Here is a 56,774-nt window from a genome sequence, read left to right as displayed (position 1 = left end):
CACGGCCTTGACGTCGTGCACCGTCACGGCTTCGATTTCGGCCAGCTCGGTGACCGACGCGGAGTCGAACTCAGTGACGATGGCGCGGAGCTGATCCTGCTGCTCCGCCGTCAGGGGACCGGCGCCCGGCAGCACGTTGTTGCTGGTCAGGTGGATGAGCCATTCAACTTCGACGGCCACGCGGTCCCGGTTGAGGGCCGCCTCGGACAGGTAGTCCACCAGGGGCGAGACGGCGGACTGGTAGCGTCCGTCCAGCGGGCCAAGGGCAATCTGGTCCGGCGAGGCGGCGAGGGCCAGGCGTCCGGAAGGCGTACGGGTGTCAGCTGTGGCGGCAGTTTCAGGCATGTCCTGATTCTTTCACGAAGTCGCACCGCCCCTTAAGCGCGGTGTCCGTGTGACTTTCCCTCCCCGGCGCTGCCGCCAATGCGGTGTCCGGATTATCCACATGGCCGACGCCGGCAGTTCCACGCCGCTTTGGCGTTCCGTAGCGTCGGGATCACCGGACATGCCGGATCGGACAGCCAGGTGACGGAAATGAGCAGGCAAATGGAAATGAGCGGCAGCATCACCGCAGCAGATGCCAACGCGTGTGGCTCGCGGAGCTTCGAAGTGCAGCAACTGGCGTGGCGGGTTGCTGACCTCGCTTACAGCCTCGATACCTCGATGCTCAGGTTCCGCCGCGTGCAGATGGCGGAATGGGAGTCGCCCGCAGGGCAGGCGTACCGCACCGCCATTTCGTTGCAGGCGGCTGCGCTGGGTCGCGCCAGGGAGCGGCTGATGGCTGCCTCAGAAGCCGTGCTTCGTCACTCCCAGCAGGTCCCGGTCTCCTCCCAGCGGACGCCCGGCGGCGGTTTCTGATGTCCGAGGCCACACCCTCCGGAAGCGGCGGGCCGCTGGTTCCGCTGGAGCCGAGAGCGGACGGGGACATGCGGATCCGCGGCGGCGTCGGAGGCATCCGGTTCCAGGTGGAGGAACTCGTGGCAGGTGCGGCTGAACTCGATGGTCTGGCCGACGAGCTCGCCGCGGTTGAGATCGGCGTCCGGCGGATCTGGGAAGAGCTTTGTCCCTACCAATACGATCCGCGGCCCAGCGGCACCGCGGCACTCATCGCCGTCGGCGAAGGCGGCCAGTCGGTCCGCGCCGTCCGGGAAGAACTGAAGCACCTCAGCAGCCAGGTGCGGGCGAGCCACCGCGACTACGAAGTTGCGGAGTCCCGTGCGGCAACAGGAATCCCCCAGCCCGAGGACGGCTGGGGCTTCCTGCCCCTGTTGTTCGTTGATCTGACTCAATCCAACTTCCTGAGCCGTGACGCCGCCGAGGCCCTGGCAGCTCCGTTGGCATTCGGAATGGCGTTGGGCATTGCCCCCAAAGACCTGTCCCTGGCGCTGGCGGCCGAAATGGCAGCCGGCCGTGGCTTTTCCGCCATCGGTCCGTTGATTCGCCGGCTCGCCGAGGGCGCAATTCCGATGCTGAAACCCCGACCGGTGACCGCCGTCGAGGATGTCACCCGTGACGTCAATGTGGACACTTCGCCCGCAGGCCTCCTCGCCAGGCTCCGTGAGCTGGATGCTGAGGGGCACGGAAAGATTGAGGTCGTCCAGGTTGAGAACAACGGCCGCAGGGCGTTCGTCGTCATTGTTCCCGGCACCCAACCCGGGGATCCTCCCGGAGGCACGAACCCGTTGGATGAGGCAGGTATTGCGGAGGCGCTGGGATACGGCTCGGAACAGGTGAATGCGGCCGTGCTGTCGGCGTTGCACCAGGCGGGTGCCGTCAAAGGCGATCAGGTGGTGGCCGTGGGCTACAGCCAGGGCGGAGCGCACGCCATGAACCTCAGCAGCGACAAGGCGTTCCTAGCCGAATTCGACCTCAAGTACGTGCTGACGGCCGGATCACCGGTTGGCGGGATCACGCCGCAGCCCGGAATCACTTCGCTCCACCTGGAACACCGCCAGGATTGGGTCCCCGGCAGTGACGGGACTCCCAACCCGGACACCCGGGACAGGGTCACCGTCACGCTGACCGGCCGGGAGGTTACTCTGCCGGGCGAGAACCCCGGGCTTGGGCCAGGCCACAAACTCGCCAATTACGAGGCTGGAGCCAAGGCAGTGTCCGCGAGTGAAGATCCCTCGCTGGCGGCAAACACGGCGGTTCTGGCCGGCGTTCTAGGTGTGGGAGGTGCAGGTACGGCCACCCGCTTCGCCCTTAACCGTGAGCCCCAGCCGGCAAAACCCGTCTATACCGACGCCCGTCCCGAGCATCAGCAGCGGATCAGGCCAGCCGGCGGACGATAAGCGGGCATGGAGGCAGGATCTTTTGCTGCTGCCGGCCGGCAGCAGCAAAAGCGTGTCAGCGGCGGACTCCCGTGATCCTGCCTGCCACGAGGGAGACAACGGTGATGATGATGGCTGCCAGCACGGCAGTCCAGAAGAACGAGTCGATGGTGAAGTGGACGGGGGTGTAGCTGCTCAGCCAGGACGTCAGGTACAGCATGGCTGCGTTGATGATGATCGTAAACAGCCCCAGCGTCAGGATGGTGATCGGCAGGGACAGCAGGCTCACGATGGGGCGCACCAAGGCGTTGACCAGGCCGAAAATCAGGCCGATGAACAGATAGGCCAGGACCACGCCGAGAGGGTCGGATCCTTGGGTGACGCCGCCCTGGGCCACGGCTTCCGTCGTCGCAGTGGTGGAAATGTCGAGGCCGGGCAGGATCCAGCTGGCAATCCAGAGAGCCAGACCGTTAATGAGAACCCGCACGATGAAAGAAAACATGGCCCCATGGTTTCATACAGCGGAGGAAACCGGCAGGGACGGAGAAGTAGGCTAGTTGCCATGACTTCACCAGAGAACACCGCGGGGGGAATCAGACCCCGCCCGGTCGTGGACAGGCTTCCCCGTTACGCCGCCGGCAAGCCTCCTGGCGCCGTGGAGGGCCTCGAGAGCTACAAGCTCTCCTCCAACGAGAACCCGCTTCCGCCCATCCCTGCAGTGTTGCAGGCCATCGCGGACCAGACGGACTTCAACCGTTATCCGGACCCCCTGAGCACCAAGCTCCGTGGCGCGCTTGCGGAGTTCCTGAAGGTACCGGCCGAGGACATCGTCACTGGCGCAGGCAGCCTAGGCGCCCTCAACCAACTGCTGGTGACCTTCGCCGGCCAGAACGACGACGGCAAAGCGGACGAAGTCATCTACGCCTGGCGGTCCTTTGAGGCCTACCCCATCTGCGTCGGGCTTGCCGGGGCTGAGAGCGTCAGGATTCCGCTGACCGCCGACGGCCGCCACGACCTGGATGCCATGGCAGCCGCCGTGACGGCGCGAACCAAAGTTATCCTGCTGTGCACTCCCAACAACCCCACAGGTCCCATTCTGGAAAAGGGAGAAACCGAACGGTTCATTCGCCAGGTCCCGTCCGACGTCGTCGTTGTCATCGACGAGGCCTACCAGGAGTTCGTCCGGGCCCTGGACGCCGTGGATGGCATCGAGATGTACCGCAAGTACCCCAACGTGGTGGTTCTGCGGACCTTCTCCAAGGCGCACGGGCTGGCCGGACTGCGCGTCGGTTATAGCGTGTCGAATCCGGACCTTACCCAGCACCTCCGCGTGGCCGCCACGCCGTTCGCCGTATCGCAGATCGCCGAGCGGGCAGCCATCACATCGCTGCAAAACTTCAGCCAGGTTGTAGAAAGGGTACAAAGCCTGGTGGACGAGCGCGACCGTGTCACGGCCGGACTACGCAGCCTCGGCTGGTTTGTGCCGGACGCCCAAGGCAACTTCGTATGGCTCGATCTTGGTGAAAACAGTGCGGAGTTCGCAGCACTGGCGGGCGAGCAGGCCCTCTCTGTCCGGGCTTTCGGCACCGAGGGCGTGCGGGTGAGCATCGGCGAGGTGGAAGCGAACACTCGCTTCCTCGAACTCTGTGCGAACTATACAAAGCCGCCACGGCGTTCCTAGCGCTTAACATAACGCCCGGCGTCCGCCTACTGCGGATAAAGTAAGGGACAGTAAGCCAAAATATATGCCGGACCCGGAATGCATTCCCAGTCCGGCATATATCCCAGCGATATTGCGATGCACTCAGTGCGGCAAGCGAGGAGACGGTATGGGCGCCACACATCTGCCCGCTACCGAGTTCGACGGAACCGGGGTAGACGACCAGCTCGAGGCGGAAGCCGAGGCCGTTCTGGGCGAGCCCGCAGCACCAATGGTCCAGCTCCTGGGGCCCGACGGCACTTTGGGCGAGGACTCGGTGTTTTCCGAGTACGCCAACCGCCTCGACGCTGAAAAACTGCGGGGGTTCTATGCGGACATGGCGGCCATCCGGCGCTTCGATCAGGAGGCCACTGCGTTGCAGCGGCAGGGTCAGCTGGCGCTTTGGGTGCCGCTCACCGGCCAGGAGGCCGCCCAGATCGGTTCGGGCCGGGCCAGCCAGCCGCAGGACTACATTTTCCCCACCTACCGTGAACACGGCGTTGCCCTGACCCGCAACGTTGACCTGGCCGAGCTGCTCCGCCAGTTCCGCGGAGTGTCCAACGGCGGCTGGAACCCCAAGGACACCAACTTTCACCTGTACACCCTGGTCTTGGCTGCCCAGACCCTCCATGCGGTGGGTTACGCCATGGGCATCCAGCGGGACCAGCAGCTCGCGGCTGCGTCGGATCCCGCGGGCACGGAACCTCCCGCCGCGGTCATTGCGTACTACGGGGACGGTGCCAGCTCCGAGGGCGATGTGCACGAATCCATGGTATTCGCATCCTCCTACAAGGCTCCGGTGGTCTTCTTCTGCCAGAACAACCACTGGGCCATCTCGGTGCCCAGCACCGTCCAGACACGCATACCGCTGTCTAACCGTGCCAAGGGCTACGGATTCCCGGGCATCCGCGTGGACGGCAACGACGTCATCGCCGTGCACGCCGTCACCGAATGGGCGCTGGACCATGCCCGCCAGGGGAACGGCCCGGTGCTCATCGAGGCCTTCACCTACCGTGTGGGCGCCCACACCACGGCGGACGACCCCACGAAGTACCGCAAGTCCGCCGAGGAGGACGCCTGGCGGGCCAAGGATCCGCTGGCCAGGCTGGAAAAGTACCTGCGCGCGAAGGGCCTTGCCGACGACGCCTTCTTCGCCAAGGTCAAGGCAGACGGCGACGAACTTGCCGCGTACGTCAGGCGCACCACGCACGACCTCGAGACGCCGGACATCCGGTCCGCATTCGCCAACACGTATGTGGAGCCGCATCCGCTCGTGGCGGAGGAACTGGCCTGGTTCGAGCAGTACAGCGCGGGATTTGAAGACGCTGCCGGATCCGAAGCCGCAGCAGGAGAGGCGGCCAACTGATGACCACCATGACCATAGCCAAGGCCATCAATGAAGGTCTCCGCGCAGCCCTCACCAACAACCCCAAGTCGCTGCTCATGGGCGAGGACATCGGCCCGCTCGGAGGCGTCTACCGCGTCACCGACGGCCTGATCGCGGAATTCGGCCCCGAGCGCGTTGTTGACACCCCGCTCGCTGAATCCGGCATCATCGGCACGGCGATCGGGCTGGCGCTGCGCGGCTACAGCCCCGTCTGCGAAATCCAGTTCGACGGCTTCGTTTTTCCCGGGTTCAACCAGATCACCACCCAGCTGGCCAAGATGCATGCACGCAGCAACGGCAACCTCACGGTTCCCGTTGTCATCCGTATTCCGTACGGCGGCGGCATCGGATCGGTGGAGCACCACTCCGAATCCCCCGAGGCTCTGTTCGCGCACACGGCCGGGCTGCGCATCATCACCCCGTCCAACCCGCACGACGCCTACTGGATGATCCAGCAGGCCGTCGAATGCCAGGACCCGATCATCGTCTTCGAGCCCAAGCGACGCTACTGGCTCAAGGGCGACGTGGACATCGAGGCGCCTGGGAACGCGGAGGACCCGTTCAAGGCGCATGTGCTGCGGGAGGGGACCGACGCCACGGTAGTGGCCTACGGCCCGCTCGTTCCCGTGGCGCTGGCCGCGGCCAATGCCGCGGCCGAGGACGGCCGCAGCGTGGAAGTCATTGATCTTCGGTCCATCTCGCCGATCGACTTCGACACCGTCACACAGTCCGTGCGGAAGACCGGCCGGCTGATTGTTGCCCACGAGGCACCTACGTTTGGCGGCATCGGCGGGGAAATCGCGGCCCGGATCAGCGAGCGGGCTTTCCTGTCCCTCGAAGCTCCGGTGATCCGTGTGGGCGGCTTCCACATGCCCTACCCCGTGGCCAAGGTGGAAGAGGACTACCTGCCGGACATCGATCGCATCCTTGAGGCGCTGGACCGCGCCCTGGCCTACTGACGCCTGCCTACTGATGAAGCCTTCCAAACCGAGGACCCCATGACTGTGAACAAGTTCAACCTCCCCGACGTGGGCGAGGGACTCACCGAGGCGGAGATCGTTTCCTGGAACGTCAAGCCGGGCGACACCGTCGCAATCAACGACATCCTCTGCGAAATCGAAACGGCCAAGTCCCTCGTGGAGCTGCCGTCTCCGTTTGCCGGCACGGTCACGGAGCTGCTCGTACCGGTGGGCGTCACTGTCGACGTCGGCACCCCGATCATCAGCGTGAGCGATGCCGTTTCTGGCGACCCCACGCCGGCGGACGTTCCCGCCCCCGCAGTTCCGGCCGCTCCGGCAGCTGACGCTCGCCTCGCGGATGTACCAACGTACGGAAAGCTCGCAGGGGACGACGGCGAGACGGCGGGCGCGCAGCCAGCTTCAGCCGGAAGCGCCGCCGGCCCGCTGGTCGGTTCGGGTCCCAAGGCCGACGCCGTCAAGCGCCGCCCGCGCAAAGCCTCCCCGGCCGCCGTCGTAACACCCGCGCCAGCCGCAGCGCCGTCGCCGGTCGCAGACGCGGTCCCTGTGGCTAGGGCCGTCCCCGTGGTCGAGCCCGTGGAGACCCAGGGCATCTGGATCAACGCGGGTGCGCCGGCCGCCAATGCTGCTGCAGCCCCCGAAGAAGGCGCAGCGCGCCCCACTCTTGGCGGCACCATCAGCGGACTCGTCAACAGGGTCCTGGCCAAACCTCCGGTACGTAAGATTGCCCGGGATCTTGGGATCGACCTTGCCGACGTCGTGCCCACCGGCGCGCGCGGCGAGGTCACCCGCGAGGACCTGGTGAGCTACCAGGCCCAGCGCGACGCCGAAGTGGACAAGGCCGACACCTTCTGGGGCAAGTCCGGCCGGCCGCAGGACCAGCGCATCGAGCGGATTCCCGTTAAGGGGGTCCGCAAGGCCACGGCCAAGGCCATGGTGGAGTCAGCGTTCGCCGCTCCCCACGTCAGCATTTTCGTTGACGTCGATGCCAGCCGCACCATGGAGTTCGTCAAGCGACTCAAGGTGTCGCGGGACTTCGAGGGCATCAGGGTTTCCCCGCTGCTGATCCTGGCCAAAGCCGTGATCTGGGCCGCCGCCCGCAACCCCAGCGTCAACGCCACGTGGGTGGACAGCGCCGACGGCACTGATACCGCGGAGATCCACGTCAAGCACTTCATGAACCTGGGCATCGCGGCGGCCACCCCCCGCGGTCTGATGGTTCCGAACATCAAGAACGCCCAGGACCTTTCCCTCAAGGAACTGGCCCTGGCACTCAATGACCTGGCCACCACGGCCCGGGCCGGTAAGACGCAGCCCGCCCAGATGCAGGGCGGCACCCTGACCATCACCAACATTGGCGCCCTGGGCATCGACACTGGCACGCCCATCATCAATCCCGGCGAAGTGGCCATCGTGGCCTTCGGCACCATCAAGCAGAAGCCGTGGGTCCTGGACGGCGAAGTCATTCCGCGCTGGATCACTACCCTGGGCGGCTCGTTCGACCACCGCGTGGTGGACGGTGACCTCTCGGCACGCTTTATGGCCGACGTCGCCGCCATCCTGGAGGAGCCGGCACTGCTGCTGGACTAGTACTGCCGGATCAGGACCACCAAGCAAAAAGGAACCCGGCCGCTGGAATTCAGCGGCCGGGTTCCTTTTGCGCCAGTAGCAGGAAGCCAGTTGGAGCGGGCGGCCTAGTAGGCGGGGTAGGTGGAGAGGAGCTGTGCCAGTGCAGGGTCGGACGACATGCCGCTGAGGCCCACGGCAGCTGCGATCATCGCGCCGGAAAAGCCGGTGAGGCAGGCCGTAACCACTGCGAAAAACTTCCAGTCATCGCGCATGACGCTCCGGACCGTCTCCGGCAGGTTCAGGCCAGGCGTGATGAGGTTGGGGGCGCTGTCCGTGGAGCCGTCGTCGAGGAACGCGATCACCCGGTCATTGGCGCGGTCTACGCGCATGGTGCTGATGTGGTTGCCGTGCCGGGCAAGAAGGATGTCGTGGCCTACGAGCTGGCGCCGCTGAAGCGTGAGCATAATGTTCCCCTGAAATCGTCGGTACTCGGATGTCCGCATCATCGAGTACGTTTCAATTTTACCGCCGAGAACCGCGCCATTCCGGCGAAAACGGGGTGAGGCTGACCACCGGGGGGAGTGACGCCGGTCTACCCGCGAGCCCCAGGCCCACACCCTGCAAGAAGATCCGCAGGGTGTGGGTTTCATCGAGGCCTTGCCCGGTCCCCTCTGGGAAGACCCTGCGCAGACAGCTGACGAACGGCTAGTCGACGACGTCCGTCTTGGCGATGTAGACGTCGCACGGCGCGTTGTGCGCCACGCTGTTGGCGACGCTGCCCAGAACCCGGCCGAGCCCGCGCATCCGGCGGTTGCCCACCACGATCATCTGGGCATCGAAACGCTCGGCTTCCTTGATGAGGGCTTCCGCCGGCTTGCCCCGGGCCGAGGAATACGTGACCTTCAGGCCTTCCGAACGAAGCCGCGACGCAACATCCTTGGCCACTTTCTCGGCCTCCCCGGCATCGGAGACAATCCAGCGGTCACTGCCGCTTCCGTAGACCTCTGTGCGGTCACTGTCGAACGCAGTTACCACGTGGAGGGTTGCCCCGAGCGATACGGCCAGGCCCTGCGCTGTTTCCGCGGCCCGCATTGCAGTCTCGCTGCCGTCAACGCCGACAACAATAATTCCGGTCATGCTCATGCTCCTTAGGGATCGGTCAGCCTGGTCAAATATGCCCAGCGCCATGCAGCAATAATTCAGGCTACAGTGCGTCGATGGCGTCCTGCAGTACCGGTGCGAGCCGCCGCACTCCCTCGGCGATGGTTTCGGGGGGTACGGCGCTGAAAGCGAGGCGCAGCTTGTTGGACGGTTCGTCCGAATGCGTAAACGCCGCGCCCGGGATGAAAACCACTCCCGCGTCGATGGCCTTGCGCAGCAGCGGATAAGTGTCCACGCCCTCGGGCAGCGTCACCCAGACGAAGAAACCGCCCTCGGGCCTGGTCCAGCTCAGCCCCGCCGGCATGTACTCCTCCAAGGCGGCGAGCATGGCCTGGCAGCGCTCGGCGTACAGCCCGCGGTAGGTGTCGATCTGCCCTTTCCAGTCGTAGTCCCGCAGATAGGCGGAAACCAGCATCTGGTTAAGGGTCGACGGGCAGAGCGTCACAGCTTCGGACGCCAGGTAGTACCGGCGCTGAAGGTGTGCCGGCACCAGCGCCCAGCCGATCCTCAGGCCGGGGGCGAAGATCTTTGAGAAGGAGCCCATGTAGATGACGTCGTCGGGGTTGGCTGCCCGCAGTGGGGCCAGCGGTTTGCCGTCAAAGCGGAGCAGGCCGTAGGGGTTGTCCTCCAGGACCAGAATATTCGCTTTCCGGCATATATCGACTATCTCCTGCCGGCGGTCCTCGGCCATGGTGATACCGGACGGGTTGTTGAAGTTGGGGATCGTGTACAGAAACTTGATGTTCTTGCCGGCAGTCTGCAGGGCGGCTATCCGGGCATCCAGGAGATCCGGAACCAGTCCATGCTCATCCATGGGAACGGTGGCCACCTCCACCTGGTAGGCCTCGAACGTGTTGAGGGCGCCCACGTAAGTGGGGTCCTCCACAAGCACCACGTCGCCGGGATCGCAGAACACCTTGGTGGCCACGTCCTGGGCCGACTGGGAACCGGCGGTGATCACCACGTTCCGGGGGTCCGCATCGAGTATTCCCTCTGCCGCCATCACGTCGCAGACCTGGGTGCGGAGTTCTTCGGTCCCCTGGCCGCTGCCGTACTGGAGGGCCGTCATGCCCTGCTCGGCGATGATCTTTGCGGCTGTCTGGCCGAGCCGTTCCAGCGGCAAGGACTGCAGGTAGGGGCTGCCGCCGGCCAGCGAAACGAGGCCGGGGCGCAGCGAGATGTCAAAGACATCGCGGACTGCGGACTGCTTGATGTTGGCTGCGCGCTCCGAGAAAAGTTCATCGTGGCGGTGGGCGGACGTTGCCGCGCGTTCGATTGCGTCAATTGCTTCGGCCGGGAGCACATCTGCCGCGGCATCAAGTGTTTCGTGGGTCACACTCACAGGATACAGCCACATGTTGTCCATTAGGCAACCTTTGTTCACGCTCTTTCGGGAGTGTGCCCGCGGGCGCGGCCGGTAGCGCTTTACCTTCGGCGGCGAAGGTCATGGAATAGACCCATGACTACGCATAGCCATCTCGGATCCCTGGCCGCGGCCTTCCACGCACTTCACGCGGATGCGGCGCCGCTGGTCCTGGTGAACGTCTGGGATGTGGCGTCCGCCCGCCTGGTTGACGAAGCGGGGGCGGCCGCGCTGGCCACGTCCAGTTCGGCCCTGTCCTGGAGCCTGGGTTTTCCGGACGGAAACCACTTACCGCGCGAACTCGCCATGGCTGCCCTTCGCCGGATCGCGGCATGCACGGCACTGCCTGTGACGGCGGACATTGAGACCGGTTATGCAAGCGTCGATGGCGCGTTTGATGACGCGGAGCTACGGGAAACCGTCCGCAGTGTCCTGGCTGCCGGGGCGGTCGGCGTGAATATCGAGGACTCCGGCGAGGATCCGCTAACGGGCGTTGAGGAACAGGCGCGCCGCATCGCCGTCGTCCGCCAGACGGCGGATGAAGCCGGGGTAGACCTGTTCATCAACGCGCGCACAGACACCTACCTGTCCGGCGGTTTTCCGGATTCCGCTTTCGCGGAAACCGTCCGCCGTGCGGACGCCTACCTGGCCGCGGGGGCCAACGGAATATTCGTCCCCGGGGTGCAGGACCTGCATGTACTCCACGACCTGTCCCGCCGCATTGCCGCGCCCCTAAACGCGCTGGCCGGATTGGGCGCGCCCTCCGTGGGGGAACTTCACGACGCCGGCGTCCGCCGGATCAGCATCGGCGGCAGCACCGCGAAGGCCGCCTATGCCACAGTGTCCCGGGTGGCCGAAGACGTACTCGGGGACGGAAACTGGTCCGAGCTGGCCGGCGCCCGCAGCCACGCGGCCATGGACGACCTCTTCCGGCGTGGCTGACTTGTTCCGACGGCCCGCGGGGGAGTAACGCCCGTCCTTCCGGGGCCGTCTATCGCAGGCTCAGGACGTCTGCCAGCCGCCGCCCGTCAACGTAGATCTCTGCCCGGGCAGCACCGACGGCCGAGACGGCCGTGTGCGTGAGCTGGGCTTCCAGGCGGGGGATGTCGCAGGTGCCGCCCGGCCGGACCGTGCCGGTCAGGTTCACCACCACGGTGGTGCCGTCGAAGTACGCGGATACGTACTCCAGGTCGGAGCTGTCCAGGGAGTTGTACAGCCCGTCCGGAGCGTCGCTGCCGCCCAGCAGGACGGCGAGGGACGTCCGGAGGGGTTCGGCCGCCGCGGCAGGGCTGTGGAAGACGGCCACCAGGCTGTCGTTGCAGCCGAACCGCACGCCGGTGCTGCCGCCGTCGTCCAGCGCCACGAAGTACACAGGCGTACCCCCGGGCAGCTCGCCGGGCAGTGCCGCCTGACCGCCCGCGCCCGCTGCCTCCGGCGCCGTCACAGTCCCTGAGCCCGAGCCGCCTGAGCCCGAGCTGCCCGAGCCCGAGCTGCCAGTGCCCGAGCCGCCCGAAGCCGTTCCGCCAGGCAGCAGCTTTTCGTTGGCTGAGCCATCAACGGTGGCGGCGCCCCCGCGGTTGGCGCCGGCCTGGGGTGCGACGGTACCGCCCGTCCGGGGACTTGGCGCCGGGCTGGAAACGGCAGACTCCGGAGGCGTGACGTCGACGGGGGTGGTGACCGGGACGGGCGCCGGAAGCGGCTGCGGTTCCGGGGTGCCGGCTGCGCGGACCACGGTGCTTTCCGACGTCGTTGCTGACGGTTGCGAGCACGATCCGAGCCACAGCGGAAGCATAAAAGCGGCCATGGCCGCACTTGCCCGGATTCCAGGCGTGAACTTCATGAACGCACCGCACTTCCAGCTCTCGCACGTCCCCGTCTCCACGTTACGGCTGTGCCGCTGCGGGCGGAATATGTGCCGAGTGACGGTTTTGCGTCAGCTCAATCACGGAATGGTGACGCAAAACGCCCCCGGCAGCTGCCGGGGGCGTTTTGAGTGGGCTGCTCGGACATCCTTGGTGGATGCCGGCCCTGCGGTTAGGGGTTTGCCGGTGGCTCAGGCCGTGGATCAGGCTGCTTCGGCGGCAGTCCTGGCGGAGGCCAGGGCCTCGAACACGCCCTTGATCTGATCGACAACTTCGGCGTCGTCCTTGGGGTGGACTTCGGCGAACCGGACCATGGATCCGGGAACGGCCAGCTTGGCGTCCTCGAGGACCACGGCGCCGGCGATGCCGACGGCCTTGCGTGCCTCGTCCTGCGCCCAGACGCCGCCGTACTGGCCGAAGGCGGTGCCGACGACGGCGGTCGGCTTGCCGCTGAGGGCGCCGGTGCCGAAGGGGCGGGACAGCCAGTCGATCGCGTTCTTGAGTGCGGCCGGTACGGTTCCGTTGTGCTCAGGCGTGACCAGAAGCAGGGCGTCGGCGTCATTGGCGGCGGCGCGGAGGGCTGCGGCGGCGGCCGGAACCTGGCCTTCGACGTCGATGTCCTCGTTGTAGAAGGGGATGTTGCCCAGGCTTTCGTGGATAACAACTTCGACCTGCTCGGGCGCATTCAGCTGGATGGCTTCGGCAAGCTTCTGGTTGGTGGATTCGGCGCGCAGGCTGCCGACCAGCGTAAGTACGGTGCTCTTGGACATATGAACTCCTAGTGTCTGGCCGCGGAAGTTCCGCCGGCTGGTGATCTTGGAGGCTTGTTCGGCCTTCACTCTGCTAAACGGACTACGGTCCGGATAATATTCCCGGGTCTAGAATGTTTTTTGTGAGCCTCATCCCAATCCGCTCCGGATCGCCACTCGGCGGGGAAGCGGAACGCAGCGACGCCGCCCGCAACCGGGAGCTGCTGCTCAAGGCTGCCCGCGAACTCATTGAGGAGTGCGGGGCGGACGGCCTCACCATGGACCGGCTGGCCGAGCGCGCGGGGGTGGGCAAAGGTACTGTTTTCCGGCGCTTCGGCTCGCGGGCCGGGCTGATGATGACGCTGCTCAGCGACTCCGAGGCCGCCTTCCAGGGCCGGTTCATGTTCGGCCCGCCGCCCCTTGGCCCCGGTGCGGCTCCGCTGGACAGGCTGGTTGCCTTCGGTACCGAGCGGATCGCGTTTGTCCTGGAGTTCGGGGAACTGGCCCGCGCAGCGGACTCGTCCGCCTACAACCGCTTCGATGTGCCGGCCGCCGTGCTCTGGCACCGCCACATCGAAATGCTCCTGCGTGCGGCCGGAGTGACCGCTGATCCGTGGCTTATGGCGATGTCGCTGAGCTCCACCCTGGACCCGGAGCGGCTGCTCCACGCAGTGCGGGTCCATCACGTGGCTCCGGAACGGCTCGCGGAGTCCTGGTGCGAACTCGTCACCCGGGTCGTCAGTTGTCCTGGCGGCAGCTCACGCCGGACGGAGAATAATTCAGAGGGCGGGGGGTAATCCATGGGACGGTGTCCGGCCAGTCAAATCAATCCTCGTGATTTATTCATAACGATCTGGTACAAGCCTCCCTGTTTCCGCATTTGGGCACCCGGGAGGACTGTCCGTATGTGGTAGTTTCCTCTGGAATGTGACCCGCAGCATAGTCCACAAGGGCAAGCCTCCAGGGGCGTGCGGGACGGCCAGACACCCGCTGGCCTTGATCCCGGATCGGCGGCGGAACCCCTGCCGGATGGGGGACGACGGAAGGATCGACCGCTGTGAATGTTGAACTGACACCGGCCCGGAAGGGCGCCTCCGAAGGGCCACCGTCACTGCGCGGCGCGAAACTGGCAGCGGCGATCCAGAGCTAGGCAGATATGTTCCGGTACCTCGCCAAACGGGCAGCCACCTACCTGCTCATGATCTTCCTGACCACGACGGCGGGGTACTTTCTTGCCGTCAGCACCCTTCAGCCCGCGCTGTTGGAACAGGAACGCATGCCTCGACCGACTCCCGAGCAGGTGACCAACTCCTTCCGGTTAAAAGGCCTCGACCCCACACTCTCCCCGTGGGAACGCTACCTTGACTGGCTTACCGCGGTGGTCACCCGCTGGGACTGGGGGCGAAGCCCCAACGGTGCCTTCATTAACGCGGAGTTCGGTGACCGGGTGTGGATTTCCACCCGGCTGTTCCTGGCCTCCATCGTGCTCACGCTCATCATCGGGGTAGCGCTGGGCGTGTACACCGCCGCACGGCAGTACAAGTTCCAGGACCGCGTGATTACGTCCTACAGCTACCTCGTGTACATCGTTCCCGCGCCGATCGCTTACTTCCTGGTCCAGCTCGGGGCGATCAACGTCAACGAATCCATCGGCGAACGGATATTTTTCGTCACCGGCATTTCCACTCCCGGGCTGGAGGGCAACGCCTGGGTCCAGTTCGTCGACATGCTGGCCCACTACACGGTGCCCACGCTGGCCATCACGCTGGTGGGCTGGGGCACGTACCAGATCGCCCAGCGCCAGTACCTGCTGGACAACGTCAATGCCGACTTCGTCCGCACGGCCCGCGCCAAGGGACTCACCCGCAACCAGGCCATCACCCGCCACGCCCTGCGGGTCTCGTTTATCCCGGTGGCGCAGAGCATCGCGTTCACCATCCCGGCCATCTTCGCCGGCGGCTTCTTCGCCGAGAAGATCTTCGCCTGGCCGGGCGTCGGCTCGTGGAGCATCGACGCCATCGCCCTGCAGGACGTCAATGCGGCCACCGCCACCCTCGCATACGGCTCGGTCATCTTCGCGATCGGAGCCATCCTCGCGGACTTTGCCACCACGCTTGTCGACCCCCGAGTGAGGGTGCAGTAGTCATGACGAACCTGAACGCGATCGACCCCGCCGCCGTTGCCGAGGAAGCACGGATAGAGAACGACGTCGTGATCGCCAAGTCCTCGATCATCCTGCGGCGCTTCCTTCGGAACAAGACAGCCGTGGCCGGTCTGGTCATCTTCCTCGCCCTGACGGTCCTCTCCTTCGTGGGCGGATTCTTCTCCGCCTGGGACAAGGAAACCATCGACCCCTTCAACATCGGCATGCCGCCGTCCGCGGAGCACCTGCTGGGGACGTCCCAGGCCGGCATCGACCTCTACGCACTCATGGTGGAGGGCACCCGGATCTCCATCCTCATCGGACTGGTGGTCGGCCTGGTCTCGGTGCTGATCGCCGCCGTCTACGGCTGCACCATGGCCTACTTCGGTGGCAAAGTGGACAAGGTCATGCTGTTCGTCCTGGAAGCCCTCATCATGATGCCGGCACTGCTGGTAGTGGCAGTTGCCACCAGCGGCGGTGGCAACGGCCTGCGGGAGAACCTTCCCAGCTGGCTCCTGCTGATCATCGTGCTCCTGGTGTTCAGCTGGATGGGTACGGCCCGCCTGATCCGCTCCCTCTCGATGTCCCTCATGCAGCGCGACTTCGTCAAGGCAGCCCAGTACATGGGTGTTCCCGCCCGCCGGATCGTCTGGCGGCACCTGGTCCCGAACATCGGCTCCCTGCTGGTCCTTGACATCACCCGCGGCGTCACGGGCGCCATCCTGGCCGAGGTCGCTTTCTCGTTCATCGGCATCGGCATCAAGGTGCCGGACGTGAGCCTTGGCGTGCTGATCGGGCAGGCCACGTCGCAGGTCGCCACTTTTCCGTGGATGTTCTGGGTTCCATTGATGGTCATGTTCCTGCTGACGGGGTCGCTGGCCATGATGAACGACGGCCTGCGTGACGCATTCGACCCCAGTTCCAGTTCCGTTGGGAGCGCCAAGACGGGCAAGAAGTACAAGACCGCAAAGAAGAAGAGCAAATGAGCAGCGAAACCACGGCTAGCACGGAAATGACCGCGGAGCGGCTGCACGTCGCCGGGCTGCACGCGCCGGGTTATGCCCCGGCGGATGCCGTCCTGTCGGTCCGGGACCTCAATGTCCGGTTCAACTCGGAGAACGGTGTGGTCCACGCGGTACGGGGCGTGGACTTCGACCTCCTTCCCGGCAAGACACTCGGCATTGTGGGAGAGTCCGGCTCGGGCAAATCCGTGACCTCCCTGGCCATCATGGGACTGCTTCCCCCGACAGCCGGTGTCACCGGTTCAGTGCGGTTGAACGGCACGGAACTGCTGGGCCTCAGCGACAAGGCCATGTGCCGGTACCGCGGCAACGACCTCGCCATGGTGTTCCAGGACCCGCTATCCTCCCTGACCCCGGTGTACACAGTGGGTCATCAGATCATCGAAGCACTCACCGTCCACCATCCGAAGATGAGCAAACAGGCAACGGAAGCCCGCGCCGTCGAGCTTCTTGGCATGGTGGGAATCCCCAGCCCCAAGGACCGCCTGAAGGCGTTCCCGCACGAATTCTCCGGCGGCATGCGCCAGCGCGTCATGATCGCCATCGCGATTGCCAACAATCCGCGGGTGCTCGTCGCGGATGAGCCGACGACGGCGCTGGACGTCACCATCCAGGCGCAGGTGCTGGAGGTGCTCCACACCGCGCAGGAGGAGACCGGCGCCGCCGTCGTAATGATCACCCACGACCTGGGCGTGGTGGCCGGCATGGCGGACGACATCATGGTGATGTACGCCGGAAAGCCGGTGGAAACCGGCAGCGTTGAAGACATCTACTACAACCCGCGGATGCCCTACACCATGGGCCTGCTGGGTGCGGTGCCTCGCGTGGACGCCTCGGAAAAGATCTCGCTGGTGCCCATCGAAGGCATACCGCCGAACCTCATCCACTCGCCCACCGGATGCTCCTTTGCCCCGCGGTGCCCGCTCGTGGGCGACGCATGCCTCCATGGGGAGCCGGAGCTGCGGGCGGTCGGCGGTCCGCCGGAGGCAGGGAACGGGCTGCCCGGCAACGGGACGCACAAGGCCGCGTGCGTCAAGACCGACTCCCTCGGCGCCGATGTTGACGTCCACGAGATCTTCCAAGCTCCTGCCGTTCCGGTGTCCCGTTTCGATGCTGTTCCGAGGCTGGAACGCAGGACGGTCCTGGAGCTGAAGGACGTCCGGAAGCACTTTCCGCTGCTGAAGGGTTCGCTCATCAAACGGCGGATCGGTACCGTGAAGGCGGTGGACGGGCTGAGCTTCGATATCCGCGAGGGCGAGTGCTTCTCGATTGTGGGCGAGTCCGGCTGCGGGAAAACCACCACCCTTCTGGAAATCATGGAGTTCCACAAGGACCAGGACGGCGAGGTGACCATCGGCGGGCTGAGCAACAAGGCAGCCTCCGATGCCAGGACCAAGAGCGCCATGCGCAAGGAACTCCAGATGGTGTTCCAGGACCCCACCGGCGCACTGGACCCGCGCTTCACCGTCTATGAAGTGCTTTCCGAGCCTCTCGAAAACGCCGGGATGGCCAAGCCTGCAATCCGGAAGCGCATCATGGAATTGATGCAACTGGTGGGCCTCCAGCCGGACCATGTGAACCGGTTCCCCAACCAGTTCTCCGGCGGCCAGCGCCAGCGCATCGGCATAGCCCGGGCTCTCGCCGTCAACCCCAAGCTGGTGGTCCTCGACGAACCCGTGTCCGCGCTGGACGTCTCGGTGCAGGCGGGCGTCATCAACCTCCTGGACAAGCTCCGCGCAGAGCTGGGCCTGAGCTACCTCATGGTGGCCCACGACCTGTCCGTGGTGCGCCACATCTCCAACCGGGTGGCAGTGATGTACCTGGGCAAGATCGTGGAGATCGGCGATGTGGACAATGTCTTCGACAACCCGCGCCACCCCTACACCCGGGCCCTCCTGTCCGCGATCCCGGTGCCGGACCCCCGGCTGGAACGGACCCGTGAACGCATCATCCTCCAGGGCGACCTCCCGTCGCCGCTGGATGCGCCCACAGGCTGCAACTTCGCGACGCGCTGCCCCGTGTTCGCCGCGCTTCCTGCGGCGAAACAGGAAAAATGCCTTACGCTCGAGCCACCACTGGAACCCGTCGGCTCTCCGCAAGTGACCGCGGCGGCGACGGCGGCGCCGGACCAGCAGTTCGCCTGTTTCTTCCCCGACGGCGAGCTCGACGCGGACATGCTGATCGTCCACGAAACCGACTTGCCCGATCCCCAAAGCACCAATCTCGCACCAAAAATGAAGGGAAAACCATGAAGAATCTGACCAAGGTTGGCGGGGTGGCTGCCGTTGCGGCAGCGCTCGCGCTCACGGGCTGCGGCGGAGGCGGGACCCCCTCCGGTCCCGACGCCGGCAAGGGCCAGGACGCCGGCAGCGACCTCACCAAGCTGATCAGCATCAACGCCAAGGACGCCAAGGACCTGGAACAGGGCGGCACCGTGACGCTTCCGCTGGGCAGCATCGGCCCGGACTTCAACGGTTTTTCCAACACCGGCAACAGCGGAGACAACACTGCGCTGCACCGTCCCATCGACGGCGCGGGCACCTGGGGCTGCTGGAACTTCGACTTCGACGGCACGGCAACGCCGAACAAGGACTTCTGCGAGGACGTCAAGAGCGAGGTCAAGGACGGCAAGCAGACCATCACCATCAAGGTCAACGAAAAAGCCACGTACAACGACGGCACACCCATCGACGTCAAGGCCTTCCAGAACACCTGGAACATGCTCAAGGGCGAGAACAAGGACATCGACGTCGTCACTTCCGGCGCCTACGAGTTCGTAGACTCCGTCCAGGCCGGTTCCAGCGACAAGGAAGTCGTTGTCACCACCACCCAGCCGGTTTTCCCGCTGGACGCCCTCTTCACCGGCCTCATCCACCCCGCAGTGAACACTCCGGAGATCTTCAACACCGGCTTCACCGGTGAGATGCACGCCGAGTGGATGGCGGGACCGTTCAAGGTGGACAAGTACGACAGTGCCGCGAAGACGGTGACGCTGGCCCAGAACGACAAGTGGTGGGGCGCCAAGCCCGTCCTGGAAAAGGTCGTCTTCCGACAGCTGGAGACCAGCGCCCAGGTTGCTGCGTTCAAGAACGGTGAAATCGACGGCATCTCCGCCAACACCATCGCGCTGTACAAGCAGCTCGACGGCACCAAGAATTCCGAGATCCGCCGTGGCCAGCGGCTGTTTGCCGGCGGCCTGAACCTTAATGCCCAGAAGGCCCCGATGACCGACGTCGCCATCCGCAAGGCGATCTTCACCGCCGTGGACCGGGAAGCCCTGCGCAAAGTCCGGTTCAACGGGCTGAACTGGGAAGAACCCAGTTCCGGCTCGATGATGCTGCTGCCGTTCTCCAAGTACTACCAGGACAACTACCCGGCCACGGAAACCGGTCCTGAGGCCGCCAAGAAGGTCCTCACCGACGCCGGCTACAAGCCCAATGCCGCCGGCATCATGGAGAAGGACGGCGCTCCTGCGGCCTTCAAGATCAGCAACTTCGGTGACGACCCCACCACCCTGGCCTTCGCACAGACCCTGCAGAAGCAGCTCCAGGCCGGCGGCATGGACGTCGGTATCGACCAGCGCGCCTCCGCCGACTTCGGCAAGGTGCTGGGCAGCCGCGACTTCTCCCTGAGTGTCTCCGGCTACGGCGTGGGCCCGGACGCAACGGACACCGTCAAGCAGTTCTACGACTCCAAGACCAATGAAAACGGACTCGGCGATGCCGAGCTGGATGCCGAGATCAAGAAGCTCAGCTCCATCGAGGACAACGCTGAGCGCAACAAGGCAGCCATGGAAGTTGAAAAGAAGCACATGGCCAAGTACTTCTCCATGGGTGTGGTGATGAACGGGCCGCAGATCTCGTTCGTGCGCACCGGCCTGGCCAACTACGGCCCGTCCCTGTTCAAGAGCGCCTCGCAGGTTCCAGACTGGACCACCATCGGCTGGGAAAAGAAGTAGCCACAGCCCCTCAATCCCGGCGCGAAGCAACAGCAGCGCCGCGCGAGCGCAAGGGCCAGCATTCCCGTGATCTCTTCACATGGGGGTGCCGGCCCTTCGTCATCATCCCCGGCTCAACTGCCGACGCTCTCTCACTTTTCGCCGCCTTTTTTGGCAACCCTCTCTCACTAGGCGCCCGATTTTGGACGATCCTCTCTCAGTTCCTGGGCATTTCCCCACATGAGGTGAGAGAGCGTTGGGTGGATCGCTGCAGGAAGTGAGAGAGGGTCCGGGGGTAGCGTAGGTCCATGAGCACAGAAGCAACCTCCAGCGCCGCCACGACTAAGCCCGGGATCCGCACGGCAGTAGCCGGATATGGATTGTCCGGCCGCGTGTTCCACACGCCGCTGATCGCCGCCAACCCCGCGTACTCCCTGGACGTTATTGCCACGTCCGACGCCGGGAGGCAGGCCGAAGCTGCCGGCAGCCACCCTGGTGCACGGCTCGTTGACACCCCCGCCGACATCCTGGCCCTCGCCGGTGACCTCGACCTCATAGTTCTCGGGACGCCGCCGGCCACACACCATCCGTTGGCAAAGGCCGCGCTGGAAGCGGGCCTCGACGTCGTCGTCGACAAGCCGTTTGCGGTACGCAGCGAGGAGGGCCGGGAGCTGATGGACCTCGCCGCCCGGCTTGGCCGCGTGCTCACGGTTTTCCAGAACCGCCGCTGGGACGGGGACTACCTCACCGTGAAGGGCCTGGTGGAAAGCGGCACCCTGGGCAAGGTCACCCGGTTCGAGTCGCGGTTCGAACGCTGGGCCCCGGAAGTCTCCAAGGCGTGGAAGGCGGAAGCCACGGCGGACGACGGCGGCGGCGTCCTGTTCGACCTCGGGACGCACCTGATGGACCAGTCGCTGCAGCTGTTCGGACCCGCAACCGTGACGCACGCTGAACTCCGGGCGCGGCGGCAGGGAGAAAAGACCGACGATGACGTGTTCGTGGCCCTGCACCATGATTCGGGCGTGGTGAGCCACCTGTGGATGAACATGCTCTGCGCCCAGCAGGGACCCCGATACCGGATCCTGGGCTCAGAAGGCGGCTACACGAAGCACGGAATCGACCCGCAGGAGCCGTACATCGTGGCCGGCGGCAGTCCGCTGGACGCAGAGTACGGCATTGAAGACAAGGACTGGGCCGGGCTCCTGGGCCGCGACGGCCACCTCGACCGCCTGCCCACCGAACGCGGGGCGTACCCGGAGTTCTACCGGATCCTCGCAGACAAGATCAACGACGGCGGCGCGTCCTCGTCCCTGCCGCTCCCAGTGGACCCAACAGGCCCGGTCGAAGTCCTCAAATTAATAGAAGAAGCACGGGAACTGGCTCAGCCTCGTTAACGCCTGAACGGCGTCCATCCGGAAGCGTGCGTCTAAGCGACGAAGGAGCGAGCACGCGGGGATGGACGCCGTTCAGGCGCTGGTCACGAGTTAGGCCGAGACCAGTTCGTGCCAGTCAGCTACGAGGGGCAGGTTGTGCGCCTCGGAGACGGAGTGGTGTGCCACGTGGCCGGCGGCGATGTTGAGGCCGGCTGCGAGGGCGGGGTCCTTCTCGAACGCTGCCTTCACGCCGAGGTTGGCAAGGGCCACGCCGTAGCGCAGGGTCACGTTGGTGAGTGCGTACGTGGACGTGTTGGGGACGGCGCCGGGCATGTTGGCAACGCAGTAGAAGATGGTGTTGTGCACCTTGTACGTGGGTTCCTGGTGCGTGGTGGGGCGGGTGTCTTCGAAGCAGCCGCCCTGGTCCACGGCGATGTCGACGAGCACGGAGCCGGGCTTCATACGGGAGACGAGTTCGTTGGTGACCAGCTTGGGGGCCTTGGCGCCGGGGATCAGCACGGAGCCGATGACCAGGTCCGCGTCCACCACGGACTTTTCGATCTCGTACTTGTTGGACGCGACGGTCTTCAGGCGGCCCTGGTACTGGGCGTCGAGTTCACGCAGCCGGTTGATGTTGATGTCCAGGATGGTGACGTCCGCGCCGAGGCCCAGGGCCATCGCGGCGGCGTTGGTCCCGGCAACACCCGCGCCCAGGACAACAACCTTGGCCGGGCGGACGCCGGGGACGCCGCCGAGGAGCACGCCTTTGCCGCCGGCGGGGGCCATCAGGGAGGTGGCGCCGACCTGGACGGAGAGACGGCCGGCGACCTCGGACATCGGGGCCAGCAGGGGAAGGGTGCGGCCTTCCTGGACGGTTTCGTAGGCGATCGCGGTGACGCCGGAGTTGATGAGCTCGCTGGTGAGCTCGGGCTCGGCGGCGAGGTGGAGGTAGGTGAACAGGATCAGGCCCTTGCGGAAGCGGTGGTATTCCGCGGCGATGGGTTCCTTGACCTTCATCACCATGTCGGCGCGTGCCCAGACCTCGTCAGCATCGGCGACGATCTCCGCGCCTGCGATGGCGTATTCCTCGTCGGTGATGCCCGAACCCAGGCCGGCACCGCGTTCGACCAGGACGGTGTGGCCGTGGGTGCGGAACTCGTGGACGCCGGCAGCGGTGATGGCGACGCGGAATTCGTTGTTCTTGATCTCTTTGGGGACACCGATGATCATTTTGGGCTCCATCGTTGGGGGCTTTGTGGGCCGGACGTGCGGGGAATCTGTACTTCCAGAATAAATCCGCATGTGAGGTAGCTGACAGGATGTGCCCGGCCAGACGAAGGCACATTCCGCGTGTTTCCGGGGTTTTTGTGTTTCTCGCCTCGACATCTGTCGAGCCGTGAAGCGTCAGGTGTCGCCTGCTGTCCGTTCACGGTCCGGCGCCGCCGGGCAGTAAGGTGGCAACCATGCACCAGCAGGATGTTGAACAGCTCGTTGAACAGGTAGCCGTGAAGCTCGGCCGGGGACTGTCGCTCGAGGATCTCGACGGGGTTTTGCTCGCCTACAGCTCCAACCAGTCCCACGCGGACAGGGTCCGGGTGAACTTCCTGCTGAGCAAACGCGTGCCGGTGGACGTGAAGGCGTGGCAGCTGTCGCACGGAATTGCGACGGCCGTGCGTCCCGTCGTCGTGCCCGCCAACGAAGAGCTGGGCATGCTGGGGCGGGTCTGCGTGCCGCTGCTGGTGCGCGGTTTCCGCGTCGGCTACCTGTGGGTGCAGCAGGACATTGAGGATCAAAGCGCGACGGCGATCCTCACCCAGTTGCCCGGCGTCCGGGACGAACTCGAACTGCTCTCCGGGCTGCTCCTTGAATCGAACACTGCCGAATCGGAGTTCCGGCGCCGCCGGGAACAGGAGTTCCTGAGCGCCTGCCGCGGCGAGGCCAACGCGGTGGCTGCCGTGGCCGGCTGGAAGGAAGTCCAGGGGCGCGGCCCGTGGCAGCTCGTCACCGTGCTTGACGCCGACGGCTGGTCGGAGGGGTCCGACCCCATCGCGTCCACGCTGATCCACCGCTCAGCCGCGTTGCAGGCCACCATCGGCGTGGATGCGGCGCTGTTCAGCGCAGGCACGGAAACCCACGCGGTGATCCTGTTCAGGGAGTCTGTTGGCCGGGCGGCCCACGCGCAGGTGCTGGTGCACTACCAGTTGGAGCTCGCTAAACGGTCCGGGCGCCCGGTTCACCGGATCATCCTGGGGACGAGTGAAGGGTTCGCCAAGCCGCGCGAACTGGCGGATGCTTACCGGGAGTCGAAGCAGGCGGCCCAGGCCGCCGCCGTGGATCCCCAGCTGGGCGAACTGGTGGACTGCCGGGCGACGGGCGTATACCAGTTGCTGGCCTCCGCCGGAGGCGGCGCAGGTGCGTGGGCCGACGCCGGATCCGTGTACTGGCGCATCCTGGAAGATCACGACCGGAACGGTGAACTGCTGCCCGTGCTGGAACTCCTTTACGACAATGACGGGTCGGTCCAGGACGTCGCCACGAAGCTGCACCTGCACCGGAGCAGCATCTACAACCGGCTGGGCCGCATCCGGCAGGTGCTCGGGGTGGATCCTCTGAAGGGCATGGTCCGGCTGGAGCTCCACGCAGCGCTCAAGGCCCGCCGCTGGTCCGGGCGGCCGAGGATCTAGCGGGGAACCGGCTGGCGGCCGGGCCGTTGCATGTGCCCGGCTACTCGCCGAACACCTTCCGCGCCAGGAATTCGTTGCGGAATTTGTGCCCCGGGTCCATCCTTTCCGCGAGGTCCTTGAAGTCGGCAAAGCGCGGGTACAGTGCGGCCACGGAGCCGGCGTCCGCATGGAACAGTTTGCCCCAGTGCGGCCGTGCATTGAAAGGTGCCAGCGCCTCCTCCATCACAGGGAGCAGTTCCTCCACCTCCGCCTGCAGCTGCTTCCAGGTGAAGTGGAAACCCACGGAATCCTGGCCGTACGCGGTGCTGAGCCACAGCTGGTCGGCTGCCACGGTGCGGATTTCCGACACGTGCAGCAGCGGGGTGATGCGGTGGGAGAGGGCACGCAGTTCCGAAATGGCGGCCACGGCGTGCTCGCGGCGGACGAAGAATTCGCTCTGGAGCTCCTCGCCGCTGCTCGGCGTAAAGGCCATCCGGAAGTGTGCCAGACGCTCGGACCAGGGTCCGGGGACACCGAGCTGTTCAGTGCAGTTCTCGGCGGAGACTCCGGGCAGCGGATGCCGTGCGACAGTTGCCCGCGTACCGCCGAAGTGAGTGTCTCCGGCGAACGCCGCTTCCATGGCCGCAACACCGCCGGTCACCCCTGAGACGCGGCTCTTGAGCCAGGACTGCGCGACGGCGTCGCCGCTCCAGTCCGTAAACAGGCTGACGCTGTAGGCGCTGGCGGTGGCGGCGTCGAAATTCTCCAGCACCGTCTGCCAAGGGAGCGCTTCAAAGACGTCCTGCCGCACCGCGAACGTGGGTTCGATATCAAGGGTCACCTTGGTGACGACGCCCAGCGCGCCGAGGCCGACGACGGCGCCGTCGAAGTCGGGTGAGCTGCCCCGGCCGAGGTGGTGGACGGTTCCGTCGGCTGCCACAATTTCCAGTGCCGCGACGGAGGTTGCCAGGTTTCCGTTGGCATCGCCCGAACCGTGGGTTGCGGTTGCGATGGCCCCGGCAATGGAGATGTGGGGGAGGGAAGCCAGATTGGGCAGCGCATAGCCGTTGGATTCCAGCTTTTCCGCGAGTGTTCCGTAGCGGGTTCCGCCGGAGACCGTGACCGTCCGTGCCGCGGCGTCGATGCGGATGCCGGGTTCCAGGTTTTCGAGCGAGATCAGGGACCCGGGGGAGTCGGCGATGGAGTTGAAGGAGTGCCGGGAGCCGAGCGCGCGGATTTTCGCGGCGCCGGCTACTACGTCCTGGACTTCCTCGAGGGTGCGCGGCCGGTGGATCGCGGCTGCCGTGTAGCGGTAATTTCCGGCCCAGTTCAGTTCCGCTTCGGCGCTGCCGGTTCCGGTGAGGCCGGTCAGCCCGGTCATCTCGCTGATCTCAGTGCGCATTGCATCCCTTTCGCGCCGGACCATCGGGCCATCGGCAGTTTGTTATCGCTAACAAGTCTGGTGAGGTGGCTGGACCTGTGTCAATGGCCATCCACGGATCAGATAGCAGGTCCGCTTCCGTCAGGGCCTGCCGTCACGCTCTGACTGGTCCGCGTCAAGGGCGGCGCTGGGCGGCGCCCCGCGGCCTGGCCCAAGAAGGCGGGCGGCAGCTTCCCGGCGGCGCCGGGCAAGGTGGCTTTCCATGCCTTTGGACACTGCCACAAAGGCAACGCAGCTTGCCATAAAAGCGGCGGTGTTGTTCAAGCCCATGGCCGTTCCGAGGACGGCAGTCAGCAGCATGGCGGCGAACCCCGCCACGATATGCCACCCTCTGAACTTAGCCACAAATAAAGGGTAACCCCGGCCTTTGCGGCCTTTTGGCGGTTACCGGGGATCGTTGCTTGATCCTTATCACTGCTTCACAAATTGCGTACCCACGCTAAATCAAACCCGCTCGCCGCCGCCGTCGGACGCCTTGCTTTTCTTCTGCGCCTCCAGCCATTCCATGATGGCAGCCAGCCGGATCCGCCGGTGCGTGCCGCGGTATTCCACCGGGATTTCGCCGCGGTCCGTCATATTGCGAAGGTACGTGTGCGAGATCCCGGCGAGTTCCGCGGCCTGGGACGTGGTGAGCATTTCCTCAACGCTGCTGACGGTCACCGCCTCGCCGCGGCTGAACCGGCTCAGGAGGTCCACGACGGCGTCCCGCGCCTGGGGCGGCAGCCGGTGGACCGTGCCGTCCACAAACACCGTGATGTCGTGGCTGCCGCTGAGGGCATGCTTCAGTTTCAGGGCTTCGTCGCCGGGGAGCCCGGCCGTCACGCGGGGAGCAATCAATGCCATGCGGAAATCCTAGCGTCCCCGGCGCGGTTGAGCCGTTGCTCCCCGTCCCCGCTGTTCATCTACGTCCGCCAGCTGCTATTCGGCGTCGAGGTCCGTTTCCAGGAGCGTGACCAAAGCATCCAGCGCCTGGTCGGCGCCGTCGCCGTCGGCACGCAACACCACGACGTCGCCCTTGGCCGCCCCCAGCGTCATGAGCGAAAGGATGCTGGCGGCGTCGAGGGCTTCATCCGCCGGTTCGCCCTGCATGGAAATGGTGACGTCAACGCCGGCATTGCCGGCCGCTTCGGCGAAAAGCGCGGCGGGGCGGGCGTGGAGGCCGGAGCGGCTGGCGATGGTTGCGATACGTTCGGGCATTACTTCTCCTGATGGATTTCGTCGGTGGGCGGCGGTCAGAGGCCGAGTTCGTTGAGTACGGGCAGCTTTTCGCGGACCCAGGCCCGGGCCTCGGTGGCGCTCGGCGCGGACAGGGCCAGCTTGGCCAGCTGCTGCGCTTCGGCCAGCGTGACGGTCTTGAGCACCGCAGCCACAGCCGCGAGGGAGCGGGCGGTCATGGACAGGGTGGTCACGCCCAGCCCGGTGAGTACGACGGCGAGGGCGGGGTCCGCCGCTGCCTCGCCGCAGACGCCAACCGGCTTGTTGTGGCCTTCAGCCCGTGACCCTTCGACGGTGAGTCCGACCAGGCGGAGCACGGCCGGCTGCCACGGGGTGTTGAGGGCCGCCAGCGGGCCGAGCTGCCGGTCGGCTGCCATGGCGTACTGGGTGAGGTCGTTGGTGCCCAGGCTGGCGAAGCCCACTTCGCGCAGGATGGCCTCGGCGGTGAGCGCTGCGGACGGGACTTCCACCATCACGCCGGGCGTCTTGATGCCGGCGTCGGCGCACATTGAGGCGAAGCGGGCCGCTTCTTCCGCCGTCGAGATCATCGGAGCCATGACCCACACGTCCGCTTCGGACTGCTTCTCGGCCAGGGCGATGGCTTCCAGCTGGCGGTCCAGGACGCCGGGCGTGGTGAAGTCCGTGCGGTAGCCGCGGACACCCAGGGCCGGGTTGGGCTCCGTGGAGTCGGTCAGGAACGGCAGCGGCTTGTCGGCGCCGGCGTCGAGCGTGCGCAGAACCACCTTCTTTCCCGGGAACGCATCAAATACGCTCTTGTAGGCTGCGGCCTGTTCCTCCACGGAGGGCTCGGAGTCCCGTTCCAGGAAGCAGAATTCGGTGCGGAAAAGACCCACGCCCTGGGCGCCCAGCTTGGCGGCCGCCTCGGCGTCCTTTCCGCCGCCAACGTTGGCGAGCAGCGGCACCAGGTGACCGTCCGCCGTCGTGCCCGTGCCGCTGAACTCGGCAAGCAGGGACGCCGTTGCTGCCCATGCATCCGCTGCGGAGCGCAGCGAATCGTCGGGTTCGGAGGTGATGGTGCCTGCGGCGCCGTCCACATAGACCTCTGTGCCGTCCGGGAGCTCGTCCACTCCCACCGCAGCCACCACGGCCGGCAGGCCAAGCGACCGCGCAATGATGGCGGTGTGGGACTGCGGGCCGCCGCCCGCAGTAACCAGGGCCAGGACCTTGTTCGGGTCCAGGGTTGCGGTGTCGGCCGGTGCCAGGTCCTCGGCCACCAGCACAAACGGTGTGGTGGAGGTGGGGATGCCGGGCGCGGCCACGCCGCGGAGTTCCGCCACAATCCGGGCGCGGACGTCCAGGACGTCGGTGGCGCGTTCGGCCATGTAGCCACCCAGGTTATGAAGCATCTCGGAGACGGAGGAACCGGATTCCCAGATGGCGCGCTCGCTGGAGAGGCCCCTGGCCACGAGCTTGGCCGCGCCCTTGATCAGCATGGTGTCCTTGGCCATCAGCGCCGTGGCTTCCAGGACAGCCTTGCCGTCTCCGGTGGCGTGAGCGGCCCGGCCCTTCAGTTCGTCGTGGACGGCCTGCGAGGCCGCCTTGAGTGCTGCCGTTGCGTCCTCGGGGGTGACGCCGGCGGCCAGCTGCTCGCCGGCCGGCGGTTCGCTGATCGGTTTGGGCATTTGGCGGACGGTGCCGATGATGCGGCCGGGGCTGACGCCTACTCCTGGGAAGTTCTGCACTGAAGGTCCTCATTCTCTGCCGGTAAGCAGGCCCCGCCATTCGTTGCCCGGGCGATTGCCCAGACCGCCGCGACTGCTACGTCCGACGGTGTTTTGCGGTGCCTGAAAAAATTGTATGTGATGCACTTCATATAGCGTTGCTATAGGTGCTAGGGTAGCGGTTATGAGTTTCGATGGCCAGCTTCCGCCTAAAACACGGCTGCTCCGTGCAGCAGCCGAGTTGCTGGCTAATTCCGGGGGAGCGGCCGTTTCCACCCGCCAGATCACGCAGTTGGCAGGCGTTACGGCCCCTACCCTGTATCACCACTTCGGTGACAAGGAAGGGCTGTTCGACGCTGTTGTAGCGGCAGGTTTTGAAGAGTACGTGGCAGGTGAACGCGACTTCGCTCCGTCCGGACATCCGCTGGAAGACATCCGCCGGATGTGGGACAACCACGTCCAGTTCGGGCTGAACCAGCCGGAACTCTACTTGGTCATGTTTGGCAACATTCGCCCTGAGAGCCGTCCGGCCATCGTTGCCGATGCCGAGGCGCTCATGGAGGAAATGCTGAACAAGGCTGCAGTGGCAGGCCAGTTGAACGTCCAGCCGCGTGAAGCGGCCAGGAGCATCCTGGCTGCGAACGTGGGCGTGACGCTCATGCTCATTGCTGAGCCAGCCACCGAACGCAACCTTGAACTGTCCACCATGACCCGGGATGCCATGATTTTCGCGGTGTCCGCGGATCAGGCCAGCGGCACTCCGGAAGACTCCGGAAAGTCCTCGGTGGTGGTGGCAGCGATCGCCCTGAACGCCGCGCTCCAGGCATCGCACTCGGACCAGCTGTCCAGTTCGGAACTCAAGCTCTTTCTCGAATGGCTCCACCGGATCTCCAACAGTTCCACCAGCTAGTCGTCGAAAATATCGGACCATCCTGCGGTGCAGCAGGAATCACGGTTAGGAAATCACATGGCAACAGAGACAGTTGCAAAACCCCGCACTAGCCTGCGGGTTGGCGTCCAGAAGTTCGGGACGTTCCTGTCCGGCATGATCATGCCCAACATCGGGGCCTTTATCGCCTGGGGCCTCATTACGGCGCTCTTCATCGAGAAGGGCTGGTTCCCGGTCCCGGCGCTGGGCGGTTTCGGCACCAACACGGAGGGCGTGCCGAACGTGGGCCTCGTCGGCCCCATGATCACCTACCTGCTGCCTCTCCTGATTGGCTACACCGGCGGCAAGATGGTGCACGACGTCCGCGGCGGCGTCGTTGGTGCCATCGGCACCATGGGCGTCATCGTCGGTGCCGGCATTCCGATGTTCATTGGCGCCATGATCATGGGTCCCCTCGGCGGCTGGACCATGAAGAAGCTCGACGCCATCTGGCACGGCAAGATCCGGCCCGGCTTTGAGATGCTGGTGAACAATTTCTCCGCCGGCATCTGGGGTGCGCTGTTGGCCATGCTTGGCTTCTACGGCATCTCCCCGCTGGTCACGGCCTTCAGCACGGCAGCGGGTAATGTGGTCCAGTTCCTGGTCAGCAACGGCCTGCTGCCGCTGACCAGCATCTTCATCGAACCGGCCAAGGTGCTGTTCCTCAACAACGCCATCAACCACGGCGTGCTGACGCCCCTGGGCATCCAGCAGTCGCTTGAGCAGGGCAAGTCCATCCTGTTCCTGCTCGAGGCCAACCCCGGCCCGGGCCTCGGCATCCTGCTCGCCTACATGTTCTTCGGCAAGGGCCTGGCCAAGGCATCGGCCCCCGGCGCAGCCATCATCCACTTCTTCGGCGGCATCCACGAGATCTACTTCCCGTACGTGCTGATGAAGCCCATCCTCATCCTCGCCGCCATTGGCGGCGGCATGACCGGGATCGCGACGCTTGCCCTCACCAACTCCGGCCTCGTGGCCCCGGCAGCTCCGGGATCCATCATTGCGGTGGTCGCCCAGACCGCCCGTGACAGCTACTTCGGCGTGATCCTTTCGGTCCTGCTCGCCACCACTGTCTCCTTCCTGATCGCTTCGGTCATCCTGAAGGCCAGCAAGACCCCCGTGGGTGAAACCGAGGAGGACAGCCTCAGCGCCGCCACTTCGAAGATGGAGGCGATGAAGGGCAAGAAGAGCTCCGTCTCCTCAGCCCTGGTGGGCGCGGGCGGCACTGCCGTGATGGCCGGCCCCATCAAGAACATCGTGTTCGCATGCGACGCCGGTATGGGTTCCAGCGCCATGGGTGCGTCGGTGCTGCGCAACAAGATCAAGGCCGCCGGCTTCCCGGAGGTCAACGTCACCAACGCGTCCATCGCGAACCTTACGGATAGCTATGACGTGGTGGTCACGCATCAGGACCTCACCGAGCGCGCCAAGCCGGCCACATCGAGCGCGGTGCACGTATCCGTGGACAACTTCATGAACAGCCCGCGGTACGAGGAGATCGTGGAGCTGGTCCAGCACAGCAATTCCGCAGGAAGTGCAGACACCGCAAGTGCCGACGCCGGGACTCCCGCCGCCGCGGCACCTGCTGCGGCAGCCCCGCCGTCGGACATCCTGGTGGCTGACAGCGTGATCCTCAACGGCAGGGCGACCACCCGTGACGCGGCCATCGACGAAGCGGGCCGGCTGCTGCTGGACCGCGGCGCTGTTGACAGCGGCTACATTGACGCCATGCACGAACGCGAGGAATCCGTGTCCACGTACATGGGCAGCTTCCTGGCTATCCCGCACGGCACCAACGCCGCAAAGGACCACATCATGAAGTCCGCAGTGTCCGTGATCCGGTACCCGAACGGCATCGACTGGAACGGCAAGGAGGTCAAGTTCGTGGTTGGCGTCGCCGGCATCAACAACGAGCACCTGCACATCCTGTCCTCCATCGCGAAGGTCTTCACCAACAAGGCCCAGGTGGCCCAGCTTGAGGCCGCCACGACGGTGGACGAAGTGCTGGAACTGTTCGGGAAGGTCAACGCATAGTGAAGGCTGTTCATTTTGGGGCCGGTAACATCGGTCGCGGATTTGTGGGACTGCTGCTGCACCAGGCAGGCTACGAGCTCGTGTTTGCCGACGTCGCGGACGATCTGATCTCGCAGCTCGCCGCCGCGGACAGCTACGACGTTCACGAGGTGGGGGAGAACCCCACGGTCCGGACCGTGGACAACTTCCGGGCGCTGAACTCCGGCACCCAGGAAGCGAATGTCGTGGCGGAAATCGCGACGGCGGACGTCGTCACCACCGCGGTGGGTCCGCATATCCTGAAATTCGTGGCGCCGGTGATCGCCAAGGGCATTGCCGCGAGGCCCGCGGGGATGGCGCCGTTGCAGGTGATGGCGTGCGAGAACGCCATCAATGCCACGGGCATCCTGCAGGACGAAGTGGCGGCGCAGTGGGACACAGCCGCCGGCGAGCTCGAGTCCGCGGCTGTCTTCGCGAACACGGCCGTGGACCGGATCGTCCCGAACCAGGAGCCTGGCAAGGGCCTGGACGTCACCGTGGAGACCTTCTACGAATGGGTCATCGACCGCACGCCCTTTGGGGGCAACGCGCCGGTCATCCCGGGGGCGACGTTCGTGGACAACCTGGAGCCCTACATCGAGCGGAAGCTCTTCACGGTGAACACCGGGCACGCCTCGGCAGCCTATTTCGGGTTCGAGGCAGGACTTGGCAAGATCTCGGAAGCCATGGCCGACCAGGACGTCGCCGCCGATGTGCGCGCCGTCCTGGACGAGACCAAGGAGCTGCTGATCCACAAGCACGGCTTCAACCGCGAGGAGCAGGAAGCCTACGTCGAGAAGATCCTGGGCCGCTTCACCAACCCGCACCTGCCGGACACTGTGAACCGAGTGGGCCGGGCACCGCTTCGCAAGCTCAGCCGGCACGAGCGGTTCATCGGCCCGGCGGCTGAGCTGGCGGAACGCGGCATCGTGCCCGAAGCGCTGCTGGGAGCCATAGCAGCCGCCCTGCGGTTCAACGATCCCGCAGATGCTGAAGCGACCGAGCTGGCGCAGATCGTGGCATCGTCCACAGCTGCGGAGGCCACCGAGAGGGTGACCGGCCTGACCGCTGGGCATCCGCTCTTCGACGCCGTCGCGGCACTGGTGGAAGAGGCCAAGGCGGAGATCAAGGCTTAGGACGCTCTCTCACTTTCTGTCGGTTTTTGGCCGATGCTCTCTCAGGTCCTGCCGGATTTACCCCAACGCTCTCTCACTTGAAGTGACCGAGCGTTGGGGTTTTTCGTGGGAGAAGTGAGAGAGCGTCCGGGGGTTAGGCGCGGGAAGTGAGAGAGCGTCCGTGTGGCAAGTGATTCGGTGACCTCCGAGCAACCTGACCTGCCCGCCCTGCTGACCGCCGACGTCGACGGCGGGACGTTCCGCCTCCGGGCCGCGACGCGGGCGGACCTGCCCCGCATCCTGGAGCTCCTGGCGGACGACCGGCTGGGTGCAAACCGCGAGGACACCTCCGATATGGCCCCGTATGAGCGGGCCTTCGAAGCGATCAACGCCGACGCCGCCCATCTGTTGGTGGTGGGCGACCTCCTGAGGGAAGGCGCGGCCACTGCTGAGGTCGTGGCCACGTTCCAGCTCAGTCGTCCTGGTTGTTGTTTCCGGGGCGCTCCTGGGAATCAACAACACGGTCTACACGGAACTGGCCATGGGCGTCTCCGATTCGCCGCGCCCGGTGGCGTCGGCCGGCTACAACTTTGTGCGCTGGATGGGCGGCGCCCTGGCCCCCTTCGCGGCCGCGCAACTCGGTGAGCACTACGGCCCGCAGGTCCCGTTCTACGCCGGCGCGCTGGCCATGGTGGTCGCCATCGCGATTGCCTTGGGCGGCCGGCGGTTCCTGGCCGCCCACGAACCCCACGTGGTCTGACCGGAGCGACGCTCTCTCACTTCCTGTCGGTTTTTCACAAACGCTCTCTCACCCGGTTTAGCAAGTGAGAGAGCGTTTGTGGTTTACCCGCAGCAAGTGAGAGAGCGTTTTAGGCGTTGAGCGGGCGGCGCCGTACGCCTAGACCTTGACGGTCCCCTTCGGCACGAACAAGGTCTCCGCCTGTTCCAGTGACATGCCGTTGGTTTCCGGCACCTTGAACATCACGAAGAAGAACGACGCCGCCGCGAACGCCGCGTACATGGCGTACGTCAGCGGCAGCGAACCTGCCGCCATGACGGGGAAGCTCAGGGTGATGGCGAAGTTGGCGATCCACTGTGCGGCCGCGGCCAGACCCAGGGCGCGGGCGCGGATCCGGGACGGGAAGATCTCGCCAAGCAGCACCCACACCAGCGGCCCCCAGGAGGCGCCGAAGCTGATCACGAAGACGTTGGCGGCCACCAGGGCAACAGGGCCCCAGGCGCCGGGCAGCGCGATTTCCTCACCGGATCCCGTGGCCGAGGAGAAGGCCAGGGCCATGGCACCGAGCGAAACAGCCATGCCGATGGAGCCTGCCAGCAGGATGGGGCGACGGCCGATGCGGTCCACCAGGGCGATGGCCACGAGCGTGACCAGGATGTTGGTGACGGACGTGGCCACCGAAATGGTGAGCGAGTCCTTCTCCTGGAAGCCAACGGCCTTCCACAGGGTAGTGGAGTAGTAGAAGATCACATTGATGCCCACGAACTGCTGCAGCACGGACAGCGTGATGCCGATCCATACCACGGCCTGCAGGCCGAAGACCTTGCCGCGGAGCGAGCCCTTCTGGCCGGCGAGCTTGTCCTCCTCTATGGCGGACTGGATTTCGCGGATGTGGCGGTCGGTGTCCTCGGACGGGGCGATTGTTTCGAACACCTTGCGGGCCTCGTCCTCCTTGCCCTTGAAGACCAGGAAGCGGGGCGATTCGGGCAGCGTGTAGGCGATCCAGCCGTAGACGACGGCGGGCACGGCGCCGGCGAGGAACATCCATCGCCACGCTTCGATGCCGAGCCAGAGCGCCTGGTCCGCACCGCCGGCGGTGGTGGCGAACAGGGCGTCGGAGAGGAGGGCCGCAAAAATACCTGTGGTGATGGCGAGCTGCTGGAGCGACGCGAGGCGGCCGCGCACGTGTCGCGGCGAGATTTCCGAGATGTACGCGGGCGCAATGACAGAGGCCAAGCCGATGCCGAGGCCGCCCACCAGGCGCCAGAAGATCAGGTCCCAGACGCCGAACGCGAAGCCGGTGCCGAGCGCGCTGACGAGGAACAGGATGGCGCCGAGCTTCATGGCGGGGATGCGGCCGTACTTGTCGGCCACCTTGCCTGCCAGGTAGGCGCCCGCGGCGCAGCCCAGGAGGGCGACGGCCACGGCGAAGCCGGTGACGGCCTCGCTCAGGGCGAACTCGTCCTTGATGGCGTCCACCGCCCCGTTGACAACGGAGGAATCAAAGCCGAAGAGGAACCCGCCCACCGCTCCCGCGATTGCGAGGCCGATCACCTTGCGGGGAACGCCGGGGCGGCCTTCTGTGCTGGATGTGGACATGGATCTCCCTCGGGATTCTTGCTGCGTTGGGTTTTTAGCTGTGCGGACATCGTTGACCACGGAACCGGCCCTGCTGGCCGGCGCACACGCGCTAAACAGTGTGCCACTTCACGCTGTGAGGCTCCACTTAGGGACGGAGGACGACGACGGCGGGCCGTTCCGCCGTCGTCTCCCGGCCTGACTCCGGGCCGTCACGTAGCGCAGGCTTTTGCCGTCCAAGACGGCGATGCGTCCCGGAATTCCGAGGAAACGAAACGGCAGGCAGCCCGAAAGGCTGCCTGCCGTGACGTGTGGCGACGCTCGCCGTGGACACCTAGTGCGCCGGCACGGACTCTGATTGTGCTCCCTGAGCAGCAGCCTTCGGGTCCGTCAGCTTCTTGTTCGGCAACGCGAAGCTGATCAGGAAGGCGACGCCGGTGAGCACGGCCGCGGTGAGCATCACGGCGTCGATCGACTGCGCGAAGCCCTCGGTGATGGGGCGGGTCAGCGTGCTGTTTGCAGTGTGCAGCCAGCTGGTGTCGTTGAGGGAATCGTTGGTGGCGCCGTTCTGGAAGAACTCATAGAGCTTGGCGTTGGCGGGGTCGGCGGCCACGGCGGGGTCCTTGAGGACCTTCAGGTAGTCGGCGTTCTGCATGGCGTCCTTCATGCCCGTGGCGATGCGGTCCGCCGCCATGCTGAAGAGCAGGGAGATGAAGACGGCGGTGCCCACTGCGCCGCCCATGGACCGGAAGAACGCGGCCGAGGAAGTGCCCACGCCCATGTCCTTCGGCGGAACCGAAACCTGCATGGCCAGCGTGAGAGGCTGCATGCAGAAGCCCAGGCCCAGGCCGAAGAACACGGCAATGACGCCCGGCACCCAGAGCCCGGTGTCCACGCCAAGCGAGAAGCCCATTACAGTGGCGGCGGCGGTCAGCACAGCCGTGCCCATGATGGGGAAGATCCGGTAGGTGCCCGATGCCGAGATGGTCCGTCCGGCGGTGATGGAACCGGTGAGGATGCCCACCGTGAAAGTGATCATCATCAGGCCGGCCTCGGTGGGGGTGAGGCCCTTGACCAGCTGGAGGTACATCGGGAGCATCGCGATGGCGCCGAACATGCCGATGCCGATGATGAAGTTCAGCAGCGAGGACAGGCCGAAGGTGAGGTTCCGGAAGAGCCGGAGCGGGATCAGGGCGTAGTCGCCGGCGTGCTTCTCGGCCAGCAGGAACGCGATGATGCCCACGACGCCCAGGCCGATGCACAGGAGGGACGCCGCGGAGGTCCAGCCCCAGCTGCGGCCTTGCTCGGCCACCAGGAGCAGCGGAACGATGGCCAGCGTGATGGCGGCCGCACCCCAGTAGTCGATCTTCTGCTTCACGTGCTTGGCGGGCAGGTGCAGGTAGAGGAACACAACAGCCAGGGCAGCCAGTCCGATGGGCAGGTTGATGAAGAACACCCAGCGCCAGCCGTCAAAGCCCAGGATGTTCGCTGAGCCGGCGAAGGCGCCGCCCACCACCGGGCCCAGTACGGAGGAGATCCCGAAGACAGACATGAAGTAACCCTGGAACTTGGCCCGGTCCTTGAGGGCAACAATGTCGCCGATGATGGTCAGCGCGAGGGCCAGCAGGCCGCCGGCACCCATGCCCTGGATGCCGCGCGCGATGGCCAGTTCGGTCATGGAGTGCACGGATCCTGCGTACAGGGAGCCCGCCAGGAAGATCACGATGGCGGCCAGGTAGAGCGGACGGCGTCCGAAGATGTCGCTGAGCTTGCCGTACAGCGGGGTGCTCACCGTGGAGGTGATGAGGTACGCCGTGGTTGCCCAGGCCTGCAGTGAGAGCCCGTCGAGGTCGTTGGCGATGGTGTAGATCGACGTGGAAACGATGGTCTGGTCCAGCGAGGAGAGGAACATGCCGAGCATGAGACCCACCATCACTGTGATGGTCTGACGCTTCGTCAGGACGTCCCCGGTTACGGGCCCGGCGGCGGTTTTGGACATGACTGCTCCATTACGAAGAAAAGGGAATTAAGCTTGATAGTTGCTTTCAGTAACTATCCTACTTTGCGATTTGTTCCCGCGGTCTCCGAGAAATGAAGAATTTACGTCAGCGCTCCACCAGGATGCCGTCCGGATCGCACCAGATCATGGCACCGGGCCGTACCGTGACGCCGTCGATCTCCAGCTCCACGTCCGTCTCGCCGGTGCCCTCCTTCGCGCTCTTGCGCGGGTTGCTTCCCAGTGCCTTCACCCCGAGCGGCAGGTCGGCCAGGACCTCGCGGTCCCGGACGGCCCCGTTGATGACGACGCCGGCCCAGCCGTTCGCGACGGCGCTCGCGGCGATCATGTCCCCCATGAGGGCCGTCCGCAGCGAACCTGCACCGTCCACCACCAGCACGGCACCGGAGCCCGGAGTGCCCAGGGTGGATTTGACCAGGGCGTTGTCCTCAAGGCAGCGGATGGTGCGCGCCGGTCCGCTGAAGTGTGACAGCCCGCCCAGGGACTGGAACTGGAGCGCGATGGACTCGAGTTCCTCGCCCCGCTCGTCGAAGAGATCGGCGGTGTTGATGCGGCGGCTCTCGTCGGCGTCGAGGTTGTCGGGGGTGTCTGCTGGGGAATCTGCGGGCGAAGCGGTCATTGGTCCTCCTCGGAATGGCTGGCGCCTGATAGCGCCTGGGACTTGGTGGCGTGGCACCCAAGTCCCAGGCCAATTTTACTTACACGGTGTCCAACTCTTGCCTCCTGGGGCGTAACAGCGTGGCCCTGTGTACCCGGGGTACGGGTTCTGAACTGGGGCCGGCGCGGCTGGCGGTACGTAGACCGGGGGAACGTACACGGGAGGAACATACGGCGCTGGAGCAGGCGGAAGATTACGGATCCTTTCCGCTTCGGCTGCAGCCGCAGCCGCTTCCTGAGCAGCGCGAGCTGCTTCTGCCGCGGCCGCCTCTGCGCGAGCTGCTTCTGCCGCGGCCGCGTTCGCGATCTCCGTCTTCTTTGCACCTATCGCTGCCTCACGGGATGCACCTGCTGCGGCTGCCGCATCCAATCGGGTGATCATCGATGCCACCTGACCTGGCTTGTACGCTCTCCAGTGGACTTGTTTCTTGGCGGACGCCGCAGTCTTGAGTGCCGCTATTGCCGCTAGAGCTGTCACCAAACCAGCATGTGATCGATCGAGTTCCACGTCAGTGCCAGCCAGTGGCAATGCGGCCAGGGACTCTACGGCATCGGCTGCTTGCTCGACCTGCTGGGCAGGCAGGCAGGGAATGTCGGCCGAGCCGAGCCCGACGCCGCGGGTCATTGCCTCCTCGTATGCCTTGACTACATCAGGGTGAAATTTCTTGTTTGGCTCAAATAGGACAGGGATGCCGAACCCGAGGCGGGCGACCTCAGCATTGACCAGAAGTCCGGCAGAATTAAAGACACCAGCCAAGGTCCTCCCGTACTTGTCCAGGGGCTCGATGTCGAGTTCCAACCTGACCACTGCACCCGCGGGAAGTAGTTCTTCTAGAGCCTTGGTCGCTTCCGGGCCCATGCACTCCACGGGAGCGTTGGGATCCTTTGTTTCCGGCGTATCGACGTTGAGCAACCGGATGGTCTTCTCTTCGCCGTTAGTCCTGGCCGTAAAAGTGTCGCCGTCGATTACGCGGACAACCACGGCTTCGCTATCGCCAGACCCGCGTTGTTTTGCGACTGAATCTTTACTTGCGCCGCCAGTGCCTGGGTTGCAAGCGCTAAGCATCACACCGGCCGCAATAACGAGACCCAAGATTTTGATGCGAGATGACGGGCTCGATGAATGTGATGGTGCCAAAGTGCATTCCCCCATTGGAATGAGTGATGTTGTCTCCGCAACGGAGCTATGCGGTGACAGTACTGCCGCCCATAAAGGAAACTGGCTCTACTTTCCCGCATGTTTTGCGAAGGAGTGCCACGATAGTCTGAAAGCACACCGATCTTCAGTTCCTTGGGGGAGCCAAAATGAGCCTGTCTGACCTGCCGGGAAATGTTCCAGATCCCTCCGTTGTGGCCGCATCCGCGGGAGGAACTGCGACGACGGCGCTCGCCGAGCCGGAGCGGAAGGTCACCGCGCGCTGGGTCACCGGCCTGGTCCTTGTCAACGTCGGCATCAATGCCGCCTTCTTCGGGCCCATCAACATCTTCATTGGCCAGCAGGCCATCAGCATTGATGCGCCCAGCAAGGAAGCGATCTTTTCGCTCGTCACCGGCTGCGGTGCCGCGGTGTCACTGGTGGCCAATCCGCTCTTCGGCGCCCTGTCCGACCGTACGGTCTCCGGCTTCGGCCGGCGTGCCCCGTGGATCCTGGCCGGAGCCATCCTCGCGGCGGCGGCACTGCTGGCGATGTCCGGAGCCACGACCGTTGCCTTGATGCTGTTGTTCTGGTGCCTGGTCCAGCTCGGTGCGAACGCCGCGTACGCCGCCATCACGGCGGCCGTTCCGGACCGCGTTCCGGTGCCTCAGCGCGCCACCGTTGGCGGGTTGGCCGCCATGGGCCAGACTGTTGGCATCCTTCTCGGCGCCGTCTTTGGTGCGGTGGTCTCCGGGAACTACATGGTGGGGTACTGGCTCTGTGCCGCGGCCCTCGTGCTGTCCGTTTTGCCGTATCTGTTCCACCGGAATGATCCTGTGCTGCCACTGTCCGCACGCCCGCCGTTCCAGCTGAAGGCCTTCGCCCGGGGTTTCTGGATCAGCCCGGCACGGCACCCGGATTTTGCCTGGGCCTGGCTCACGCGCTTCCTGATGAACGTGGGCAATCAGCTGACCATCGTGTACCTGCTTTTCTTTCTTCGGGACGTCATTGGCCACGAGGACCCAGCCCTGGGTGTGCTGGTTCTTACCGGAATCTACGCGGTCCTGGTGATTATCACCGCGGTGCTGGCCGGACCGTGGAGCGACCGGGTAGGCAAGCGGAAGCCCTTCGTGATCGGGTCATCCGTAACCATCGCCATGGCAGGACTCATCATGGCCTTCTTCCCTGTCTGGCCCGGTGCACTGGCCGGCGCTGCCGTGCTGGGGATCGGCTTCGGCGCTTACCTGGCGGTGGATTTTGCCCTGCTGACGCAAGTCCTGCCGCAGGCGGCGGACCGAGGCAAGGACATGGGGGTCATCAATGTGGCCGCCTCCCTGCCGCAGGTGTTTGCCCCGACGCTCGCCTTCCTGTCCATCCAGTACCTCGGCGGCTATGTCACACTGTTTTCCGCCGCCGCCGTCATCGGTCTGCTGGGCGCGGTGTTCGTGGTGAAGATCAAGGGCGTGGCGTAACGCGGCACGCCGCCCGCGTCCGGGAGCACATCGTTTTGAGTTATTGGCCCACTGATTGGCTCAAGAAGGGTGCCGTATAGTGGACTCGAATTGCTGCGGCAGTGCTGTGATGGGGATCCGCCTGACCGCTGTACGAAACCCACTCCCGGAACGCTGCTGATGCTTGAACTCAATTCAGATCTTCCACCCATGGCTGCGCCGCCGACCTTGCCCAGACAACAGATCCGCTATGCCCGGATCCTGGACGCCGCCGCCGGATTCGCCCGTAAGGGGCTGGATTCCGTGAGCCTGTCCGAGGTGTCCGCCAAGGCCAATGTGCCGCTCGGAACCCTGTACCGATATTTTCCTTCCGCCACCCACCTGATGCTGGGCTTGTACCGCAAGCAGCTGGGTGAACTGCAAGTGGGAAGCTGGCCCGAAACCGGCGGCAGCCGCGTCCATTCACTGGCCGGCGTGGTCATGGAAATTTTCCACATGCGCCTGATGCAGCCGGCTGTGGAGCAATGCCTAAGCCAGGGCGTCTACGCGAAGGACAAGGACACCACCGTTCTCCTGCGGGAAATCGACGTCATTGCCGAGCAGGCCGTGACGGTGGCAAGCGGCGACGCCGCCAAGTCCCGGGTGCTGCTGTTGACCGTCTCCGGCCTGGTGCAGGCAGTCCGCTGCCGCCGACTGTCGCTCTTTGAGGCCGAGGAGGACCTGAAGAAGGCCTGTTCGCTTCTTACCCGGTGTTAGCGGCGACTGCCGTAACCGGTCTAGACCATTGGGGCACCACACAGGCCCTTTTGGTGTGATGTGGATCACTTGAATTGGTGAATAAACGTTTTATCAGGCCGGGTGGTCGGCCCAGTGTCCTTTGGCCCGCCGCCGGTCTGTCTACCATTGCAGGACCGGAGTGGCTAGCAGCCCGTACCTTGCAGGAGCTTCGCGGTCCCGCCATCCCTTGGGCCGCCGAAATTCCAGACAGCCCATCTTGAGCCTCCTATGTGCTTGAGCTTCATTATGCCGTGCGCCCACGGCTAGCCCCAGGAGACAACGACGTGTCCATTGAAACCATCACTTCCGCTGACAGCCTTTCCGACGGTCCCGCTTCCGCCGAGCAGTCAACCGTGCTGACGGACCAGGAGATCTTCGAAGCCCACCAGGGCGGCAAGCTGTCCATCGCCAGCACGGTCCCGCTCGCCAGCAAGCGCGATCTTTCCATTGCTTACACTCCGGGCGTTGCCCAGGTGAGCCGGGCCATCCACGCCGAACCCGAGCTTGCCAAGACCCTCACCTGGGCCCAGCGCCTGGTTGTTGTGGTCAGCGACGGCACCGCCGTGCTGGGCCTCGGCAACATCGGTCCCAGCGCGTCCCTGCCGGTCATGGAAGGCAAGTCCGCCCTCTTCAAGTCCTTCGGCGACCTTGACTCCATCCCGCTGGTCCTCAACACCACCGACGTGGACGAAATTATCGAGACCTTGGTCCGCCTGCGTCCCAGCTTCGGCGCCGTGAACCTGGAAGACATCTCCGCTCCGCGCTGCTTTGAGCTGGAGGAAAAGCTCATCGAGGCCCTGGACTGCCCGGTCATGCACGATGACCAGCACGGGACCGCCGTCGTGGTCCTGGCCGCCCTGACCGGCGCCGCCAAGGTGACCGGGCGCGAACTTGAAGGACTCCGCGTAGTGGTCTCCGGCGCGGGTGCCGCGGGCATCGCCGTCGCCGAAATCCTGCTCACCGCGGGCATCCAGGACGTCGTCCTGCTCGACTCGCGCGGCGTCATCAACAAGCAGCGTGCGGACATCGCCGCCGACCCCGCCACCAAGAAGGCGCAGATGGCGCAGCGCAGCAACCCGCGCGGCATCACCGGCGGCCCCGGCGAGGCACTGCTCGGCGCGGACGTGTTCATCGGCGTCTCCTCCTCCCAGCTGGCCGAGGAACACCTGAAGCTCATGAACCACAGCTCCATCGTGTTCGCCCTGTCCAACCCGGACCCCGAAGTCCTGCCGGAGGTTGCTTCCCGCTACGCCGCAGTTGTGGCCACAGGCCGCAGCGATTTCCCCAACCAGATCAACAACGTGCTCGCCTTCCCGGGGATCTTCCGCGGCGCGCTGGACGCCGGTGCCCGCCGGATCACGCCTGCCATGAAGCTTGCGGCCGCCCGCGCCATTGCTGAACTTGCCGAGCCCGAGCTGTCCGCCGACTACATCGTGCCGAGCCCCTTGGATCCCCGCGTCGCGCCGGCTGTGTCCGCCGCCGTGGCCGCAGCGGTCGAAGCGGAGTAACTGCGGAGTTCCATCCGCCACGAAGTTCGACGGCGGCGCCTCCCGTGCTGGGGAGGCGCCGCCGTCGTTGTCTTCAAACGTCGTTTCCTAAAAGGCATGTTGCCTTCGGCGGAACCTAGACTGAGGGGCATGAACCCCGAGATCCTCGTGACCGTCCTTTGCGGCCTCGCCATTCTGGTGGGCGTGGCCGGCACCGTTATCCCCGTTCTGCCTGGCGGCATCCTCATTGGCCTCAGTCTGCTGGCCTGGGCAATCTGGGGCGGCGCCGGGACCGCCGGCTGGGTGGTGTTCGGCGTGGGGCTGGCGTTTGTGCTGGCCGGAATGGCTGCCAGCGCGGTGCTCACGGGACGCAAGCTCAGGGAGCACCGGATCCCCAGCCGCAGCGTGGTGGTGGGGCTGGTCTTTGGAGTGGTGGGCATGTTCCTCATCCCCGTGGTGGGGCTGTTTGTGGGGTTCGCCGCCGGCCTGCTGCTCAGTGAATCGCACCGCACACGTGATTTCCGGACTGCCGTGACCACCAGCTGGGCGGCCCTCAAGGCCACCGGGCTGGGCATGCTGGTGGAGTTCGGCCTAGCCTGCCTTGCCGCGAGCACCTGGGTGATCGGCGTCTGGGTGGCCGCAGTCAGCTGACCTCCCAGCGGTCGCCAAGCGGGCAGCACTAGCATGGAAGAATGAGCGCCGGACAGACCTCAGGACCGATCTACCGTGACAACCGTGACCTCACCCCGTTCGGCAGCGCGCAGGTCCGCACGCCGGTGCGTGACATCGCCGACGGCGTGGGCGGGATCCTGCACAGTGCCCTGGGCGGCCGCGGCGGTGCGCTCCTCAGCGTGGACGGCCCCGTCCCGAGGCTCAAACGCCTTTCCGGCAAGGCCGCCAAAGCCGTATACGACGCAATTTTCCACAACACCGATCCCAACCGCCTGATCGCCACGGGCCGTGACTATCCGGGGTGGTCCGGCCTCTGCTACGTGATGGCCGGGCTGCTGGCCTACAAGCAGGGCGGCTACCTGCGTGCCGCGGAGCTGCTGCAGCGGGGCCTCACCATCAGGAACGACGACGACGCCAACCAGTTCGCGTCCGGCTACCTGATGCGCGTGGTCACCAGGGTCGAAGTTGCCGAGCGCATCGACGTTCCGGTGCTGTTCAGCGAGGAAGCGGTGTTCCTGGCGCTTTCGCACTCGCTGCGGGAGACCGGCCACCTTGAAGCGGCCCTCCAAACCGTGTCATCGCTGCCGCCGTCGCTGCCTGCCGCCCTTGCGCGGTGCTCGCTGGCACACGCGATGGGCCGGGATAAGGAAGTGGTGGTCTGGACGGAAGGACTGCTAAATGCCGATGACCTCTCCGCCGCACTGCTGCTGATCCGGGCCCGTTCCCTCCGCAGGCTCGGTGCCCACACTTCTGCGCAGCAGGCGCTGAAGGAGGTTCTGCGGCGCCGGAAGACCGACCTTGCCCTGCGGAATGACGCACTGACAGACCGCGCCCTGCTGATGCTGGACAACGGACGCAAATCCCTCAATCCGCGCGACTGGCTACGCGGCCGCCAGCCTGAACTCGAAACTTTCGAAGTGATTCGCAAGGATGTGGAAGAGCGCAGGCTCTGGGAACAGGAATGGAAGCAGCTGGACCGGGAGTAATCACTTGTGGGCGGTGGCGGGCCGCGGTACAACGGACCAATGAGCGATGCAATCAGGCAGTGGATGGAAAAGTACATCACGGCGTGGACCACCAATGAACCGGACGACATCCGGGCGCTCTTCACGGAGGACGCGGTCTATGCCACCCGGCCCTACGATCCTGAGGCGTGGCGCGGGCACGGACAGATCGTGGAACACTGGCTGACCGAGGCGGATGAGCCCGAGGAGTGGACCTTTGAGTGGGAGCCGCTCGGCTCGGACGGCGCCCTGCACTTTGTCCAGGGGCGCACCACTTATCTGGGGGACCGCCCCAGCTACGAGAACCTCTGGGTTGTCCGGCTCGCGCCTGACGGCCGGGCCGCGGCATTCACGGAATGGTTCATGGAACGCAGGATCTGAAAGACACGATTCAGCCCGGCCCGGCAGGCGCTACTGCCAGGCAGGCCCGGCCACCATGGGAATCAGCTGCTCGGACAGCAGCACGGTCCCCAGCGCCATCATGATGATCCCGCTGGCGAGCGTCACTTTCCGGGCTGCCCCGGGACGCGTGTGCAGCAGCTTCCGGGAGAGCAACGCCACGCAGGTGTACACGACGCCTGCCAGCAGGACGAACGTCAGGCCCAGCAGCCCGGACTGAACCGGAACGGGCAGGGCCGCCTCTGGGCTCACGAACTGCGGAACCAGGGCCACGAAGAACAGCAGCCCCTTGGGGTTGATCCCGCTCGTGCCCAAGCCCTGGAGGAAGCTGCGGAACTGGGTGGACTCGGCCGGTGCGGCGGGGATCGATGCCGGGCTTCCCGCCGTCGTGCCCTCCGCTGAAACCGGCGCGGCGCCGAAGGTGGCGCCGCGCCATGACCGGATGGTGCCAAAGCCCAGCCACAGCAGGTACGCCGCGCCGGCCACGGTCAGCCAGCCAAGGACGCCCGGAAGCCCGGCGAGCAGGGCAGCCAGCCCGGCCACCATCAGTACCGTGTGCAGGACGTAGCCGCCGCAGAGGCCGGCCACGGCAGGGACGAAACTCCGCTGTTTCAGGCCCGCCGCAATGGAGTAGGCCCAGTCGACGCCCGGGGTGCAGGCCAGGGCGGCCGCAACCACAAGGAATGCGAGGAATAACTGGGAATTCAAGGCGGCCTCCTACGGTGTTCTGATAGGAGAAACTCTAGGGAAAATTCCGCCACAAGTGTTCCCTGATTTACTCAGGAAATGCCGCCAGTGGGTAAGATAATTGCGTGATTGACCATATTGACAGAAATATTTTGCGCCACCTCAAAGAGGACGGCCGGATGACGGCCACCGCGCTTGCCGCGAAGGTGGGACTGACGGTGGCGCCGTGCCACCGGAGGCTGCGTGACCTGGAGTCAGCGGGTGTGATCCGGGGCTATCGCGCGGACATTGACCCGTCCGCCGTCGGGCTCGGTTTCGAGGCGATCGTCTTCGTCACGCTGCGGCAGGTGGACAGGCCCACCATGGAGATCTTCGAGAGCCGGGTGGCGGACAATCCCAACATCGTGGAGGCGCAGCGGCTGTTCGGCTCGCCGGACTACCTCCTGAAGGTGATCGCCGAGGACCTGCCCGCCTACCAGCGCTTTTACGACTCAGAACTCACCTCGCTGCCCGGCGTGGAGCGGCTGACGTCAACGCTGGTGATGAAGAACCTGAAATCGAACGCCGGCCCGCCGGTCTAGTCGCGCTGGTGCCTTCGCTGCCGGGGTTTCCGCTTGCTCGGCCGCCCTGGCGGCCTGGTGCGGGTCCGGTCCCGGCCCAAGAGCGGCAGAACTGCCGCGCCCTGTGTTCGCGGGAGCTGTAGCGGGAGCCAGGCCGCGAGGACGCAGGCGCCGAGGACTGCCGGGAATCCCAGCCCGAACCACAGGCCGATGGCCAGAGCTGCCGCGCTGGCTATGCCGGTGAGCCAATGGCCAAGAACAATGCGGTGGACGTCGGGTAGCCACCCTGTCTCCGCCCCGACTGCGTAGAACCAGGCCACTGAGGCCGCCAGCAGCCCATAAGCGGCAATTTCCCACGAGCCATCGTCGGTGAGCGCATAGGCCGAAATGGAGCAAAATCCCGCAGTGAATAGCACACCCGCCGGAACGCCCTTCCAGCCGCCCACGATCGCCGCTCCTGCCACGGCCGCAATGAGGATGGCCAGGATCAGCAGCGCAGCGAATGCGCCGAGTACCCAGTTGCCGGCTTTCTGCCAGCCGCCCGGCATGAAATCCGCAAACGGGGCCAACCCTGCCAACGTGGCCGCAAGCGCCAGGAGGAGTAACGGGCCCGAAACAGCCAGCCGGAGAATGAGGTTCCTGCCGGTGGGGCGGACCCATTCGCCGTCGGCATCCATCCACGAACCACCAGCGGCAATACTGACCAGGCACAGCGCGAACGGAACAAGAAGGCCGGGGGCCAGGATGTAGAGGATGGCCCCGGCCCAGGGGTTCTCCGGGGCATAGCCGAGCGCCGGAATACTGAGCAGGCAAGCTGCCCCGGCCAGCACCGCCACCCCGGCAAGGATGCCGGCAGCCGCCTGCACACCACGGCGCGCGGATTCCGCCCGACCGGTTGGGATTGCCGTTGTTCCGCGGCTCACGTGTTCATCCGGCGTCCATGGTCCGCATCATGTTCCGCCCAGGCTGCCGGGCTGACATGGACGATGATCACTTGGGTATCCTTGGCGCCGTCGCATCGGAGACCCATTTTCTTCAGGGCGGCGGTCCCCATGTCATTCTGCTTAGGTTGCCGGGCTGACATGGACGATGATCACCTGGGTGTCCTTGGCGCCGTCGCATCGGAGACCCATTTTCTTCAGGGCGGCGGTCCCCATGTCATTCTGCTTAGGTCGCCGGGCTGACATGGACGATGATCACCTGGGTGTCCTTGCCGCCGTCGTACCGGAGGTCGTAGTTGACTTCAAGGCCGGTGGCCGTCCCCGAGGTGATGGAAAAATCGCTCCTCTTGGCCCGGTCCGCTTCCGCGGAGGAAATCCACCGTTCGGCGGAATCGCTATCGATTCCATAGCGCTTAACGCCGTCCCGGATGAGCTCAAAGTACTCGTCCGCGGACCCAGCGGTGAGGAAGTAGGTCACTTCGCTGAAGTCGGGGCGCTTCTCCGTGGTCTTGAAGCGGATCCGGTCAGTCTCGCCGCTGATTTCGCCGTTGGGGGCGGCAATCGTCAGCGCGATCTTGCCTGAGTCCCGGGTGTTGATTTCCGGGCCGTAGCTGTCCTCGGTGACCCGTACGGCGGCCTTCGTCAGCGAGCCCGAGCTCATGTCCAGGCGAGCCGTCTTGGTCGCGCGGATTTGATCCACCCCGGCCGCGTCGAGAGTGGAAAATTCCGAGGTGCCCATGGTGCTCCCTTGAGAGGTTGGTTCGGTGGCGGTGCCGCTGATCCGGCAGCCCGCCAAGGCGAGGCTTCCGGTGAGGGCAAGGAGGACGACGGCGACATGCCGCCGGAATCGCCGGGTGGCCGTCACTGGTGAACCTCCGCGTCAAAGCCGGAGGCGAAGCGGTCCATGATGCCCGGGATGTTGTTCGTTGGCCTGTACTGGTCCACGCGGTCATTGAAATCGGAGCCAATGATCTGCTCGGCGCGTGCCGGGTCGGTAGCCAGCAGGTTCTGGTAAGCCGGCAGGGTGTCCTGCTCGATGAGTGCCCAGCGTTGGTCGGCGTTGGCGATATTGCCGTCCGGGAAGCCCGTGGTGAAATCCGTGCGGAACTGCGTGGGGTTGTCCCAGTTGGTGAACGGCACGTTCTCCGGGCCCGGGCTTTCCACGCTGAACTCGTACGGGAACACTTCCGGGTAGCTCTTGGCGCCGGGGATGGACGGTTCACCGGCCAGGGTCACCATGTAGGTCACCGCCTCACCGCCGGGGTGGCTGCGCATGTTGTCGTAGTCGTCAGCGATGATTTCGTTCTGTTCGCGATACAGCAGTTCCGTGTTCCCTTCCTGCACCTGCGAGGGGTCGTCGGAGTCGATCTTTGCCCAGGACCGGGCCGTTTCCGGATCGATGGCGCCGGAGTCGCGGAGCCGGTCGATTTCGTCCAGGCCGCCGTTCATATAGGCCTGGTGCTGCCGGGCCTGGTCCAGGAAGATCTCCTTGTTCATGTCCAGCATGCTGGTTTCGTAGAACTGGATCTCCTGGTCCGTCATGCCAGCCAGCTGCTCGATCTGGTCCAGCACGGGCAACGGTATGTCCGACGCCGGGTTGTCCGCGATCTGCTGGGCGAGGTCCCGCATCACGGCCATGTCCTTGAACCCGCCGGCGAACGAAGGACCGATCATGTTGGCCATCCCGGCCCACTGGAGGTCCGGGTTGGACAGGTATGCCTGGCCGTAGAAGTCGTAGACCTTCTTGATGGTCTCCCAGTTGTACTCCGTGCCCTTGGACGTATCCCAGTCGGCCGGGTCGATGCCCATGTCCCGCATGGCCTGCTGGTTCCAGTAGTCGGTGAGGAAATCCGAATACTCCGGCGAGTTCTTGTCGATCAGCCCGGAGTCGGCGGCAGCGTCCAGGGCGGCCTTGGCGGCGTGCGGATTGTCCAGCGCCCACTCCTTGAATTCGTCGCTCTTCAGGTAGGCCGCACGTTCTGCGGGGGTCATCCCGTTGAGCTTGTCCGTCAGTTCCTGCGCGGCGCCGTCAGTCGGAGAGTTGCCGCTTCCGCTGCCTGGCCCGCCCGAACCGCCGCCGGTTGAACCGGTGCTGGCCCGGTCCTGCTGCTCCGCGTTCTGCAGCAATGCTTTCGAGGCCTGCTGGATGCCGGCAGCTGCAGCCCGGAGCACCTTGGCGTGGGTGCCGTTCCAGTCGCTGCGGAAGCGTTCGCCGTCGTTGCCCTTCCATGGGCTGGAGGCGATGGAGCTGCCCAACTGCTGTCCCAGCTGGTCCAGCCGGTTGGCGCCGTTCGCCAGGTCCTTGGCGAGCTGGCGTAGCTGTGCGACGTCCGCACCGTAGAAGTTCCCCGCCACTTTTCCCCCTGGTTGAAGTCCCGCCAGCCTAACTGCTTTGCCGGAGGGCAGCGATGGGGAGAAGTCCCCGCCTGGTGAGTCGTCAGGTTCCCAGCAGCCCGGTGGTGCGGTACGGGATGACCTCGCGCAGGAACATGCTGGTGGACGTGCGGACGATGCCGGGGCAGAGCCGGATTTCCTCGGACACCCGGTAAAGGTCGTCCGGGCTCTTGGCAACCACGCGGATCAGGAGGTCCGTGTCGCCGGCAGGGGCGTGGCATTCCAGCACTTCAGGAATCTGCCGCAGCGCGGCGATGGCCTCGTTCAGGTGGCTCTGGTCCAGTTCCGCGCTCACCGCCGCTGCCACGCCCCGGCCGAGCGCCGAGGGCAGGACCCTGCTGCTGTTGGGGCGGAGGGCGCCCGAGGTCGCCATCCGCTCCAGGCGCGACTGCACGGTACCGCGCGCGAGGCCCAGCTTCTGTGCGAGCACCATGATGGGTACGCGGGGGTCGTCGTCCAGCGCGGCAAGGATGCGCCGGTCGGTGGGATCAAGTTCCTGCAATCTGACCACTTCCTGCCTGGTTCGCACTCCGTGATTGATCAGATTGACCAGAGAAGTACTTGCTCGTTGCGCCTACTGTAGGGCTTCTGTTGAAATAGTGGCAACAAGGGACGCAGGCTACCGCCGAATCCCGCAGGCTACAGGAGCCCCGGCACACCACCCGGTCCCTGGAACAGGTTTCCCGCAAGGAGGCCGCCGCTGATTGACACTTGTTCACGCATCGTCATTCCGCAAGCAGTGCAAGGGGTCCGGAGCTACGCTCCAGGCCCGGCACGGCAAGAGCCCCTGAGCCACCGACACCGGATCACCCGGAGCGTTTCGGTAGCTGAGGGGCTCTTGTGTTTGCTTCCGCCGTGTTGCCTCGCGCACCGTGGGGGAGCCTAGGCTGGTGCCATGACATCAGCCGGCCGCTTCGCCCCGAGCCCATCCGGCGAACTTCACGTGGGGAACCTCCGGACCGCAATCCTGGCGTGGCTCTTCGCCCGCTCCACCGGCAGGCAGTTCCTGATGCGCGTGGAGGATCTTGACCGCGCCCGGGCGGGAGCCGAGGCGGAGCAGCTCCGCGACCTGGCGGCCATCGGCGTGACCTGGGACGGCGGCGTCGTGCGCCAGACGGAGCGCGAGCCGCTCTATGCGGAGGCGATCAGCCGCCTCGCCGCGGCGGGCATGACCTACGAATGCTTCTGCACCCGGCGGGAAATCCAGGAAGCACCGTCCGCGCCGCACGCCCCGCAGGGCGCATACCCGGGGACGTGCCGGAACATCGATCCGGCGGAGCTCGAATTCAAAAGGACCATCAGGCCCGCCGCCATCCGGCTCCGCGCGGCAGTAAGGGACTGGACGGTCGAAGACCAGCTGCACGGCACGTACACGGGAATGGTGGACGACTTTGTGCTTCGGCGCAATGACGGCGTCACCGCCTACAACCTGGCCGTCGTTGTGGACGACGCTGCGCAGGGGGTCGATCAAGTGGTCCGCGGGGACGACCTGCTGCCCTCCACGCCCCGGCAGGCCTACCTGGCCTCGCTCCTGCATGTTCCCGTTCCGGAATATGCCCACGTGCCGCTGGTTGTGAATTCCGACGGCGCCCGGCTGGCCAAGCGCGACGGCGCGGTGACGCTGGCGGACCTCGCCTTCGCCGGGCTGGATGCAGGTCATGTCCGGGACGTCATCCTGGAGTCCCTGGGGTTGCCGGCAGGTCCCCTGGAGAAGGCGCTGGCCGTCTTCGATCCCGCCGGACTGCCCCGGGACCCCTGGGTGTGGCCTGGGGCGGCAGGGGTGGGCGCGTAGGCTGGAACCATGCCAGAAACAGGAACCCCGGACGCAAACCTCCCCCAGCCGCGATCCCAGCCGCGATTCACCGTTGAGACGGCCCGGGTCCTCGCTGAAGTGGCCCATAACCGCCAGAAGGACAAGCTCAAGCGGCCGTACCGCGAACATGTTCTTGCCGTCGGCGATGCCCTGGAGGATTTCGACGACGACATCCGGATTGCCGGCTACCTGCACGACATCGCCGAGGACACGCCCATCACCCGGCAGGCACTGCTGGACATGGGTGTATCGGAGCGCGCCGTGGACATCATCGAACGTGTCACCAAGCGGCTGCACGACAACCCGGACGACTACCAGGCAGGTATCCGGTTCATCGCGGAAGACCACGACGCCACACTGGTCAAGATCGCGGACAACGCCCACAACTCCCTGCCTGAGCGCGTCAAAGCCCTGGCCGAGAAGTGGCCGGACAAGCCGCCGGTCACGCGCTACGACGAGGCCCGGCCGGTGCTCTATGACGCCGTCCCGGTTGACGAGGTCCGCAAGATCCTGGCCCGGGTGAACCCCTGGCTGCTCGAAGAACTGGACGACCGCCTGGACGAGGCCGACGACACGGACTACGAGAACCTCTCTTATGCCGACACCGAAGTGTTCGAGCCTGTCGATGCCTCGGAAACGGCGGACAGCCGGCCGGACGGGGCGGCTTAGGCTCCGGCTTTCATCTGTTCCAGCGCGGCGTTCATCCGTTCGGTGCCGCGCTTTTCGTCGATGACGATCGAAACGCCCAGCGCCAGCACAATCACCAGCAGGCAGACGGGCACCGAGACGCCGGCGGCGGCAAGTCCAACTGTGCCGGCCAGCGCGACGACAACGCCGGCGGCGACGCCAATGACGATGCGGTCCACGCAGATCATGACGCTGAACAGCCAGGTCAGGGAGAGTTTGAACAGTCCCACCGGTATCGCGATGCTGGCCACGGCCACGGCGGCGCTGATGTGGGCCTCATGGTCGATGTAGTAGGCCGCCACGTGCAGTCCGGCGCCAGTTGCGGCGATGGCAGCGAAGATGGGCATGTGCCCGTAGCCGAAGAAGAATGAGCGATGCCGCTGGAGGTGCAGGGCCGGGCCGGCCGGCAGGATGAAGTAGATCCACCACATGCCGAAGGCCAGCGCTGTCCCGCCGAAGCCCACCAGCGCCGCATCAACGCTCCACCCGTGGTTCGCCACGATGGCGCGGAGGGTTTCGATCGCCCCGATCAGGCACTCGCCCAGGGCAATGATGGCGAGCAGTCCGTAGCGTTCCGCGATGTGGTGCGCGTGCCACGGGGTCCGCATGCCCCGTTCCGCGGCGTAGGGCGTGGCCATTTCCAGGATGAACAGGGGCGCAGCCACTAGGAACGTGGTCAGGATGTCCGCCTCAACGATGAGCACCGCGATCCAGCCGAGCTGCACCGCGCCAAGGTACGCGGCGTAGCGCTGGCAGGTCTGCCGGCGTGCGGGATCCTGCCGCGCGGCGCGCAGCCACTGGAACACCAGGGCCAGGCGCATGATCACATAGCCGCCCACCATCACGGCGTTGTCCACATGGTCGCCCTCGACGAGGGAGTGGAACATCGGCTCAATTCCCATGGCAAGGATCAGCACGCCGAGAAGCTGGACCATGGTGACCACCCGGAACACCCAGTCGTCGGTGTCGTAGGCGCTGGCAAACCAGGTGAAGTTGATCCAGGCCCAGATGACGGCGAACATCGCAAAGGAGAAGCCCAGCAGTCCGGCGCCGAAGTGGGCTTCGGCGATCTCGTGGGCGAACTGGCTTCCGGCCACACCGAAGGCAATGACAAACGTCAGGTCGAAAAACAGCTCCAGCGGCGTGGCGGCACGGTGCTGCTCATGGGGGTCGCGGCCGCCCATGCGGGCCATGGCATGCCGGAGGGGATTGTTGGACATGGCTCAAAGAGTACCGCCGAGCGGCGCGGCGGCTCCAGCGCCCGCCCCGTATGCGTCATCAAGAGCGGACGGGACGGGTAACCGCTGAGGCCACCCGCGCCCGCCACAGCAGGCCGATGTAGGCGAGGTCGAAGAGGCTGCAAAGCGCGCCGACGCCGAGGATCAGCGGCGAGTTGCCGAACCAGCCGAACACGATAGTGGGAGCCAAAGTTCCGATCCATTTGGCAGCTGCAATAAGCAGGGACTGGCCCCTGGCGCCGCCGCGGGCAATGAACATGGCGATGAACAGCCCGGACATCAGCAGGTTCTGCAGGAAGGCGGAGTAGCGCGGCGCTGCCTCCCAGCCGAACTCCGCGACGAACAGGAGTTGCACGGCGAATGCGGTGGCGCCCAGGAGGATGGCCCACCCCAGGAAGAGCTTCCGCGTCACCCAGGCGGGGAGCTCGGCCCTGCCGAACCTGAAGAACGTGTACAGGATGACGACGTCCGCCAGCGCCCACACGATGTTGATGACGCCCTGGACGGACAGTGCGGTGGCGGCAGAGCGCGAGGCATAGATGGCCTCCCAGGCGAAGTTCAGTGCGAGGGCCGCGGCGGGGATCGCATAGCTCCGGTCCCTGAATCCGATCCGGATTGCGTCGGCGTACACCACCGTCCAGGCAATGCCGCTGACAACAGTCAGGAACAGGATCATCGAACGCGTACCAGGGACTAAACCCGGCCCAGGGCGTCGATGTCCTCAAGGAATAGCTCGTAGACCTCTTTGCTGACAGTGGTCCGCGTGTCCCCGATGGCGTCGAGGTAGTCCTGCGTGGCCGGGCCCTTCCGGACGGCCTCTCGGATGGAGACGTCACCGCCGGAAGCCAGCCCGCCGTCGTCGTACACCGCCTTTTCCAGCGCCCGCTGGGATGCGCTCCGGGCCGCGTACTCAATGTCAGCCGGTGAGAAGCCCTCGGTGCGGTCCACCAGCAGCTCAACGTCCACGTCATCCACCACGGTGGCCGGGATGAAGCGTTCCCACATGGCGCGGCGGGCTTCGGAGTCCGGGAGCCCGATGGGGATCACGTAGTCGAACCGGCCGTGCCGCAGGAAGGCGGTGTCCAGCGCGCGGATGAAGTTGGTGGCGCACACCAGCAGGCGGCCGGGCTGTTCGCGGAAGGCCGGGATGATTTTCAGGAGCTCGTTGGTGACGCCCTGCAGCGGCGACGGCGGTTCGCCGGACCGCTGGGACGCAATCTCCTCCACCTCGTCTATGAACACCACGGCATGTTCCAGTTCGGCGATCTCCAGGAATGTCTCCCGGAGCGCGCCGGCCAGGCCCTTGGGATCGGCGGCGAGCCTGGAGGGGAATACTTCCACGAACGGCCATTCGAGGCGGGACGCGATTGCCTTGGCAAACGTCGTCTTTCCGGTGCCGGGAGGGCCGAAGAGCACGACGGCACGCGGCGGCACCACGCCAAATTCGTCCGCCAGGTCTGCTTCCGCCAGCGGGAGCACCAGCCGGCGCTCCAGGAGTTCCTTCTCATTGCGCATGCCGGCCACGTTCTCCCAGAGGTCGCGGGCCAGGATGCGGCCGCCGAGAAGGCCGAGTGGCTCGAGTTCCTGGCGCTGCACCGGGATTGTGCGCTCAAAGTACCGGAGGTTTTTCTTGAGCACGAAGCCGCGGCTGAGGAACGCCTCCACCCGGGTTTCGGACTCCGGCATCAGCGCCGACAGTTTGTTCAGCCCGTGCGGGGCCATCCGGTTTTCGACGGCGGCAAGCAGCGAGGTGCCGATTCCGCGGCCGCGGTACTCGGGGAGGGTGGCCAGGAAGACGATCCAACCCTGGTCGTGTGCGGCACGTCCGACGGCGGCGCCCACCACCTGATCGCCCTGCACGGCCACCACGGCGTGGTCCTTTTCGCACGAGGCCAGGACCTCGGAGAGCGCGTAAACGGGCTCCACGTTGGTGGCCTTGAGCGATTCCCAGAGGTGCAGGATGCCGTCAAGATCGGCCGAATGGAAATCCCTGATCCGCCAGGTGGTCATGAGCGTTACTCCTGTGGTGGTTCGTCGTTGAGCCAGCGTGAGCTTGTCTGCTGAGCATATGCGAACCGGCCCCTGCCGGGGGTTGCGGCGGCGTTGCATTACGCCGGCTCCGGTTAAGCGCGAACGGACACTTGCGGCCCTTCCATCCGAAGATTTCAGGCCTCAAGTGTCCGTTCGCGCTAAAGGGAGGGGCTATTCACCGCGCTGGCTATTTGCCGTCCTTCGCTCCCGGGCCCGGGCGGTTGGCCACGAGCGGGTAGGGGCCGGTGAAGCCGTCGCGGACCGCGGCGAGCTCCAGGATCCGGTCGCGGCAGAGGCGCCAGCCGAGCATGAGCGCGGGAATCACCACCACCAGCGAGGCGATGGTCCAGGTGCCGACGGGGGAGTCGAACGCCATCAGGACCAGTACTGCGGCCAGGAAAGCGAGCGTGACCCAGCCGGTAACGGGTGAGCCTGGCATCCGGAAAGCGGGACGCAGCAGCTCGCCGCGCTTGGACAGCTTGACCAGCTGCATCTGGCACAGGACGATCATGGCCCACGTGCTGATGATGCCGAGGGAAGCGATGTTGAGCACAATCTCGAAGGCTTCGGCCGGAACGATCGCGTTGAGCACAACACCCAGGCCGGCAACGGCTGCGGTCAGGGCGATGCCGCCGTAGGGGACACCGGCCTTGTTCATGCGTCCGGCGAACTTGGGGGCCGAGCCGGTAACGGACATGGAGCGCATGATCCGGCCCGTGGAGTACAGTCCGGCGTTCAGGGAGGACAGCGCCGCCGTGAGGACTACGAGGTTCATGATGGCGTCCACACCTTCAACCCCGATGGAGCCGAAGAACGTGACGAATGGGCTTTCGCCGGCTTTGTACGAGGTGTACGGGAGCAGCAGGGAGAGCAGCACAAGGGAACCGACGTAGAAGACCGCGATGCGGATGATGACCGTGTTGATGGCCTTGGGCATGATCTTCTCGGGGTTCTCCGTCTCGCCGGCCGCAGTGCCGATGAGCTCGATCGATGCGTAGGCGAAGACAACACCCTGCATCACCACGACTGCGGGCAGCAGGCCGTTGGGGAAGAGGCCGCCGTTGTCGGCAATTAGCGTGAAACCGACCTCCTGGCCTGCCACTGGGGTGCCGAAGATGACGAAGTAGATGCCAACGATCAGGAAGGTAACGAGGGCCACCACCTTGATCAGCGCGAACCAGAACTCCAGTTCGCCGAACACCTTGACGGAGACCAGGTTCAGTCCGAGCACTAGGATGAGTGCAGCCAGCGCCCAGATCCACTGCTCAACGCCTGCAATGGGCGCCCAGTATTTCTTGAAGAAATTCATGTAGAGCGCGACGGCGGTGATGTCCACGATCGCAGTCATCGCCCAGTTCAGCCAATACAGCCAGCCGGTGACGAAGGCGGCCTTCTCGCCGAAGAACTCCCGGGCGTAGGAGACGAACGATCCCGACGAGGGGCGGTGCATCACCAGTTCGCCGAGGGCGCGCAGGATCATGAAGGCAAAGAAGCCGCACACCGCGTAGCTGAGGACCAGCGCGGGCCCGGCGGTGGCAAGGCGGCCGCCGGCGCCCATGAAGAGGCCGGTGCCGATGGCGCCGCCGATGGCGATCATCTGCACCTGCCGGGGCTTGAGTCCCTTGTGGTAGCCCTCATCCTCGCGGTGGAGGGTGGCTTCGGAAGCGTGCGCGTGCGCCGGAATTGTGTGGTCAGTGACTGCCTGTTTTTGGGCAGTGTCCTGCTGTGGCTGTGTCATGAGAGTCCTTTGGTTTCCTGTTGGAGAGGAGCCGGAGGTGCTTCGGTGGTTGAGCGGTCGGGTGGGGTTTTACTTGCTCAGGTTGGCCAGGCGTTGGGGGCTGAGGAGTTCCTGGAGTTGTTCGGCGGTGAGGAGTTTGTGTTCGAGGACGAGTTCGG

General features: G+C 65.5%; 53 protein-coding genes and 1 pseudogene (1 of these 54 running past the window's edge). 27 read left to right on the top strand and 27 right to left on the bottom strand.

Annotation, left to right across the window (positions count from 1 at the left end; genetic code table 11):
• On the bottom strand, positions 1-345 hold the start of the coding sequence (purB, locus tag J2S97_RS13180) for an adenylosuccinate lyase (protein WP_307050123.1). The gene continues 1,098 nt to the left of window position 1, outside the view; 345 of the gene's 1,443 nt are visible here — the first part of the coding sequence; its start codon is at positions 343-345; the stop codon falls past the left edge of the window.
• 189 nt (positions 346-534) lie between these two features.
• On the opposite strand from purB, the gene J2S97_RS13175 reads away from it, so the two are divergent.
• On the top strand, positions 535-858 hold the full coding sequence (locus J2S97_RS13175) for a hypothetical protein (RefSeq protein WP_307050121.1): 324 nt from the start codon (positions 535-537) through the stop codon (positions 856-858).
• Positions 858-2,294, top strand: coding sequence for a hypothetical protein (locus J2S97_RS13170; protein WP_307050119.1), 1,437 nt, complete (start codon positions 858-860; stop codon positions 2,292-2,294). Before J2S97_RS13175 ends, J2S97_RS13170 begins: the two co-directional genes overlap by 1 nt.
• A 55-nt stretch (positions 2,295-2,349) precedes the next feature.
• Here the strand turns inward: J2S97_RS13170 and J2S97_RS13165 are convergent, their stop codons facing one another.
• Positions 2,350-2,775, bottom strand: a complete 426-nt coding sequence (locus J2S97_RS13165) for a phage holin family protein (RefSeq protein WP_307050117.1) — start codon at positions 2,773-2,775, stop codon at positions 2,350-2,352.
• 60 nt (positions 2,776-2,835) lie between these two features.
• Here J2S97_RS13165 and J2S97_RS13160 point away from each other — a divergent pair, with 60 nt between their 5' ends.
• From J2S97_RS13160 to J2S97_RS13145, 4 genes are all read left to right on the top strand, one after another.
• Entirely contained in the window at positions 2,836-3,954 is a 1,119-nt protein-coding gene (locus J2S97_RS13160) for a histidinol-phosphate transaminase (RefSeq protein ID WP_307050115.1), read from the top strand.
• 148 nt (positions 3,955-4,102) lie between these two features.
• Positions 4,103-5,338 carry a pyruvate dehydrogenase (acetyl-transferring) E1 component subunit alpha gene (gene pdhA, locus J2S97_RS13155; RefSeq protein WP_307050113.1) on the top strand — a complete coding sequence of 412 codons (1,236 nt, stop codon included), beginning with the start codon at positions 4,103-4,105 and terminating at the stop codon, positions 5,336-5,338.
• A complete protein-coding gene (locus J2S97_RS13150) occupies positions 5,338-6,318 on the top strand; it encodes an alpha-ketoacid dehydrogenase subunit beta (protein ID WP_307050111.1) in 981 nt (326 codons plus the stop codon). Before pdhA ends, J2S97_RS13150 begins: the two co-directional genes overlap by 1 nt.
• Positions 6,319-6,357: 39 nt before the next feature.
• Positions 6,358-7,926 carry a dihydrolipoamide acetyltransferase family protein gene (locus J2S97_RS13145; RefSeq protein ID WP_307050109.1) on the top strand — a complete coding sequence of 523 codons (1,569 nt, stop codon included), beginning with the start codon at positions 6,358-6,360 and terminating at the stop codon, positions 7,924-7,926.
• Positions 7,927-8,030: 104 nt separating this feature from the next.
• Here the strand turns inward: J2S97_RS13145 and J2S97_RS13140 are convergent, their stop codons facing one another.
• The 3 genes from J2S97_RS13140 to J2S97_RS13130 all read right to left on the bottom strand — a co-directional run bounded on the left by J2S97_RS13140 (position 8,031) and on the right by J2S97_RS13130 (position 10,402).
• On the bottom strand, positions 8,031-8,369 hold the full coding sequence (locus J2S97_RS13140) for a hypothetical protein (protein ID WP_307050107.1): 339 nt from the start codon (positions 8,367-8,369) through the stop codon (positions 8,031-8,033).
• 241 nt (positions 8,370-8,610) lie between these two features.
• Positions 8,611-9,042, bottom strand: a complete 432-nt coding sequence (locus J2S97_RS13135; RefSeq protein WP_307050105.1) for a universal stress protein — start codon at positions 9,040-9,042, stop codon at positions 8,611-8,613.
• 67 nt (positions 9,043-9,109) lie between these two features.
• Positions 9,110-10,402 carry an aminotransferase-like domain-containing protein gene (locus tag J2S97_RS13130; RefSeq protein WP_307050104.1) on the bottom strand — a complete coding sequence of 431 codons (1,293 nt, stop codon included), beginning with the start codon at positions 10,400-10,402 and terminating at the stop codon, positions 9,110-9,112.
• 123 nt (positions 10,403-10,525) lie between these two features.
• Between J2S97_RS13130 and J2S97_RS13125 the strand changes: the two genes are divergently transcribed.
• Complete coding sequence (locus J2S97_RS13125) at positions 10,526-11,371, top strand: isocitrate lyase/PEP mutase family protein (protein WP_307050102.1); 846 nt, start codon at positions 10,526-10,528, stop codon at positions 11,369-11,371.
• Positions 11,372-11,420: 49 nt separating this feature from the next.
• On the opposite strand, the gene J2S97_RS13120 is transcribed toward J2S97_RS13125, so the two are convergent.
• Both J2S97_RS13120 and J2S97_RS13115 read right to left on the bottom strand, forming a co-directional pair.
• Complete coding sequence (locus J2S97_RS13120) at positions 11,421-12,269, bottom strand: hypothetical protein (protein WP_307050100.1); 849 nt, start codon at positions 12,267-12,269, stop codon at positions 11,421-11,423.
• A 225-nt stretch (positions 12,270-12,494) separates the two neighbouring features.
• Entirely contained in the window at positions 12,495-13,061 is a 567-nt protein-coding gene (locus tag J2S97_RS13115) for an NAD(P)H-dependent oxidoreductase (RefSeq protein ID WP_307050098.1), read from the bottom strand.
• A gap of 122 nt (positions 13,062-13,183) precedes the next feature.
• Here J2S97_RS13115 and J2S97_RS13110 point away from each other — a divergent pair, with 122 nt between their 5' ends.
• The 6 genes from J2S97_RS13110 to J2S97_RS13085 all read left to right on the top strand — a co-directional run bounded on the left by J2S97_RS13110 (position 13,184) and on the right by J2S97_RS13085 (position 21,536).
• Entirely contained in the window at positions 13,184-13,837 is a 654-nt protein-coding gene (locus tag J2S97_RS13110) for a TetR/AcrR family transcriptional regulator (RefSeq protein WP_307050096.1), read from the top strand.
• A gap of 359 nt (positions 13,838-14,196) precedes the next feature.
• On the top strand, positions 14,197-15,183 hold the full coding sequence (locus tag J2S97_RS13105; RefSeq protein WP_307050094.1) for an ABC transporter permease: 987 nt from the start codon (positions 14,197-14,199) through the stop codon (positions 15,181-15,183).
• Between the two features lie 2 nt (positions 15,184-15,185).
• Complete coding sequence (locus J2S97_RS13100) at positions 15,186-16,169, top strand: ABC transporter permease (RefSeq protein ID WP_307050092.1); 984 nt, start codon at positions 15,186-15,188, stop codon at positions 16,167-16,169.
• Positions 16,166-18,457, top strand: coding sequence for an ABC transporter ATP-binding protein (locus J2S97_RS13095; RefSeq protein WP_307050090.1), 2,292 nt, complete (start codon positions 16,166-16,168; stop codon positions 18,455-18,457). Before J2S97_RS13100 ends, J2S97_RS13095 begins: the two co-directional genes overlap by 4 nt.
• Positions 18,454-20,163 (top strand): ABC transporter family substrate-binding protein, encoded by a 1,710-nt coding sequence (locus tag J2S97_RS13090; protein ID WP_307050088.1) that lies wholly within the window; start codon positions 18,454-18,456, stop codon positions 20,161-20,163. Before J2S97_RS13095 ends, J2S97_RS13090 begins: the two co-directional genes overlap by 4 nt.
• 287 nt (positions 20,164-20,450) lie before the next feature.
• Positions 20,451-21,536, top strand: coding sequence for a Gfo/Idh/MocA family protein (locus tag J2S97_RS13085; protein WP_307050086.1), 1,086 nt, complete (start codon positions 20,451-20,453; stop codon positions 21,534-21,536).
• Between the two features lie 90 nt (positions 21,537-21,626).
• On the opposite strand, the gene ald is transcribed toward J2S97_RS13085, so the two are convergent.
• On the bottom strand, positions 21,627-22,745 hold the full coding sequence (gene ald / locus J2S97_RS13080; RefSeq protein WP_307050084.1) for an alanine dehydrogenase: 1,119 nt from the start codon (positions 22,743-22,745) through the stop codon (positions 21,627-21,629).
• Positions 22,746-22,978: 233 nt separating this feature from the next.
• Between ald and J2S97_RS13075 the strand changes: the two genes are divergently transcribed.
• On the top strand, positions 22,979-24,199 hold the full coding sequence (locus tag J2S97_RS13075; protein WP_307050082.1) for a PucR family transcriptional regulator: 1,221 nt from the start codon (positions 22,979-22,981) through the stop codon (positions 24,197-24,199).
• A gap of 40 nt (positions 24,200-24,239) precedes the next feature.
• On the opposite strand, the gene J2S97_RS13070 is transcribed toward J2S97_RS13075, so the two are convergent.
• The 5 genes from J2S97_RS13070 to ptsP all read right to left on the bottom strand — a co-directional run bounded on the left by J2S97_RS13070 (position 24,240) and on the right by ptsP (position 28,537).
• Positions 24,240-25,559: an FAD-binding protein gene (locus J2S97_RS13070; RefSeq protein WP_444875933.1), complete on the bottom strand. Its 1,320-nt coding sequence runs from the start codon at positions 25,557-25,559 to the stop codon at positions 24,240-24,242.
• Between the two features lie 141 nt (positions 25,560-25,700).
• Positions 25,701-25,964, bottom strand: a complete 264-nt coding sequence (locus tag J2S97_RS13065) for a hypothetical protein (RefSeq protein ID WP_307050079.1) — start codon at positions 25,962-25,964, stop codon at positions 25,701-25,703.
• A gap of 99 nt (positions 25,965-26,063) precedes the next feature.
• Positions 26,064-26,462, bottom strand: a complete 399-nt coding sequence (locus J2S97_RS13060; RefSeq protein WP_307050077.1) for a helix-turn-helix domain-containing protein — start codon at positions 26,460-26,462, stop codon at positions 26,064-26,066.
• Between the two features lie 75 nt (positions 26,463-26,537).
• The gene (locus J2S97_RS13055; RefSeq protein WP_307050075.1) at positions 26,538-26,816 is read right to left on the bottom strand and encodes an HPr family phosphocarrier protein; all 279 of its coding nucleotides are present in this window, start codon (positions 26,814-26,816) and stop codon (positions 26,538-26,540) included.
• A 35-nt stretch (positions 26,817-26,851) separates the two neighbouring features.
• On the bottom strand, positions 26,852-28,537 hold the full coding sequence (ptsP, locus tag J2S97_RS13050; RefSeq protein ID WP_307050074.1) for a phosphoenolpyruvate--protein phosphotransferase: 1,686 nt from the start codon (positions 28,535-28,537) through the stop codon (positions 26,852-26,854).
• Positions 28,538-28,700: 163 nt separating this feature from the next.
• Between ptsP and J2S97_RS13045 the strand changes: the two genes are divergently transcribed.
• The 4 genes and pseudogenes from J2S97_RS13045 to J2S97_RS13030 form a co-directional block, all read left to right on the top strand.
• Entirely contained in the window at positions 28,701-29,426 is a 726-nt protein-coding gene (locus J2S97_RS13045; protein WP_307050072.1) for a TetR/AcrR family transcriptional regulator, read from the top strand.
• A gap of 57 nt (positions 29,427-29,483) precedes the next feature.
• Positions 29,484-31,478 carry a PTS mannitol transporter subunit IICBA gene (locus tag J2S97_RS13040; RefSeq protein WP_307050070.1) on the top strand — a complete coding sequence of 665 codons (1,995 nt, stop codon included), beginning with the start codon at positions 29,484-29,486 and terminating at the stop codon, positions 31,476-31,478.
• Complete coding sequence (locus J2S97_RS13035) at positions 31,478-32,632, top strand: mannitol-1-phosphate 5-dehydrogenase (protein WP_307050068.1); 1,155 nt, start codon at positions 31,478-31,480, stop codon at positions 32,630-32,632. The genes J2S97_RS13040 and J2S97_RS13035 overlap by 1 nt, the downstream gene beginning before the upstream one ends.
• Positions 32,633-33,086: 454 nt before the next feature.
• Positions 33,087-33,371: pseudogene (locus tag J2S97_RS13030) on the top strand (MFS transporter); the annotation flags it as partial.
• Between the two features lie 138 nt (positions 33,372-33,509).
• Here the strand turns inward: J2S97_RS13030 and J2S97_RS13025 are convergent.
• The 4 genes from J2S97_RS13025 to J2S97_RS13010 all read right to left on the bottom strand — a co-directional run bounded on the left by J2S97_RS13025 (position 33,510) and on the right by J2S97_RS13010 (position 38,584).
• The gene (locus J2S97_RS13025; RefSeq protein WP_307050066.1) at positions 33,510-34,949 is read right to left on the bottom strand and encodes a sugar porter family MFS transporter; all 1,440 of its coding nucleotides are present in this window, start codon (positions 34,947-34,949) and stop codon (positions 33,510-33,512) included.
• A 313-nt stretch (positions 34,950-35,262) separates the two neighbouring features.
• A complete protein-coding gene (locus J2S97_RS13020) occupies positions 35,263-36,927 on the bottom strand; it encodes an MDR family MFS transporter (RefSeq protein ID WP_307050064.1) in 1,665 nt (554 codons plus the stop codon).
• A 106-nt stretch (positions 36,928-37,033) separates the two neighbouring features.
• Positions 37,034-37,564, bottom strand: a complete 531-nt coding sequence (rraA, locus tag J2S97_RS13015) for a ribonuclease E activity regulator RraA (RefSeq protein WP_307050062.1) — start codon at positions 37,562-37,564, stop codon at positions 37,034-37,036.
• A 75-nt stretch (positions 37,565-37,639) separates the two neighbouring features.
• Positions 37,640-38,584 carry a thermonuclease family protein gene (locus J2S97_RS13010; RefSeq protein ID WP_307050060.1) on the bottom strand — a complete coding sequence of 315 codons (945 nt, stop codon included), beginning with the start codon at positions 38,582-38,584 and terminating at the stop codon, positions 37,640-37,642.
• A 323-nt stretch (positions 38,585-38,907) separates the two neighbouring features.
• Between J2S97_RS13010 and J2S97_RS13005 the strand changes: the two genes are divergently transcribed.
• From J2S97_RS13005 to J2S97_RS12980, 6 genes are all read left to right on the top strand, one after another.
• Positions 38,908-40,209 carry an MFS transporter gene (locus J2S97_RS13005; protein WP_307050058.1) on the top strand — a complete coding sequence of 434 codons (1,302 nt, stop codon included), beginning with the start codon at positions 38,908-38,910 and terminating at the stop codon, positions 40,207-40,209.
• Between the two features lie 159 nt (positions 40,210-40,368).
• Entirely contained in the window at positions 40,369-40,944 is a 576-nt protein-coding gene (locus J2S97_RS13000; protein ID WP_307050056.1) for a TetR/AcrR family transcriptional regulator, read from the top strand.
• 305 nt (positions 40,945-41,249) lie between these two features.
• Positions 41,250-42,473, top strand: coding sequence for an NAD(P)-dependent malic enzyme (locus J2S97_RS12995; protein WP_373460556.1), 1,224 nt, complete (start codon positions 41,250-41,252; stop codon positions 42,471-42,473).
• Between the two features lie 129 nt (positions 42,474-42,602).
• Complete coding sequence (locus J2S97_RS12990) at positions 42,603-43,103, top strand: DUF456 domain-containing protein (RefSeq protein WP_307050054.1); 501 nt, start codon at positions 42,603-42,605, stop codon at positions 43,101-43,103.
• Positions 43,104-43,144: 41 nt separating this feature from the next.
• On the top strand, positions 43,145-44,110 hold the full coding sequence (locus tag J2S97_RS12985; RefSeq protein ID WP_307050052.1) for a hypothetical protein: 966 nt from the start codon (positions 43,145-43,147) through the stop codon (positions 44,108-44,110).
• Positions 44,111-44,149: 39 nt separating this feature from the next.
• Entirely contained in the window at positions 44,150-44,509 is a 360-nt protein-coding gene (locus tag J2S97_RS12980; RefSeq protein WP_307050050.1) for a nuclear transport factor 2 family protein, read from the top strand.
• Between the two features lie 30 nt (positions 44,510-44,539).
• On the opposite strand, the gene J2S97_RS12975 is transcribed toward J2S97_RS12980, so the two are convergent.
• On the bottom strand, positions 44,540-45,235 hold the full coding sequence (locus J2S97_RS12975) for a LysE family translocator (protein WP_307050048.1): 696 nt from the start codon (positions 45,233-45,235) through the stop codon (positions 44,540-44,542).
• Between the two features lie 104 nt (positions 45,236-45,339).
• On the opposite strand from J2S97_RS12975, the gene J2S97_RS12970 reads away from it, so the two are divergent.
• Positions 45,340-45,795, top strand: a complete 456-nt coding sequence (locus tag J2S97_RS12970) for an Lrp/AsnC family transcriptional regulator (protein ID WP_307050046.1) — start codon at positions 45,340-45,342, stop codon at positions 45,793-45,795.
• Here the strand turns inward: J2S97_RS12970 and J2S97_RS12965 are convergent.
• From J2S97_RS12965 to J2S97_RS12945, 5 genes are all read right to left on the bottom strand, one after another.
• Entirely contained in the window at positions 45,792-46,697 is a 906-nt protein-coding gene (locus J2S97_RS12965; RefSeq protein ID WP_307050044.1) for a hypothetical protein, read from the bottom strand. The genes J2S97_RS12970 and J2S97_RS12965 overlap by 4 nt on opposite strands.
• Positions 46,694-46,828 carry a hypothetical protein gene (locus J2S97_RS12960; RefSeq protein WP_307050042.1) on the bottom strand — a complete coding sequence of 45 codons (135 nt, stop codon included), beginning with the start codon at positions 46,826-46,828 and terminating at the stop codon, positions 46,694-46,696. The genes J2S97_RS12965 and J2S97_RS12960 overlap by 4 nt, the downstream gene beginning before the upstream one ends.
• A gap of 113 nt (positions 46,829-46,941) precedes the next feature.
• Positions 46,942-47,580, bottom strand: a complete 639-nt coding sequence (locus tag J2S97_RS12955) for a hypothetical protein (RefSeq protein WP_307050040.1) — start codon at positions 47,578-47,580, stop codon at positions 46,942-46,944.
• Positions 47,577-49,070, bottom strand: a complete 1,494-nt coding sequence (locus J2S97_RS12950) for a WXG100 family type VII secretion target (RefSeq protein ID WP_307050038.1) — start codon at positions 49,068-49,070, stop codon at positions 47,577-47,579. The genes J2S97_RS12955 and J2S97_RS12950 overlap by 4 nt, the downstream gene beginning before the upstream one ends.
• Before the next feature lie 82 nt (positions 49,071-49,152).
• The gene (locus J2S97_RS12945) at positions 49,153-49,611 is read right to left on the bottom strand and encodes an Lrp/AsnC family transcriptional regulator (protein WP_307050036.1); all 459 of its coding nucleotides are present in this window, start codon (positions 49,609-49,611) and stop codon (positions 49,153-49,155) included.
• 393 nt (positions 49,612-50,004) lie between these two features.
• On the opposite strand from J2S97_RS12945, the gene gluQRS reads away from it, so the two are divergent.
• Entirely contained in the window at positions 50,005-50,901 is an 897-nt protein-coding gene (gluQRS, locus tag J2S97_RS12940; RefSeq protein WP_307050034.1) for a tRNA glutamyl-Q(34) synthetase GluQRS, read from the top strand.
• 9 nt (positions 50,902-50,910) lie between these two features.
• On the top strand, positions 50,911-51,591 hold the full coding sequence (locus J2S97_RS12935) for a phosphohydrolase (RefSeq protein ID WP_307050032.1): 681 nt from the start codon (positions 50,911-50,913) through the stop codon (positions 51,589-51,591).
• Here J2S97_RS12935 and J2S97_RS12930 read toward each other — a convergent pair.
• The 4 genes from J2S97_RS12930 to J2S97_RS12915 form a co-directional block, all read right to left on the bottom strand.
• Complete coding sequence (locus tag J2S97_RS12930; RefSeq protein WP_307050031.1) at positions 51,588-52,829, bottom strand: low temperature requirement protein A; 1,242 nt, start codon at positions 52,827-52,829, stop codon at positions 51,588-51,590. The genes J2S97_RS12935 and J2S97_RS12930 overlap by 4 nt on opposite strands.
• 58 nt (positions 52,830-52,887) lie before the next feature.
• Positions 52,888-53,523, bottom strand: a complete 636-nt coding sequence (locus J2S97_RS12925; protein ID WP_307050029.1) for a transmembrane-type terpene cyclase — start codon at positions 53,521-53,523, stop codon at positions 52,888-52,890.
• 17 nt (positions 53,524-53,540) lie between these two features.
• Positions 53,541-54,857 (bottom strand): ATP-binding protein, encoded by a 1,317-nt coding sequence (locus tag J2S97_RS12920; protein ID WP_307050027.1) that lies wholly within the window; start codon positions 54,855-54,857, stop codon positions 53,541-53,543.
• 208 nt (positions 54,858-55,065) lie between these two features.
• On the bottom strand, positions 55,066-56,616 hold the full coding sequence (locus J2S97_RS12915; protein ID WP_307050025.1) for an amino acid permease: 1,551 nt from the start codon (positions 56,614-56,616) through the stop codon (positions 55,066-55,068).
• Positions 56,617-56,774 lie beyond the last annotated feature (158 nt).

It is taken from the genome of Arthrobacter oryzae, assembly GCF_030812315.1.
Classification (GTDB): domain Bacteria; phylum Actinomycetota; class Actinomycetes; order Actinomycetales; family Micrococcaceae; genus Arthrobacter; species Arthrobacter oryzae_B.
The sequence above is the reverse complement of the archived record's forward strand: the minus strand, read 5'-3'. Positions and strand labels throughout refer to the sequence as shown.

Coding starts and splice junctions, on each gene's coding strand:
- J2S97_RS13175 (WP_307050121.1), top strand. CDS start 535: ATGAGCAGGCAAATGGAAATGAGCGGCAGCATCACCGCAGCAGATGCC.
- J2S97_RS13170 (WP_307050119.1), top strand. CDS start 858: ATGTCCGAGGCCACACCCTCCGGAAGCGGCGGGCCGCTGGTTCCGCTG.
- J2S97_RS13165 (WP_307050117.1), bottom strand. CDS start 2,775: ATGTTTTCTTTCATCGTGCGGGTTCTCATTAACGGTCTGGCTCTCTGG.
- J2S97_RS13160 (WP_307050115.1), top strand. CDS start 2,836: ATGACTTCACCAGAGAACACCGCGGGGGGAATCAGACCCCGCCCGGTC.
- pdhA (WP_307050113.1), top strand. CDS start 4,103: ATGGGCGCCACACATCTGCCCGCTACCGAGTTCGACGGAACCGGGGTA.
- J2S97_RS13150 (WP_307050111.1), top strand. CDS start 5,338: ATGACCACCATGACCATAGCCAAGGCCATCAATGAAGGTCTCCGCGCA.
- J2S97_RS13145 (WP_307050109.1), top strand. CDS start 6,358: ATGACTGTGAACAAGTTCAACCTCCCCGACGTGGGCGAGGGACTCACC.
- J2S97_RS13140 (WP_307050107.1), bottom strand. CDS start 8,369: ATGCTCACGCTTCAGCGGCGCCAGCTCGTAGGCCACGACATCCTTCTT.
- J2S97_RS13135 (WP_307050105.1), bottom strand. CDS start 9,042: ATGACCGGAATTATTGTTGTCGGCGTTGACGGCAGCGAGACTGCAATG.
- J2S97_RS13125 (WP_307050102.1), top strand. CDS start 10,526: ATGACTACGCATAGCCATCTCGGATCCCTGGCCGCGGCCTTCCACGCA.
- J2S97_RS13120 (WP_307050100.1), bottom strand. CDS start 12,269: ATGAAGTTCACGCCTGGAATCCGGGCAAGTGCGGCCATGGCCGCTTTT.
- J2S97_RS13115 (WP_307050098.1), bottom strand. CDS start 13,061: ATGTCCAAGAGCACCGTACTTACGCTGGTCGGCAGCCTGCGCGCCGAA.
- J2S97_RS13105 (WP_307050094.1), top strand. CDS start 14,197: ATGTTCCGGTACCTCGCCAAACGGGCAGCCACCTACCTGCTCATGATC.
- J2S97_RS13100 (WP_307050092.1), top strand. CDS start 15,186: ATGACGAACCTGAACGCGATCGACCCCGCCGCCGTTGCCGAGGAAGCA.
- J2S97_RS13095 (WP_307050090.1), top strand. CDS start 16,166: ATGAGCAGCGAAACCACGGCTAGCACGGAAATGACCGCGGAGCGGCTG.
- J2S97_RS13090 (WP_307050088.1), top strand. CDS start 18,454: ATGAAGAATCTGACCAAGGTTGGCGGGGTGGCTGCCGTTGCGGCAGCG.
- J2S97_RS13085 (WP_307050086.1), top strand. CDS start 20,451: ATGAGCACAGAAGCAACCTCCAGCGCCGCCACGACTAAGCCCGGGATC.
- ald (WP_307050084.1), bottom strand. CDS start 22,745: ATGATCATCGGTGTCCCCAAAGAGATCAAGAACAACGAATTCCGCGTC.
- J2S97_RS13075 (WP_307050082.1), top strand. CDS start 22,979: ATGCACCAGCAGGATGTTGAACAGCTCGTTGAACAGGTAGCCGTGAAG.
- J2S97_RS13070 (WP_444875933.1), bottom strand. CDS start 25,559: ATGACCGGGCTGACCGGCCTCACCGGAACCGGCAGCGCCGAAGCGGAA.
- J2S97_RS13060 (WP_307050077.1), bottom strand. CDS start 26,462: ATGGCATTGATTGCTCCCCGCGTGACGGCCGGGCTCCCCGGCGACGAA.
- J2S97_RS13055 (WP_307050075.1), bottom strand. CDS start 26,816: ATGCCCGAACGTATCGCAACCATCGCCAGCCGCTCCGGCCTCCACGCC.
- J2S97_RS13045 (WP_307050072.1), top strand. CDS start 28,701: ATGAGTTTCGATGGCCAGCTTCCGCCTAAAACACGGCTGCTCCGTGCA.
- J2S97_RS13040 (WP_307050070.1), top strand. CDS start 29,484: ATGGCAACAGAGACAGTTGCAAAACCCCGCACTAGCCTGCGGGTTGGC.
- J2S97_RS13025 (WP_307050066.1), bottom strand. CDS start 34,949: ATGTCCACATCCAGCACAGAAGGCCGCCCCGGCGTTCCCCGCAAGGTG.
- J2S97_RS13020 (WP_307050064.1), bottom strand. CDS start 36,927: ATGTCCAAAACCGCCGCCGGGCCCGTAACCGGGGACGTCCTGACGAAG.
- rraA (WP_307050062.1), bottom strand. CDS start 37,564: ATGACCGCTTCGCCCGCAGATTCCCCAGCAGACACCCCCGACAACCTC.
- J2S97_RS13005 (WP_307050058.1), top strand. CDS start 38,908: ATGAGCCTGTCTGACCTGCCGGGAAATGTTCCAGATCCCTCCGTTGTG.
- J2S97_RS13000 (WP_307050056.1), top strand. CDS start 40,369: ATGCTTGAACTCAATTCAGATCTTCCACCCATGGCTGCGCCGCCGACC.
- J2S97_RS12990 (WP_307050054.1), top strand. CDS start 42,603: ATGAACCCCGAGATCCTCGTGACCGTCCTTTGCGGCCTCGCCATTCTG.
- J2S97_RS12985 (WP_307050052.1), top strand. CDS start 43,145: ATGAGCGCCGGACAGACCTCAGGACCGATCTACCGTGACAACCGTGAC.
- J2S97_RS12980 (WP_307050050.1), top strand. CDS start 44,150: ATGAGCGATGCAATCAGGCAGTGGATGGAAAAGTACATCACGGCGTGG.
- J2S97_RS12960 (WP_307050042.1), bottom strand. CDS start 46,828: ATGGGGACCGCCGCCCTGAAGAAAATGGGTCTCCGATGCGACGGCGCC.
- gluQRS (WP_307050034.1), top strand. CDS start 50,005: ATGACATCAGCCGGCCGCTTCGCCCCGAGCCCATCCGGCGAACTTCAC.
- J2S97_RS12935 (WP_307050032.1), top strand. CDS start 50,911: ATGCCAGAAACAGGAACCCCGGACGCAAACCTCCCCCAGCCGCGATCC.
- J2S97_RS12930 (WP_307050031.1), bottom strand. CDS start 52,829: ATGTCCAACAATCCCCTCCGGCATGCCATGGCCCGCATGGGCGGCCGC.
- J2S97_RS12925 (WP_307050029.1), bottom strand. CDS start 53,523: ATGATCCTGTTCCTGACTGTTGTCAGCGGCATTGCCTGGACGGTGGTG.
- J2S97_RS12920 (WP_307050027.1), bottom strand. CDS start 54,857: ATGACCACCTGGCGGATCAGGGATTTCCATTCGGCCGATCTTGACGGC.
- J2S97_RS12915 (WP_307050025.1), bottom strand. CDS start 56,616: ATGACACAGCCACAGCAGGACACTGCCCAAAAACAGGCAGTCACTGAC.